Below are 42,761 nucleotides of genomic sequence, written 5' to 3' on the forward strand. Positions count from 1 at the left end.
GCCCAGATTTGAAGGAGAGGTGCCCTGAGTAATACCAGGCATCGACTCTAACAAGCGTTTCAGCTTATATCAATGTCCTAACTTTAATGGGTAGTGCTATATCATATCCCTTATTGGGTAATGGGTAATTGGTAGTTAACGATTACCCATTACCCATTACCCATTACCTTTTGTATTTGCCAGACAGAAAAGCACCCCCGAGGGGGTGCCTCATCAGTTACCATCAACAGCAGCCAACTGCTGATGGAGGGATTTCAGTCTCAACTATAAACCGTTGTATCTAAGCTGATGCTTCGGTTTCAACCGGGTAAACGCTGACTTTTTTTTGGCTTTTACCCCTTCTTTCAAAAGTCACTATGCCATCAGCCTTGGCAAATAGAGTGTCATCACCGCCACGACCAACATTGGTACCAGGATGAAACTTAGTACCTCGCTGACGTACCAAGATGTTGCCAGCCTTGACAAACTGACCACCGTAGCGCTTGACCCCTAGGCGTTTGGAATTAGAGTCACGACCGTTACGAGTACTTCCTGTTCCTTTCTTATGAGCCATAATGTTCCTTTATATTTCAGTGTTTTTACGGGAATTTTGAGGGAATTTTGCCCTATCCACAGGTCTGAGGGATGAACTATTCCGGAGCAGTTTCAGCCGTTTCCTGAGTTGCTGGTGCTTCAGTGGCTGGTGCTTCAGGGGCAGTTTCTGCTGAGACTGGTGCTTCCTCTGCTTTGGAAACCGAGGCGAGCACAGAACCATTCATACTAATAGCATCAATCATCAGACGGGTTTTTTCCTGTCTGTGTCCCCGCTTCTTGCGGGTTTTCTTCTTGGGCTGCATTTTGTAGACGATGATTTTGCGATCGCGAAAGTGTCGCATCACCGTTCCTTGTACGGTTGCTCCTTCAACTAAGGGCTGACCGATGCTGATTTCACCATCATGATTAACGAACAGGACTTTGTCGATGGTGACATTTTGCTCTGGTTCAACGTGGAGTAATTCGATGTCGTAAAAGCGACCAGGTTCTACTCGCAGTTGCTTGCCACCAGTTTCGATAATTGCGTAGGTCATGGATTTGTTTTTCTAGAGTTGCCGTACAGGTAGCTGGTTAGTGTTTGTTCCGATGGATAGGATTTCGTGCTTGTGCCAGCTTTTGGTATGCCTTCACCTGATCCGAGCAGGAATCGACACGTAATCTACTATTATGTTTTATTTGTTAGTCTTTGTCAACACCATACCCCTGAATCATGACAGCAAATCTACCATTAGGGTGACCCTACTAGTAGATTTGCTGCCCAGTTTTTGGTCAGTCCTGGTAAATTTGTAAAGAAGTATTGCTAAAAGACGTTGACACTAGATCATATTTTTTTCAATTTACCCACTTTAGCTGTAGCAGCAAACAACTCGGTTCTAACTAACCTCACCGGTATTGTTAACCAAATCTTGACTGGCATATCCAATGTACTCTTCTTCAGCATCGGTGGTATGCCACTGATTGTCTTGTGGCTAGTCTGTGGTAGCCTATTCTTCACCTTCCGGATGAACTTCATCAACATCTGGGGATTTCGACACGCCATTGACATAGCCTTAGGCAAATACGAGCAACCCAACCAAAACGGTGAAATCTCTTCCTTTCAAGCTCTATCAACTGCGCTATCCGCTGGTGTTGGACTCGGTAGCATTGGCGGTGTTGCCTTTGCCATCAGTATCGGAGGACCAGGAGCTGCGTTCTGGATGACCCTTGCGGGGTTATTGGCCATGAGCAGTAAATTTGTAGAATGTACCCTGGCTCAAAAATATCGAGTGGTCAGACCAGACGGAACTATAGCTGGTGGTCCAATGTATTACCTCTCGGCTGGTTTAGCCGAAATGGGATATCAAAAACTCGGCAAAATTGTCAGCCTCCTATTTTGCATCTTTGCCATTGCTGGGTCATTTGGTGGTTCGAGCATGTTTCAAGCTAACCAATCCTTTGAAGTAATGGCCAGCGTAGTCCCCTGGCTGATGAATCGAGGCTGGCTTTATGGCTTAATCATGGTTGGCCTAGTGACATTGGTGATTATTGGTGGCATTCAACGTATTGGCTTAGTGGCTGGTACCATCGTACCCGTCATGTGTGGGATCTACATTTTGACATCCCTCTGGATTCTGATTGTCAATTTTTCCAGCATCCCATCTGCAATCGAAACTATTGTGACAGAAGCCTTCTCTCCCCAAGCCGTTGAGGGAGGTTTGATTGGGGTGTTAGTACAGGGATTAAGGCGTTCAACCTTTACTAATGAGGCAGGTATTGGTACATCTGCCATTGCTCACGCTGCTGCCAGGACTGAGGAACCAGTGCGGGAAGGCATTATAGCCCTACTCGAACCCTTTATTGTTACTGTGGTCATCTGCAATATGACTTCTTTAGTAATAGTCATCACTGGAGTATACAAAAATTCTGAGTTTGCTGAGTTCGGTGGTGCCGAAATGACCGCTGCTGCTTTTGGTACTGTAATTAGTTGGTTTCCCATCCTCCTTGCCATATCTGTGTTCTTTTTTGCTTTCTCTACCATGATTTCATGGAGTTACTACGGTGAAATCTGTTGGGATTATTTGTTTGGTTCGAGAACGTTGATTGTCTACAAAATATTATTTTTGATCACCATCTTTATTGGAGCTGTGGCTAACCCAGAAGCAGTCATTAATTTCAGTGATAGTATGCTTTTTTCTATGGGTTTACCTAATCTTTTCGGTGCCTACTTACTCTGTAGCAAAGTAGCCACTGAACTTAAAGACTATATGGACCGCTTGAATGCTGGAAAAATAGTTCCCGTAACTCAATCTTCCTAGAAGATTAGTATTTATAATATTTTTAAACAAGCCATAGGAGTCAATAATCTATGAGCTTATTTGCAACTGACCGTGTACTTGTACCCATTGATTTTTCTGAAACCTCTTTTGAGGCTTTAGAAAAAACTATAGACTTTGTCAAGGATGCATCTCATATATACGTTATCCATGTCTTACCCCCTCTCAACCCTAGTGAACCGGGAGTGATGTGGCGTACAGTAGATAGCCATACCCGTAAATCCCATGTGGAAAAGGTACTTTCTGACAGATTCAAGGAACCTCAATACGAAGGAATCCATGTCCACATCACCATCGGAAATCCTGCCTCAAACATCATCGACTACGCCAGGGAACAAGCCATTGATCTGATTGTGATCCCATCTCATGGCTACACCGGTCTGAAACGATTTGTCTTGGGGTCAGTAGCTGAGCGAGTCGTTCGATTTGCCCATTGTCCAGTGCTTGTCTTGGGACGGTAAGTCTGACAGTGATTAAATTTTTTGAATTTGGTTTGGGGCATTCTGGGGAAAATATAGAAAATAGATTTAATATCTGTCTATATTGAGAACTCTACCGTTGAATCATAATGAAGTGCTATCTTGCAGCTGCCATTCAAATGACTAGCTCCCCTGACCTAGAACAAAACCTAGTTCAGGCAGAAGAACTGATCGACCTAGCCGTGCGTCGTGGTGCTGAGTTGATTAGCTTACCAGAAAACTTTTCTTTTCTTGGTACAGAGGAAGACAAAATTACCCACGCTGATGCGATCGCAGAGCGAAGTGAACAATTCCTCCAAACTATGGCGCAACGGTTTCAGGTCACCATCCTTGGTGGTGGCTTTCCGGTACCAGTGGGTAGTAGTAAAGTCTACAATACTGCCCTACTCATCGGTTCGAGTGGCAATGAACTAGCTCGCTACCATAAAGCTCATCTATTTGATGTTAACCTCCCTGATGGGAATACCTATCGAGAATCAGAGACAGTTAAGGCTGGAACTGAACTACCCAAGGTCTACCCGTCCCCAGAATTCGGCAATTTGGGACTCTCTGTGTGTTATGATGTGCGATTTTCGGAACTCTACCGACACTTATCCCAGAATGGAGCGGATGTATTGTTTGTGCCTGCTGCCTTCACCGCCTACACTGGCAAAGACCATTGGCAAGTTCTGCTCCAAGCTAGAGCCATAGAAAACACCTGCTATGTGATTGCCCCAGCCCAAACTGGGCGTCACTATGCCATGCGCTACACCCATGGTCATGCGATGATAGTGGACCCTTGGGGGGTAATCTTGGCAGATGCTGGAGACACACCAGGAGTTGCGATCGCAGAAATTGACCCAAACCGCCTCCAACAAGTCCGCCAACAGATGCCTTGTCTAGAACACAGAGTCTTTGTTTGATTAGTTCTTAGTTTTTAGTCTTAATTAACCTGAGTTCTGGATTAAGTTGGTTATGTCGAACTCAGGTCATAGTTAAAAACTAACTACTAATGAGTAGCAAGAGCCACAGCAGATTGAGGCCAACGCCCTACGGCTTCACCAATGACCGCCATTTCTTTCACCAACTCGTCAAACCCCTCCGGTGTCAAAGATTGTGGTCCATCAGACAGGGCTTTAGCGGGGTTGGGGTGAACTTCGATCATCAACGAGTCAGTTCCAGCTGCGATCGCAGCTTTTGCCATAGCTGGAACATAATCAGACTTCCCTGTGCCGTGACTGGGGTCAATCATAATCGGCAAGTGAGTTAGGAGTCGTAATACTGGCAGTACTGAAAGATCTAGGGTATTCCGGCTGTATTTACGGTCAAAAGTCCGAATGCCCCGTTCACAAAGAATCACATTAGAATTGCCCGCTGCTAGGATATATTCAGCAGCCATCAACCACTCATCAATAGTTGCTGACATGCCCCGCTTCAGGAGTACTGGCTTATCTTGAGCCCCCACTTTTTTCAGTAGGGCGAAATTCTGCATATTACGGGCACCAACTTGCAGAACATCTGCTACCGTACCAATTTTATCCACATCAGCCGTGTCCATCACTTCGGTAATGATGCCCAAGCCAGTTGCTTCCCGTGCTTTGGCTAGCAAATCCAACGCACTTTCCCCATGACCCTGGAAGGAATAGGGGGATGTCCGGGGTTTGTAGGCACCTCCCCGCAAGAACTTAGCTCCTGATGCCTTAACCCTGCGTGCTGTTTCCACGATCATCTCCTCGTTTTCCACGGAGCACGGACCAGCAACAATCACCAAGGGATGGTGTTCACCGAAGACCACTGGCCCATTCGGCGTTGGCACTAGTACCTCACTGGCTTCCCCGTGACGATACTCACGGCTAGCCCGTTTAAACGGTTGCTCTACCCGCAGTACCTGTTCTATCCACGGACTAATTTCCTGAATTTGCAGGGGGTCTAAAGAAGCGGTGTCACCGACGAGACCCAACACCACTTTATGCTTACCAACAATTTTTTCTGGAGTCAGCCCCCATTGACTAAGTTCCTGGCTAAGGCGAGTAACCTCGACTTCTGGAGAGCCTACCTTCATGACTACTATCATAAAAAAAATCCTCGTGAGTTTATAAACCCCGCTTCTAATGACCGGGGATGAAAAACGAGCCGACTAAGAGCCGATTAATTGGTTGTACATGTAAACAAAGATAATTCTAAGGCTGAAACTCAAGATTTCCCTTAGAGTGTGTAATACAACTAGATTCTTAACAGCTTAGGGATTTTAGCCCCAGTCTGGGAATGTGGGTCGGAGATGGTCGATTTCCTACCCTTTGCTGTTAACATAGTGCTTTATTATTCTATAGAACAATTTCTGGCTCTATATATGCCTTTTTGGCTTATATTAATGTTTAACTAGTCGCGATATCTGTTTTAAGCAAAATTTTGAGGGAATTCCCTGTCTAAAATCTTTGATTTAGGCGGAAGAACCCAAAACTATGACAATTAATCTATTAATTAGTTTATTTCCATAACAAATCACTTACCCAGGTTACTTAGGAAGCCCAAAAGTGCTTCCTACCTGGTAACCTTATACCCAAACTGAGACCATAGGATCCCTAAAGGGTTAACTTTTTGTCTTAGCAGCACGCCATGCTGATGTCAATCTGCCTAGGTTAGTGGTGAACTCTTGCCAACCAAAAAAGGTTCCTGGTATATCTTCCTCCCACGAAGCAGAAAGAACACCATAGCTCAACCCCAACACACCTAGACCAAAGCATCCCATACTCACCAGAATCACTGCCACATGGGGTAACTCTACCCCAACCTGTGTGATCAATAAATAGCTAACCACAAATGTAGCTATCCCTAAGAAACTGGGAATACCACACATTAGAGCCATCCGACGCACCATCCGTTTACTGACCACATCGGGGATTGCCATTGATTCGTTTGACGCAGCCCTTGGCTTATCTTGCTTCTTCTGTTGCTTCTTCTCTTGCTTGAGAGTAGTTTGACTAGGTTTTTCCTTAGGAGTAGTTTGGGGATTTGTTGATGAATTTTGGGCTTTAGGGTTCTTTTTGCGCTTTTGACGTGGTTCAAAAGGCAATCGCTCCCGTGATGGTTCAGTAGACATAAACTTTTTTCCACTAGGGTCTGTTAAACTAGGGTCTAACCCCGAATACCTAAGCGCTCAATCAAGTTTTTATACCGTTGTTGATCGTCTTGACGAATATAGCTAAGTAAGCGCTTGCGGCGACCGATCATCTTTAACAATCCCCGTCTAGAGGAGTAATCTTTTTTGTGGCTTTGTAGATGGAGACTCAATGTATTGATACGCTCAGTCAGGATAGCCACTTGCACCTCTGCCGAACCAGTGTCAGTTTCATGGACCTGGTAGCCATTAATAATTTCAGTTTTACGTTCTTGAGTTAGACTCATCGATAAAGTTTAATTAGTATAAGTCAACAGTTTTCTATTCTATCACCATCAAGAAGGGATTCAATTCCCCGAGGCTGGGGGATTCTGATGGTTAGCTGAGCGCCGCCTATCTAACCACTGTTGTAGGATAATAGCAGCAGCGTGACGGTCAATCAGTCCTTTATTTTGGGTAAGCGATCGCTTACTCGCCTTAAGTCGCGATTCAGCCTCCCAAGAGGTAAGCCGTTCATCGATATACTCTAGGGGCAGCTGGAGTGCTGCTGCTAATCGCCTCGCCAATTTTTGCACCTTTCGTGCCTGGAAACCCAGAGTCCCATTCATCGAATAAGGCAAACCTACCACTAGTACCTGCACTTCTCTGGTTTCAACTAACTCTCGCAGTTGGTCAACATCCTGTTGAAAGGAGGTACGCTCAATGGTAGTTAAACCAGTAGCAATCAAACCCGTCCCATCACAACCGGCCACACCAATACGTTTGCTTCCCAAATCCAATCCCAGTGCTGAAATTCTTTCCATAACTTAAGCTCCTATCTTATAAATTTACAGTCACAGAGCTAATTTTGGAAATGGCACATTAGGTATGAAGCTTTCTTACATTAGCTATAACCCAACTTGGAATCTCTAACTACTTCTGTGGTGAAGATTTAACCGACACCTTCTCCTCTTGAGAGACTACACTCTTAGACTGGGAAACCCCAATAGAGACCTTTTTCCCCTTAGCACGGTGTTTCTTCGATGGGGATTGTGACCAGGATATGCGGCTGGGGATTGGGGTTCGGGCTGGCTGTAGCCCCTGAAGCACATCCGATAACTCAAAAGTAACAGACTTGGTTTCCCGCAACTTATGCCAGACAGAACGGGACATCAGCAGAGTATGCTCAATCCGTTCTGCTCCCAGCTGAGCTAGATACTCTTCATGCTCAGCTTGATAGTCAGCCGTTGCCAGATGTAGGGATTGGGAAGGCAGTTTTTTGGCAATTCGTGCTATTTGACACAGTAACTCTGGATATAGGTAATTGTAGGCTGGATGAACTGTTAACTCAGCTGAGTTGGTACGGTTACCATCATGGCACAGTCGCAGCCGAAAATAGCCAACGGCGACTTTACGCTGTGGTTCAAATACATAGGCACTGATCACTTCAGTATGATTTAGCCACTGGCACAGTGAATCAATGATTTTCCGTGACATACTGGTTTGAAAATCCTGGATATGGCGGTCAAAAACCTTACGCACTATTGGTGGCATTGATGCCGTATCCAGCTGATAGAGCAACTGAGCATCTGCGTTACTGACAGGCAACAGGTTCGGCAAATCTGGTTCACGAACCGCCAATTTTTCCAGCAGTGTTGGCTCAATCACCCAGTAGGTCATCTGAGCTAGGGGTTGGAATCCATTTTGCCGATACAGAGCCAGTGAACTTTTATGATTGATATTGACTTCCAATAACCAAGTTCGCGCTTGCCAAATTTTTTCAAAACAATGGCGCAACAGAGCCGAGCCAATGTCTCTATTTGCCAGGGTGTTACTAACTATAGGAGTGTTGGCATCAACTAACACCTGCTCCACCCGCCAAGTACTACGGGTGTGATTAAATGGGGAAATTTTGATCAGTCCGCGCAGCTTTTGGAGTTGCTCAGCCACATAGATACAAAAGCTGTACTGATAGGGGTTGGGAAACCAACTCAAAAACTTCAGCAACCAATACCAGCCTCTAACGTGTTTAAGTGGCTGTGGGTCAACAGATGGGCAGATCCTACTCTTCCCATCTGTTGTCTGTTGCACTAGCTTCTCTATTGCTGCCAAATCATGGTATTGAAATGGGCGGATCAAGTTCTTCGGGTTTTCCGAGACAGGTGAAGTCATTTTGGGTACGGATGCCATGAAGCTGCTCGCTCTGTTTGACCCATGTTCTTGCGCTGTAACCTACATTTGCAAGACTAGGGTTACTGCCAATATATTAGCTATTTTCCTATCATCCCAGTTGTGATAAGACATAGACATATAAGTAATATTAGGTGCGCTCTGACCATTAAGAATTAAATTCGCTCTTTGTGCGACCCAACGCCGGGTTCGGCCTTGGGTCGCACCTATCGGCTTTCGCCGCCGACGCGGGGTGCTTTCGGGCCGCACCTCAAGTTGTGTTAATAGAGTTAACTCCACCAGTGGTACGGTTGAGTGTTGAGTGTTAATCGTTAAGGGTCGGGTCTTGGGTCAACAATCAACATATGTAAGCATTCAGCGTGTCCCGTATCAGCTATCAGGCAAGAGCCTTTTGCCAACCTACTTGAGGTGCGAACAGCTTTTGAATCAAATAACTTGACCGCTGACCGCTGACTGCTTACCAACATAGTCTCAACGTAGTATAGGCACGCCCTTATCTAGCGCTTAGTCTTTTAAGGTTTAGTCTTCATCCATTATATTCCCTTTGTCTACCCGTTCTAACTGCCACAGAATTTGATTACCTTCACGCCTGACCCTGGACACAACCCAGTTGCGCCAAGACCAGTGGTTACCACGACTAGTGACAGCGCTGGCGTTGACATCCATTAAATCCGCCAGTTCAGAACTACTAATCAGGTAGCCTTGGCTGGCAATTTCATCCGCGATGTGTAGAGTTTCTACCAGATTACGCAGTTGAGCAACTCTCACCTCGCGGGGTAATTCGTCAGTTGTACTAACAGAAGAAGAAATAGCTGATTCCATAATTAAAACAGAAGATATATATCGATGAGGTAGAAATGCTCGATTATATAGTTTAGGTAAAGTAACCCATCAGTAGTATAGGAGTCTGATATCCCTGTTACTATCTTTGGTGAAAGATTACCACCGAATATAAAGGTTGAACAAACCCCTGTCTCCAGCAATCCCTAACAAGACCCCCATCTGTCTTGCCTAAAATTAAAACACTATTAGTCAAAGACTACTAGAGCAATCTGGTAAGCCCCCCACAGCATAAAGTCGTGAGCTACGAACCCCTACATCACAAATATCGTCCCCAGAGATTTGCGGATTTAGTGGGGCAAGATGCGATCGCAAAAACCCTAACCAATGCCATTGAGAGTGAGCGCATTGCCCCTGCCTATTTGTTTACCGGCCCTAGAGGTACCGGCAAAACCTCTTCGGCACGGATTTTAGCTAAATCTCTCAACTGTCTCAAGAGTCATTTGCCAACTCCATTTCCTTGTGGGGAATGTCACGTCTGCCGTGAGATCGCTGGTGGTTTATCTTTGGATGTGACTGAGATGGATGCAGCTAGTCATACCGGTGTAGATAATATCAGAGAAATCATTGAACGGGCACAATTTGCCCCAGTTCAGTGCCGCTACAAAGTGTATGTGATCGATGAATGCCATATGCTTAGTACCGCAGCCTTCAACTCCCTTCTCAAAACCCTGGAAGAACCGCCGGAGCGGGTAGTCTTTATCTTGGCTACCACAGACCCTCAACGGGTATTACCCACCATTATTTCCCGCTGCCAACGCTTTGATTTTCGCCGCATTCCCCTAGAAGCAATGGTGTCTCATCTGAAGGCTATTGCAGTTAAGGAAAATATAACTATTACACCAGATGCCTTAACCTTAGTGGCACAAGTGGCTCAAGGGGGGCTCCGGGATGCAGAAAGTTTGCTAGATCAACTGAGTTTGTTAGATGAACAGGTCACAGTAGAGCGGGTTTGGGATTTAGTAGGGGCAGTACCTGAACAAGACTTGCTGGCATTGCTAAACGCGATCGCATCTTCTGAACCGGTAGCAGTACTAGAACAGTGTGGCTATCTGATCGATAGAGGTCGAGAACCCCTAGTTATCCTACAAAATCTCACTAGTTTCTACCGAGATTTGTTGATTGCTAAAACTGCTCGGGATCGTCATAATTTATCAACCATCACCCTGCCCACCTGGCAGAAGCTGTGTGAGTTAGCTAAACAGCTGGATGTGGAGAGTATTTTACGTAGTCAGCAGAAACTAAAAGACAGTGAAATTCAGATCAAAAATACTACTCAGCCCCGTCTGTGGTTAGAAGTCACCCTAATGGGGTTATTGCCAGGGGCTCTTGCCTCTCAATCCCTAGAAACCTCACAGTTATTCCCTAAAAATCCATCAGTCAAACCCTCAGCAGCTTCAGTTAAACCTAGGCAGCAGCCTAACCTAGCACCAGTTACGAGACATCAGCCCAGAAAAGAGTCATACAATCAACCAACCTCTGCCCCAGATCAGACTACACATACACCAAAGCATCCAAAAAATCAACCAGCTCACAAGCCCAATACTCAGCAGCAAACTGACCAGCCTAAGCCTTCAGAAAGCTTAGGGTCTCAACCACAGCCGGACACCTCTAGCAATGGCATACCCAAAAGCCCTGATCTAGTTACAACCTCAACACCGAATCAGGAAATTAACAATAGCGCTAGGGTTAAACGAGATAGCGAGGTTAACAACCAGCCCTACGAAATCGAGCAGGTTTGGCAACAGGTCATTCATAATATTGAACTGGATGGCTCTAGAGAAATACTGCGTAGCAACGGCTGTTTATTAGCGTTCAATGGCCGAGAGGCATCTATTGGCATCAAAAAGAAGGGTGTACAAAAGCTCATACAAGGAATGTTGCCCCAAATTCAAAAAGCATTTGCCAAAGTCCATCCAGGTCATGTGAAAGTTAATTTTCAACTAGTAGGAGCACTCCCCACCCAGACCGCTCCTCAATCAAGAGTGACCCTATCAGCAGTACCAACTCAGAAATTACCTGCACCAATCACTACCCCAGAAGCACCACAGGAATCTTCAAACAGCAAGAGGGATTCAAAAGGAGATTCAACCGAGGCCAAACTAGTTGTGCCACCTAGCACCAGTGACTCTTCAAAGCCAGCGGTAAACCCATCCCCCCAACCATCCCAGCCAGAAAACCTTGCCCCTCCTAGCAATTCTGAAACATCTGAAGCAGCGGAGACTGTATTATCCAGCCCAGCATTATCCAGCCCAGCATTATCCAGCCCAGCATTATCCAGCCCAGCCGATGATTTCTCTGACTTAGACTTGAATGCTGATCAAATAGAGCAAGCTTTAGGTAAAATTAAAGATTGTTTTGGCGGAGAAATTATTGATTTAAATGATGAGCTGAGTAATAATGAAGTCATGCCCAAAGAGCCATTAGTAGAGTCGTTTGTCAAGGATACTCAGGCTACCTTTCACCAAGAGCAACCCGAATCATCAGTAGCCGAAAATCAATCTGATCCAAAACCCTTTTCTAGAAAGATTCAGAACAAGCCCCAACAGTTAAAATATGATGAAGATGGTGAACTATCTTTTTAGAAGAAGAAATTTTTGAGATGTAAACCTGTATGGTCTTTTTTTATTGGACAATAAAACTGAGGAGATCTTTCCCCTATTGCTAGCATGCCTATTGCTAGCATGCCTATTGCCTATTGCCCCAATTCCTGTGTTTACAACCCAGAGAAAAATCCTATAGGCGAGGCAAAATTTCTGGTAATAGCTGACCTGGAACTTTAGAAAGGGCAAAGCTTTGTCCCGCAGGACCATTTTCCTGAGAGAATGCCCGAATGGTGTGGATCAGGTAGTTCAGAGAAATTTGGTAGGTTTCGGGTTGATCAACTGTACCCATACAAGCTTGCACATGTTGGTGTAGGGCAGCTTCTAAATGAGTTAACTTAGACCCTTTGGTTAACGAAAATTGTGCCTGTGTGGCTAGCTGGAAATTCACTAGCCCCAAGTTGTTGTAGGTAGCTATAATATCAAAGTTAACTGGTACAGGTGATCTGTTCTGGTTAGAAACTTGGTCAGAGGGGTGTGGTTGATGTCCTGCGATCGCAAGAGCATTTTCATAAGCTCTCATACACTTCTTAAGGTATTCTGCTCTTGCCCCATATTCCTCCTTTAACTGGTCGCCTAAGTGCCAGTAGGCGGTACCTAGGTTATTCTGGGTCGCAGCACAGCCAGCTGGGTCAACCTCCGGTTTCCGGTATTTGAGAGCATCTTGATAGGCAAATATGGCTAGCTTCAAGCAGACTGTTGGTTGTTCGTGCTGGGCAAGACTCCAGTAAGTCGTACCCAAGTTATTTTGAATCATTGCCCAATTCTGAGGATTGGCTGTGGTGTCATGATGAGAGATTGCTTCTTGGTAGGCTGCGATCGCTTTCTTTAAATTAGGCACTGGTGATTGATATTGCGCTAGATTCCAGTAAGCCGTTCCTAAATTATTCTGGGTTGAAGCATATTTAACCAAGTCATGGTCAGCACCGCCATAGCGCAAAGCGTCTTCATAGGCGCGAATAGAATTTTCCAGGTTTTTAGCTAAATCTTGGTACTGGGCTAACTCTCCATAAGCTGTTCCCAAATTATTCTGTATCATGCTAAAAATTTCCGGAGATTGTTCCGCTAAAAAGTCACTTAGTGCTACTTGATAGCATTTAATGGCTTGCTCCAAATAAGAGACCATCAGGTTGTCATTGTTCGGACAACGAGATAGCATCCAGTAGAAATTTCCCACATCATTGAGGATAGCGGATTCTTCGATGGGTGTGAATTTTGACCATTGCAGCGCCTGCTCATAAGCCTGGATTGCGATCACTAAGTTTTCCTCAGAGGCATCTCCTTGTTCAATCAGGTAGCGATAATGATTGCCCAATTCAAGATAGGTTTGGCCTGTAGATGGTTTTTGAGTTCCAGGTGGCAGGTTGTTTGGTTCCCAGTTATCTTGTGGTGTTTCAGTTTCAGTTGCCGGTGGCAGGTTGTTTAGTTGTAAGTTATCTTCTGGTGTTTCACTGTGATTTTCAAGTCGCACATTCTTTGATTGAAAATTATCGTTTGAAGCTTCAACATTAAAACTTTCAACTGTCAACACATCGTCTTGTCCTGGTAATTTATCCACATCTTCCTGACCAGGATCGATTACTGTTGTTGAAGGGGGTAATTTGTAAGAAGCCTGTGCTGTATCAGTCACCCGTTGGGATAGGGGTGTTGGTTCTCCTTCAAACTCAAAGAAACCAGTGTGCTGTTGCCAAAATTCTGGTACGGACTGCTGAATGGAATAAAACCAAGGTCGTGGCAACCAGAGCAAGAAAGTCAGTTCCCAGTAGCTGAGATTATTCCCAATCGACTGTAAATGCCTGAGAAACAATCGTTGCAGTGCTGCGGGTTGCCGTGTTAAGTTTTCTATACCCAGAATTTGAAATCCCGGTATACTTTCAGAAGTGTAAGATTCCTCATGGTCAGTTAACCATTGACTAATCTGAGCTAAGGGATTGGGTTCGCTCAGATTTAAATTCAGGCTGATCAACTTTGGGTAACCTTGGTGGTTCATTGACCCGTTTGCTGCACATAAGCCTAACTCCCGGTATAGTTGATCTGCTAGCTGGTTGCGCAGATTCAGGTCATCACACACTGCCAAAAAAAGCTGGCGGCGCAGACCAATGCTCAAAGCGAGTTTCAAACGTTGATAGGTTTGCCGATTCCAACTGGAAATTTCTTGATTTGAGGCAATGTCCGTTACTATCATGCTGGCATAGGTGTCAGAGCAAAGGGATTCCATATCAACCTTTTCCTGGTTTTGTTGCCTAAGTCAGGATTGAACTTGAATATTCTGTGATCGTGGCTTAATTTATCAGTACTTAGCACTCAGGACGATTTTAAGGTAAGTATTCTTTAAGTATCATTACAAAATAAATTACTTATTCCTATTTTTGGTAATGCTTAGAAAATCAGGTGTTTTATTTTGTCAAATCCGTAATTGTTTTTGTGTGATTACTTACAAATAAATTAGGATTGCTATATCCGTATTTATAACGATTGTTGAAAAATAATACTCTATAAAAATCAGTAATTTTAACCATAGCTATTACCATAATTTTAGTCAACAATAGATTAAAGTATATCGCTGGTTACTAAATTATCGTAAGCATATGCGCTACAGATGGTGCTACTTGACGTGCCGTTGGCCGTAGGCCACGCTACGTGAACAGCTGTCAGACGTTGGCCTTTGGCACTTCAATTATCGTGGCACAGCCTTCGGCCTTTGGCCACGCTGTGCGAACGACCCTGGGACGTACCGCATAAGCTAAACGCTTACTTTTATATTAATTAGATACACATATTTTACCTATTTCCCGATTCCCAATTCCCGATTCCCGATTCCCGATTCCCAATTCTAAATTCTAAATTCTAAATTCTAAATTCCCGATTCCCGATTCCCTGTTCCCTTGAAATGATTAAACTCAATCAACATTTAATATCCTATTTAGGTAGTTGCGCCTTATCTGCACTGGTGCTATTTCCAGGATTAGCTAAAGCTCAGGTTCAAGTTTCTCCTTTAGTTATTGAAGAAGAAGCAGAACGAGGTCAAGCCAAAGGTATCATCAACGTCACCAATCGCAGTAATAAGGCATTTCGAGCCCGTGTCTATGCGACACCTTTTACCTACGATGAAAATGGGTTTGAAGCATTGGAATCTAGCTCTAATGATTTAACCCCTTATCTACAATTCTCCCCTCGTGAGTTGGTAGTAGAACCAGGAGTCACTCGCCGCATCCGAATGATTTCCCGCTTTCCTCCTAGTATGGAGAAAGGGGAATATCGGGCAGTGATTTTCACAGAAAATCTGGCACATTCCCAGAATAACCGTGGTGCTGTAAGTATGGGCATAGTACCTCGCGTTGGTGTCACTGTTTATGTACGTCATGGAGATATTTCTCCCAAGTTGACCGTAGAGGAAGCGAGGTTTGATCACAAGAGTAAGCAGATTCTCTTACAGGTTAGCAACAGTGGCAATGCCTCTGCACGTCCCAAGGTGGAGTGGACTCTGAAACAGGGAAACACTACGGTCACCACTGGCAAACAAAACGAATGGACAGTTATTGCTGGGGGGGAACGGAAGATTTCTATCGGATATCCTAGTGATGCCAAGCAATTGACAGCTGGACAATACCAATTGACTGGAACCTTGCTTTGGGAGGAAGAAGAGAATTCACAAACCCTGCCTTTTAGTATTAATCTGACTGTTCCCAGCAGCACCACTGCTCAGAGTAGGTAAACTCAGAGTAGGCCAATCAGCAGACCTCTTGGAAAAGTTCAAAACTAGTGTCTCAAATCCTGCCGCAATCCAAAGTTCCCTACTTCTGCAATAAAAAAAGGTAGTATTAACACAGATATTATCTTTTTGTTAATTGATCATTATCCTGTTATCTGCTCCGAATTTATCTGATTACTGTTTCTTTTAAAAACTAATTAGGAGAAACAGTAATATTAAACTTATAGAGATATTCACCAGCCACCAGTGGTCTCAAAGATTCAATGGACAAAGAAGCCACAAGATCGTAGTTAACAGACTCATTAGTTTCTACTGTGGATTGGTTTCGATTATCAACTACTTGACCATTTTTTGATAGTATCTCAATAATTTCAGCATCTGGACTGCCACCCACAGGACGACCTAAGATGCCATACTCTACCTGAATTGCTTGGTCTAAAAGTTTCCGAGACCGCTCATTCAAGGGAATCAATTCCCCAATACTGACGGTGACGTTAGAATTAAATATTAGGTTACTTCTAGCTGGTTGCTCAACCTTAGAGGTCAATCGATTCTCAGAAATTTCTAGACTTCCGATTTCTACGTTAACAAATGAACCGACTCCTTCCACGGTTCCAAAAAACATAAACTCCTGGTCAGATGTCGCTAACTGGGCACCAGCACCTATAGCACTAGCGGCTATGCCCAAGGCAGTTATCGTAGTAATGACTAAGGATTTAATCAGTTTTTTTGACATGGTAATTTCCTGGGATAACGTTACGGTTTTATATCCGTATTATTCCCCTATTGCCATTCGGATTATTCCCAAAGATATACGAAATTTAGATAATTATTACTTTTTATTACTTACTAGTTATTAGTGGCTGATGGATCACATATAGCTGAATTATTATATAGTGAACCTTTGGCTTAGATTAACAGATTGTAAACTTCCTATAGCAATCCTAAATAATTTGTAAAATAAGCAAAATATCAAATTTTTGTTGGGCAAGGGTTATAGCGATAGCTTCGGCCACTCTATTTCAAGGATCAGATCGCATTCCTATGTATACTTAATGGCAGTTGAGCACAGGAGAAAAATAATAATGTATGAAGTGTATGGACCGGCACCGTGGATCAAGACCGAACGTTACGGGATCACAAAGACGCTCCCTCCTGAAACGTCTGTAATTTGGTACAAGGCGCTTCTGCTGTGTGCCAACGGGGATGGAGAACTCACACAAGCAGAACGGGATTGGGTAATTGGCCACGCCACAACTTATCATCCTGAGATGAGTGAAAGTCAAATTGATGAACTGAAGAATTATAACGGAACCGGCTCTACTGATGACATAGAAAAACTTGTGTTCAGTGATCCACTCGCCAAACAAGGACGTTATGTCCTTGTTTACGAAGCAATTCAGGCTTCCGCTGCTGATGGTGAATACAGCGATGGAGAAAAAGCCACCATTCGTACGATGGCTGGTAAGTTGGGAATCTCTGAAGACAAGGTGATAGAACTGGAAAACCTTTATCAAGAAGAAAAAGCATTTCGGGAGAAGCGTATCAAAATCTGGCACCCTGAGGGGATACCAGGTGAGGATGCTTAGAACAGTTTCACACTAGCACTCTATCTACGAACGGCAACTACTGCATCAATTGATCGCAGCCGCTGGGTTTCAAGTAGTTCAAAGTCGGCTTTATTGAGGAGGGATGTAAACTCGGCTTGAGTACGCTCTCCCGGCCCCCCGCTCTCCCCTGGAGCGCCATGCACCAGCAACATCTGTAAGTTCTTGATGCCGATATAAGGATTATTTGTGACCTCCGAGTCAATCAACTCAAAAATATAGAGCTTGTTTCCGGAGTGCATGGCGCTGCCAACATTGTTGAGAATATTGCTGGCACCCTCGTCCGAATAGGAATGCAAAATGCGTTTCATCATGGCATCACCCGGAATCTTGGGCAGCGACCCATGCATGTCTAGACCCACAGTCTTTAGGCGTGGAATCGGTTCAATTCGATTGACAACATCTGGAAAATCGAAAAGCTGCCCTTTGATCTGTTGATACTGGCGCAGCACTCCGGCAATGAGCGACCCGTTTCCACCTGCAATTTCGGTAAGATGTTCTGATCCGGAAAAGTCGAAGCGCTGCAAAATATCCCAAACTTCGACCCGTGACATTGATTCCATGGCTTTGTCAAAAGCCGCTGCCAGATCTTGGTGTTCTCTTAAATAATCATAAAACAAGCGATCGCGTCCGAGCTGGTAAATACTTTTGCCAGTGCGCAGCAATTGCTCCCACAGAGAGCGCCTTTTCTGGTGTTTTCCGGACTGAGCCAATTGACAGAATTCGTGCCAGGGCCTGAGAGAAAATTCGGATTCCAGGATCAAGTGTCGTGAGACATCCGTAAGTGAAACGGTGGACTCTGCTGCGATCGCAAACAAGTCAAAATGAGCAAGTCCACGCACGCAGCGGTGGAGCGCCCGCTGGTGCGTCCCAGTCAGCTCGGCTAACTCCGACACAGGTAAGGGGCGTGCAGCAAGATGATCAAACACCCCAAGCCCAATACAAGTTTCCGTGAAATAGGAGACTATCCGATAGTCCAAGATGCAAAACATCTGTTGATAGGGAATCATTATGATTTTTGTCCTGGAGATCAGTAACCGTTTATTGCGGTAATTTACCAAAAATTTTGGGTAATCGGGCCCGGTCCTTGTAGGACTACTTTTTCATGTGCTATTATAAAAATATAAGTAATAAACTTTTATTTAGATAGGTATTATCTAATCATAAGTAGACAACGTAAAAAATATGTATTAGATACGTATTGCGTAATTTGGTCTAACGACTTTAAAGTCTATGAAAAAATTAGATAAGAAAAACCATCGGTCTATCCATATAAAAAAGGTACGGTGGGGCACACCGAAACCTAGGTCAATGATCTAAACGCTCGGGGAGATTTGCCCTCTACTCTTTCTGACTCCGGTTTGATTGAGCAAGACGAGTCGTAGATCCAAGAATCCCCGCTCCTTCAGGACGGGGAGTGTCAACTAAACATAGGTTTTGTACTGCTAAGAAATGCCCGATGGCATCTTCATAGGATGTTGCGAAAGACTCATTGAGCAACCTGCGCGTGTTTTGCAACACTTTAGGATGGATCGGCATCAGTGCCTCCTGAGATTCCTGAATCGCCTTTTCAAAGGTCGTTGCTTCGCATTGTCGATCGACAATCCCGAATCCAGCAGCTTCGGCAGCGGACCACTGGGCACCGGTGAAAAGCAAGCGACGGGCATGGCCAATTCCGGTATATTTGGCCAGTCGGAATACACTCATTCCAGGCAGGTAACCTTCTTTGACTTCCGGCGCTTGGAACACTGAGCGGGTTGTTGCCACACGATAATCGCAGGCAAGGGCCAATTGAAAATGAAAACGAGTGCAAAATCCATCAATACAAGCGATCGAAGCCCCCGCCAAACGTTCCAGACGCACTAAGAATTTTTCCCACTTGCTGCAATGGTCAATATCGGGAGGAGTTGGATTAAGGGATTGTTGCTGGGTACTCAGCCCCTGAAATACGATCAGCGTACAGGCGCTTTCATCTTCCAGGTAATCCATCAACTCAATTAAATCGGACAATAAGGCCAGATTCAATCTACTCGAATCTGGCCATAGTAAATTCACATTAGCGATCGCATCCTGTTCGGTCAATTTGATAGTTGTGTATTGCTTCATTTCAGAATTCTCCTAAACAGCATTCAATGGTCGAGCCTGGTCCCATAGTGATCATGACCACCGAATCTCCCGTCTGGGCTACATCTTCCTCCAATAATTTTTCATGGGAAAATAGAAAGGAAGCAGAGGATAAGTTACCATAATTTTGTAATATACTCGTGGTATATCGCACATCGTGCTCGGTGATATTTAACGAATATTTGAGCGAATCGATCACTTTACGTCCGCCGGAATGAATAATCCAGTGCTTAATATCCCGGCGTTTGCGGTTAAAGCGCCATAACAGATTATCCACAGGTGTGTTGACATTCAGTCCCAGCAGGTAGGGAATTTGTTTATCCAGGTACAACGAATATTTGGTTTCCTCAAAGTCTAGCCGGATCGCGTCAATGGCCTCCGGGATGATATGGGAAGTGAAGCCAAGAATTTTAGGACCGGTGGGTACCAAAGGGAAGGGTTTTGCAGAAATCACCGCTGCCGCTGCACCATCTCCGAACAGGGAATTCACCACCGCAGTGGTTATGGTCTCATCAATAACATACATTGCAGAGCATACTTCCACACAAAGTAATAGACCGATTGCCTCTGGGTGGACTGCACAAAAATTGACGACAGGTTGCATGCCGTTTAATCCGCCATTACAACCCATTCCCACAATATCAATGCGCTGAATATCCGGACGCATTCCCAATGCTTTTATATAGTGCGCCGTTAGGCTCGGACACAGTAGGCCGGTGGTCGATACCACTGCCATGTAATCAATATCCTGAGGAGTAAGCCCAGCTTTTTTTAGGGCTTTTTTGATTGCGGACTGTCCAATATCCAAAGCCACGCGCTGGTGTTTGTCCAGTAACTCCCCAGGGCTTTCGTCGGGTATGCTGCCATCGGGATTAGGCTTTGGCAGGCAGAGATGCCGGGATTTAATATGGGAATTACTAAAGATTTTGTTGATTCTCTTATCCGTTATCCCAAAAAGCTCCAGCACTTGGGATTGGGTACATTTTTGTGGCGGTGTTTCCGTGCCAATCGCAATTAGCCTTGGGCAAACTGAAGAAGTTTGCATTTTCTGCTCCATTTATTCTACTTGGGTTTTGCGATTATAGAGCAGGGCTTGGGCAACTGCTTCTACGCTTGCATCTCCCAAACTTGTATTAACCGATTGCAAAGCCATTTTAGCCAGGCGGGTAGCCAGAGGATCCCGTCGTGCGGCAGCTTCCGCAAGGTGAATCCCATCTTCTAGGACGCGATCGCTGATTTGAGAAACCAGCCCCCATTCCAAAGCAGTTGCACTATCCACTTTCTGTCCGAACAGAATCATCGCCTTTGCTCTAGCTTCGTTTACGAGTTTGGTCAGGCGACGAATCCCTCCAGCAGCCGGGATCAACCCCAAATCGATTTCAGGCAGTGAAAACCAACTGGAGGGACTACAGATGCGCAAATCAGAAGCAAGAGCAAGTTCCAGACCCCCTGCAATGGCAGGTCCGTTAATCGCTGCTACTGTTGGCCACGGTGCATTAGCCCAGTTATCAAAAAGCTGTCGGCTCAGTAAATTTAACCCATCCTGATAAGACCTGTTGGCAAAGCTGGATATATCGGCACCGGCACAAAATACCCTATCCCCTGCACCGGTGACCACCCCTGCGCGAATGGAAGGATTGGCAACCGCCGCCGCTAGCTGTTCTGCGAACTGGCAGATCATAGCATTATGGTATGCGTTGGCTTTATCGGGACGATCGAGGATGAAAAGTGCAATATTGTCCGATTCCCCAACGTATTTCATGTGCACAGTACCCGAAACTGTTGCCATTGTCTTGAATACCTTTTCTTTCCTTGTCTAATCCCAACCCACAATCTTGTCCACAACCTTTACACTGATTGCGACAACAGTTGGGCAACCGCTGCTTCCATATCTCCCATTGATACTTCCAGATCGGTAGGATAAGCGGCACGGGACCACTGCACCAGATATTTAGGACCGATATTGTCATCCACCGAGCTGCCGCCAAAAAAGCCAGTGCCGATCACTGGACCCCTCGTCAGATTGGTGGAAAAACCACTGGAGCCTTCTACACCCTTGGTATTCACCGCAATTCGGCAGACCGGCAGAGCTGCGGTATAACGCGCTACAACTGCAGGGTCATTAGTGTGAAGCACTGCCGAGTGACCTTTGCCCATTGTATCCAGCATCCCTAAAGCAGTGTCAATGGCAGCTTCTATCCCGTCAACTGCAATATATCCCATAACCGGGAACAGTTTCTCTTGGCTGATCGGTTCATCTGCACCCACTGTGTCAATTTCAACGATCAGGCTTTTCGTGCCCTCTGGTACAGAAAAACCTGCCTGCTGGGCAATCCAGGCCGCACTTTTCCCCAGGGCTAGGGGATTGACTCCACGGTCGGGGAAAAGATAGGCGCGCAGTTTTTGCTCTGCTTCATCGCTCACAAAATACCCGCCCGATCCCCCCATAGCTGCTTTGAGCTGCGGATCAATGGCGCGATCCGCGATTACCACGGATTCACAGACACAAGGTAGAGCATGATCGAAACTGTTACTAGCAATGATTTGTTCAGCCGCAACAGGGATGTTGGCTGACTGATGCACAAAACAGGCTACATTACCTGGCCCCATACCGATTGCCGGATTGCCGGAACGGTAGGCCCCATGCACCCTGTTGGGACCACCAGTGGCCAGAATCAGACCAACACGGGGCGATTCCATCAAACAGTTGAGGGAGAGGATGCCAGGGCTACGTATGGTTTGAATTGCCCCTTCCGGGGCACCTGCTTTCTCAGCGGCTTGAGCCATCAAATCAACCACGTGTATCGAGCATTCTTTCGCGGCAGGGTGAGGAGAAAAAATAACCGTATTCCGGGTCATCATGCTAACCATTGCCTTGTAATACACGGTCATCACCGGATTGGTACTCGGTATCAGGGCAACGATAATGCCTGCGGGTTTAGGAAAACTGATGATTTTCTTTTCATAATCCACAACAGGCTCGATAAAATCAGCAGTCTGGTATCTTTCCAGCAACCCCAGGGAACAGTCCAGGTTTTTTTTCACATTATCATTCACATTACCGTAGCCCGTCTCACGTACCGACCATTCAGCGTAGAATTCGGCCTTTTCCTTTCCCGCCTGGGCCATCCCTTCAATAATTTTCTGCACCTGTGCTGTGGTATAAGTGCTAAAAATACCTGCAGCTGTTTCAGCCCTATCCAGTAAGCGATCGACTTCCGGTTGAATTTGATCGCATTCTGTCTGATCACTGATATTGCTCACTACTTTGTCTTCCAACTGATGAAATGGCGCGATTTTTGTCGAAGCAACATCTGATTTCTTGGGTTCTTCAAAGAACAAGTATCATGTTTATGATACCAAGGGCAGAAGTGTTAAATCTAAAGACTTAATAAAGATTTGACATATTTTTGGTGGATGATTGCGGGATGATTTAACCAGCCATCCGAATCACTAACTGGTTAAAAGCCTATTTTCTATGTCAAGTACAATTTATACAAAATAGCTGGAATTTCCCTAAGCGGGATATGTGGCTCGCTTCCAGCCAATAGTTGAGTTTAGTTAGCTGTAGCTGTCACCTTAAACTTAAAGGTGTAATCACCGCCTTTTGTGAATCAAATTACGGTAAATATGGTAAGAACTTTTCTAGGATTATTGTAGATTTAATTTCCATATTAAATAATACAAATACTAATTGTTTTACCTTAAATTTGTCGGTATGGGAATGCTATTATAGATATTCATAGAATATTAGCTAATATTTAGATTAATATAAATCCGTCGTTTGTTGGTAAAATCTCCGTAGGATAAATCGGGTCAAGCCGATTCCCACGGAGACAACAAAAAATTAGAGGTTAATTGCATTTACATCAATTTTCCAGCGGGATACGTCGCTGGCTTCCAGCCAAGAGTTGACTTTAGTTAGCTGTAGCTGTTACCGTAAACTTAAAGGCATAATCACCACCTTCAAGGGGTAAAAGTCCCTCGATAATCATGTCAGCTTCAACCTCGAATTCGCTAGGAGGTAAATTTAGTGGTATTGCTGCAGGTTCTCCCATAGTACGTTCGATTTCATCATTTGTTGGACCATCAATCTCAGTAAAAGAAACGCCATAGGTGTAGGTTTCTGCGGTGTCTAAAAGTCTTTGAGATACCTCATTCGTCGCCATCAAGTCTCCAAGAGATATAGTTGCTGGACTATTACAAAGCATCAAACCTGTAGCATAATCACCTGGGTTAATAACAGCTAATACTTCGGGATTAGGGTTTGTTAAAGCACCAGGTTGAACATCTACAAAAGAACAGGTTCCCTCTACTGTGCCCTCAAATTCAAAATCCTGCTCTATAGGAGCAGGAGGTACCTGAGCAAAGGCACTGGTAGCACCAGCAGCAACACCTAAAGCAGTCAAGGCGGAAATAACTAAGGATTTACCGAATTGGTTTCTCATGTCCTTTATCTGGGGGAAATAAACTGTTCGTTTGTATTTCTATTGTTTCCTAATTTCCTAATTGGATACATCCGGAAAGATACCGAAGTTTAAAATTCAGTGAACTTGATTACGGTGGATGAAATTACCGGTGATGGGGTGATAACGTGATGGGGTGATGGGGTGATGGGGTGATGGCGTGATCGTTTTTCTAGTAGTAAAGTGCCAAAAGAAACCAATCGACAGGTAGAGTTACTACGTAAGTACTGCTAGTGCAACAACCCTGAAGTATCAAACCCCTTAGTTACTGTTACTTGAGCTGACCAAGTTGGGAAGTCTGTATGTAGTTTCCCTTAAAAAATTTAGTCAGAATTTAGTCAGCTCATAGGTGTTGGATGAAACTTATTTCACTAGCTTATCTAGCTGTAACAACTCTCTTGTGTTCTTTGATTACCATAACTTCCGTTGTTGCCCAAACCCTAGCACCTGAGGTATCAAAACCGGAAGTCGCCGCCACTACCTCTAGCCCAAGGCGAAAGGATAGTGATCAATTGATTATTCTTCCTGTAGGGGTCAATCTGGGAAAACAGAATGTGATTCCTAGTACCTTAGTGCGGGGATTTGAAGATGGTTCCCAGGCAATTAATTTTGAAACGTGGCTGATTCCCTTAGATGATGTGATTAAGGGCTTGAAATTAGATGTCAAACCCTTAGACGATGGTCAATTAGAAGTGCGATCGCCTGGTTTAGTCACCCGCATCAATCCAGAAGAATTACCAACTGACCCAGAATTAGGAGTAGTCATTCCTGTCAAAACCATCCAAACTCTTCTAGGAGTGCCGACGGAGTTTGACATGATTGAATACGCCATTACGTTTAATCCCCCCTGGTTGAATGTGCGGCGCAAAGGTCGGCGAACTCCAGAAATCCCAGTCGTACTGGAAGGATTATCTGAGATTGATGCCCCTGCCTTTAGCATATCCGCGATCAGACAACGGGTAAATATTAGTGGCAGAGGGGGTGGTAGCAGTTCCTTTTCTAATTCCACAAACTATAGTGGAGAATTTACCACCGTCGGCACCTTATTAGGAGGTAGCTGGTTTCTGAGGACTCGCCAACCGGATTTAACCGATACCGGGACGTTTCGGTTACAGGAAGCTCAGTATTTTCGCCAAACCGATGCAGCGGATTTTGTCCTAGGTTCCCAGCCTACCTTTTGGCGAAATCAAGGAACAGGTCAATATTGGGGTGCGACCACTATCCAGCGGTGGGGATTTACCCCACCCTTATCAAGGGGTGGATTTAGTCCTACCCAACGGTTACAAGCCAATGAAATTGGACGTAGCATTACTGGGGAAGCTGAACCGGGTACCTTAGTCCAGCTGACCCAAGGTTTTAATGATGTGGTGGTGGATGAAATCCTAGTGGACTCCTCTGGGGTTTACCGCTTTGAAAATGTCATAACTGGACGAGGCGGTAGCAATACTTATCGCGTTTTTCTATACCCCGATGGACAGCTTACTGCGGACCCGGAAATTCGAGAGGCCAATTTCTCCACTCTACCTGGTCAATTAACCAAGGGAGCCTCTGCTTTAGTGGTTTCCACGGGCTTGAGTCGAGAATCGAGCCAGAATGGGAATTTCTTTGGTGAGTTTACAGACGTGCGGGGTGGAATTGCCTATCGCTTAGGAGTCACAGAAGACCTGACTTTAGGGATGGGGGTGGTTTACGACCAGTCAGTGTTGGGGTTAGGGGAACTATTCTATCAACCTGCTGGCTTTCCGTTAAAGGTAAAAGTGTCTGCTCTTTTGGGTACAGAGGATGAGGGGATAGACTATGATGCCAGTATTACCTTCCAACCCTCCCCTAAGCTAAGCTTTAACTTCAACAGTGATAGTCTAGCCCAGCGGTTTCGGGTCAACTGGCAAGCCTTTCGTGGTTTAACCTTAAGAGCCAGTGGAAACACTCGGGAGGAAGCCTTAGCTGCTGGTATAAGCATTTCCCACACTAGCCAAAATTTCTCACTCTTTGCCAGTGCTGACATGGACACCAATAATAACTTGCGCTGGAGTTTGAGGTCTAACCTAGGAAGTCTGAGACTCTCCCATCGAGGCAATGAAATCACTACCAATTCCGAACTAATCTATTATTTGTCCAATAGCAGTGGCTCAAGAGGACATTCCCTGCGACTGGGTTACGAAACCCGGGATTCCAATAACCGTGATGATCACCTGGCTCGCTTAGCTTGGCGCTATCGTTCTCCACAACAGTCTAGTGATGGTCGATATCTCTGGGACTTGGATTTCGGCTATGGCTTCGGTTCTCGGGGTAATGGATTGATTGCCTCAGCGTCCAGTGCCGTGATTCCCGGATTAGTATTGCGGTTACGTTACCAAGAAATATCTACTACCTCTGATGGCAGCACCTTCAGGATTGAGCTCTCTCCCAATATCAATGTCCAATCAGGGTTTAGCGGTGCCGACACCCGCTTTGACCGCTTACGCAGCCGAGGAGGATTGTTAATTCAGCCATTCTTTGACAACAATGGCAATGGTAAGCGAGATAAAGGGGAACAGATTTACGTCGAAGAGCCGGATTTACTGTTACTGGTGAATAATAAATCGATAACCTCGTTGCGACCAGACATTCGCAACAATGGGATTTTTGTCAAACTCGACCCTGACACCTATCGCCTCGACCTTGACCCCGCCGGATATCCCATCGACTGGAAACCCGAGGAATCAGCCTATGCGGTGGAGGTGGTGCCTGGTAGCTATACTCCAGTTACTGTGCCAATGGTACTATCCTACACCTTTGCAGGTGTAGTCACTGATGCTGCGGGAGAAGCGGTGCAGGGGGCGAAGGTAGAAGCAGTACCAGTTGATTCAGGAAAATCGATTTTTTCGATTACCAACGGTGCTGGGGTCTTTTATTTAGAAGGGTTGCAGCAGGGTAAATATAATTTACTGATAAATGGTGAATCCGCTCAACCGAATCAAATTGAGATTAAGCCAGATTCCGAACCTTTCCAAGAACTGAACTTATCGATACTCCTTCGTCCTTAGTCTTTATTCGTTAGTGTTTTTTATCCATAAAAGAGTTTATAGGTAATAGGTAATCCTCAACTACCCATTACCCATTACCTATTACCTGTTACCCATTACCGATTACCTATTACCTATTACTCCCTGGAATACGAAGAGTTCACGCATGAAGCTTCCACCACCTGAACGAGGTGGTGGTGTCCTATGCTAATCTAGAGCTAGCCGTAGCCCAAAGATCACATAGACAAGCCCAGCTTCTAGGCGGTCGTCCAGGACTTTTGCTGGAACGACCCTCGTTGCTATTTCTACGAACGAGTTTAAACACACCTCTAGCACCAATGTTGTAAGCGCCATTAAGGTCGGCATTGAACCGCTTACCTGAAGGGAAGGTTGCTAGGGAATATTTTTTTGAATTGCGCCTAACCGTACCAGAACCATCATAGGCAAGTTTTGAAGTGTAAGCCGCAACAACCTCTACTACTTTCCCACCTAATTCAGCCCATTTCATTTCCGTAAAATCGCGAATCTTGGCTTTGAGCCATCCGTGGAATCTTTGCCTTAGACTAGATCGCTTTCGTCCACCCTTTGGCTTCCATCCTTTAAGGTTCTCAAATACAATCGCTTCAGAATTAAACTTTTCAGCAATCTCAACAATTCGCTTAGAAACAATATGGCCAATCTGGTTATTGATTCTTTGGCATTTTTGGTAGGTATTGGAACAGAAACCTTTATGAAGCTTCCCTCCTTTACCCATCGTCTTTGACGCCTTTGTCGATACGGATTTCAGTCGTTTATCCCTGCGGTCTATGTCTCTTCCGGGATGAATAAAATCGCGATGAATTACAGTGCCGCTATGGGTTACAACTGCTATTGTCGCGGTAGTGTTAATTCCTAAATCTACCGCAGTCAGGTTAGCTTCTGGTTTGCGCTTTTCTGGTTTACAAGCAAATGGAACAGATAGATGACAATACCTATCATTGAATATCAATGAAGGAGACATCATCTTGTTAGTGGCTACCTGATGGCGCTCTCTTAGTCCAGTGATCTGAACTGTAGTCCAAATCCAGTCTAAGCCGTTAAAAACCTTGATTTCGATTTGGTCAAAGCCATGTAGTTTGTAGCATTGACCTTTATACAAAGCTGGATAGCAGCCAGTATCAGCATTTAATCTTGGTGGTTTACTATCTCTTCTTTTTCGACTACCAGACTGCCATTCGCGGTATCGAGTTACATAGCTACTAACCTGTCCAGCTGCGAATGCAATTGCTGCTCGACGGTAGTAACTAGGAAACTTATAAAAAGCTTTATTGAACTGGGGATATTTTAGGTCAGGTCGCTTGGCTGTTTGGTGCATTAGCCGCTCAACAGCAGGAGTTAATTGATCTGCTGTTAAATCACCAAGCTCAGACCAATGAGTGTAAATAATACCAACCAAATACCGACAAGCTTGACGATACACCTTAACCGTCTCCCCAAACAGTATTTTTTGCTCGGGAGTCGGATTAAGTTTCCACTTGTCAGTTCGTATAACTTTGGTCGGCGTTTTCACTGCTCTAACAATATCTCCATAGTTAATATTTTAACCTACAAAAGATTAGACTGCAATGCTCGCCCTGGAGCCGCTACACGAACTAATAATCAGTGTTCCAGGTCTTTAGTAATTAATATCAACGTGGACTAACCCCCACCTGGACGTTCGCGTAGCGTGGCGATAGCCAGGTGGGGGAATGCGTCACACGGTCTGTTCAACTTCTGCTGGTTCTGGTGTAGGGGCTGGGGATGATTCCTCTCTGATGGTGAGGTAGCGAATCACATCTTGACTTAGACGCATTGCTCGCTCAATCTTGGCGACATGGGTACCTGGTGCATTATAGTTCATTTGGATATAAATCCCTTCCCGGTACCTATCTATGGGATAGGCTAAACGACGCTTGCCACGATGCTGAATCTCGATTTGCTCTCCACCGAGTTCCTGCAATAGGTCTCGGTATTTGCCGATAGCTTGATCTACTTGTTCCTCGCCCAAATCAGGACGGAGGATGTACATCATTTCGTAAGTGTTTTGCACTGGTATTAATCTCCTTATGGACAATTTGGCTTCTTTTTATCCGATAGACAGCACTAACAATCAGCACTAACAATCAGCACTAACAATCAGCTTTCCTTGAACCACACCTTAGGTCATAGTCAAGGTTGGGTAATTGACTTGCTTGCTACTGGATAGTTAAAGAAGCAAGGAATTGATCTATCCCTACTTAAGCCGACACTTGCCGGATCGGTAAGTGTTTGCAGTGGTCAGACTCATCTGAATCTTTTTATCTGAATCCTTGATCTGAATCCTTGACAAGGATTACCGATTTAATATTATAACTCCTTGTGCAACCAATTTCAATTAAATTTCAATTAAATTGTGCTCAAAGATAGTACATTCGTCAAAGGGGAATACGACTAGACACAACCAGAGACTACCAGAAGATGCTATGTCTAAATGCAGCTTATTATCTATTCTACTGTTAAGGACAATCTGTTATCGGTACTCAGTACTGAAGTACTACCAACTCAATACTACCTTAGGTAAAGTAGAGAATTTTCGTAATATTATCAAGGAACATCTATTGTTATGACACAGCGTTACGTTCGAGTTAAATCTTCTAAAGGACAGACCTACTACGGTTTGTTACAGGTGACCCGCACTATTCAGGTGCTTGATGCACCACCTTGGTTACAGGGACAACCGATAGATTTAGAGTTAGAACCAGAAAGCTATCAATTGCTGGCTCCGTGTGCACCAACTAAAATCGTGGCTGTAGGCAAAAACTATACTGAACACGCAGCGGAATTGGGAACATCAGTTCCTGAGGAACCTCTACTGTTTCTTAAACCCCCTACCACTATAATTCCTGACTCTCAAGCCATCCAGTATCCGCCTCAGTCTCAGCGAGTGGACTATGAGGGAGAGTTAGCACTGGTAATCGGTGACTATTGCTTAGACTGCACACCAGACGAAGCTCAATCCAAAATTTGGGGTTATACGATCGCTAATGACGTAACGGCTCGGGATTTACAAAAGCGGGATGCCCAGTGGACCAGGGCTAAGGGATTTAATAGCTTTTGTCCCCTCGGACCCTGGATAGTCCGGGAGTTGAGTGCTGGGGCAAAATTGCAGACATTTCTGAATGACAACCCTGAGCCTGTACAATCAGCTTTAATTAGTCAAATGGTATTTCCGCCAGATGTTCTGGTATCTTACATTTCCCAGGTGATGACCCTAGTCCCAGGAGATGTGATCCTTACGGGGACACCCAAAGGAGTAGGACCAATGGAAATTGGCGATCGCGTCCGGGTGGAAATTGAGGGAATTGGTCACTTGGAAAATACGGTGATCTCACGCCCTTCACAGGCCAAGACTAAGCAAGACTAGGGGACTTGGCTGTAAACAGCTTGACTAAGGCTTGGTATTTCTGCGTAACGACCCATCAATGATTGAATCATGGAGTAGCCGCAGGCGGCAAGAATTCCTAAAAACACTATATTATATAAGGTTTCTGTTAGCAAGTTAACCCCTAGTGTTTGGACTAAAATTGGCAACAATAGAAAACCCAAAACTAAAAGAATGTCTAAAAGAATCGCTTGCATGGTGTTAAAGCGAACGAAATGGCTGATTTGTGGGTTTCTGACTACGGCTAAGAATAAAACAAAGAAAATAATTAACCCCGCCAACGGGAAACTTCTGTAAATGGAAATTAACGGTTGTAGTGGCAGGTAAATAATGTCCAGAATGGGGAACTGCGTTAGCATAAATCGACCAAAGGGCCTAACCTCAATTAGAGGGAGTAGATAAGGAAGGGCTGCAAAAATCCGGTCTTTAACATCTGTTGACCCGCGCCAAGTCATGGTGCTTTCTCCTTGAAGATGTTCAGATAAGGGGTACACTAACTACTATTCAGCATAGCGCAGCACAACACTCTACCCCTGAGCTACCTGAAATGCGATTGACCTACATGTCACGCGGGGCGCGTTCCCCTATTAGAAAAGTCAATCCATATTTACCAGACGGAATCCCATTTCACACTCATACTGTTGAGCTTGCTTCTCACTTAGCTTCTTGAGCACATGAGCACAAAGCAATTTGCCTTGATGCCAGCGAGGTTGACCACTTGGGTCAGCTAGTAAACAACATTGACAGACAAGGTCGGGGGAAATTACTTGGTTATCCGTTAAAATGACTAACATAGCACTAATCCCATTACGCTATCAGGGCTGATGCCGAAGCACGATACTCTAAGGTCTTCTCAACAGGCTGGAGGATAGAGAAAAATGTTTATTTGCTCACGACACCTTATGCCCATACTAATCGAGAAACTCTTGACCAATCACCTTAGTGCTTAATTCCTGTTTATAAGTGCTGTTGATTAGAACTGTTACTCAATCCTATTGCTATCTTATTGGATACTCTGGATGATAGGTGTTGTATAATAATATAGCAATTCTCATAGCTATGAGGTACACAATTTCGGGATTTCAAGGAACAGCGGATCTGGGAACAGGAAACAGATAAGAGGGAATAGGGAATAGGGATGCGCTGTATCAAGACAGGGAATCAACCTCAAAGAATACTGTACCTCATAACTGCGATAAACGCTATAATTTTAACATAATACAATCTTTAACTTTTCCTAAAAATTTGCCTAATCTGAGTCGGAATCGTTTCAGAATCAAGCTTTCAGCTCATCCTTACCGATAAATTGTTTGACAGGAGTTATAAAAAACTGGTAAAAAACTGGGCATCCAACGCCCATATGTAGTAGGAATAAGTAGTAGGGATAAGTAGTAGGGATAAGTAAGAGGGTGCGTTATTAACCGACCCTGTAGGTAGAGTTACTGGGTAAGTCCTGTTTAAGGGTCGTTTCCAACTAAACGGGCAAGGGGTCTCCCGTTATAATCGCGTGATTTAACGGGTTAGAAGTTACCGTAAGACAGGCTCGCCTTATTTCATATAACTTAAACTTATGACTCACAGACTGTCGCTTATAAAGGCTAAACTGTCTAAGGTTTCCTCTCCGGGGAATTGCCCGACTGGGTATATTGGTTCTTGAGATATTGTTTGAGTTGTTTAACTAAGGGCTGATGATACTGACCTACTGCTACAGAATTAAGCCGAACACCGAACAAGTAGCCATCATGGAAAGATGGCTAGAACTGTTGCGCCGTCACTGGAACTATGCTCTAGGGCAAAGACTTGATTGGCTCAATAGGAGTCGTTGCTCTATTGATAGATGTAGTATCGTTAGTGAAGCAATTGGTGAAATACCAGAACCACTCAATTATTACACTCAGCAATCAGCCCTCAAGGAAACCAAACGGTTGTTCCCTGAGTACAAAAAAATTTACGCAGAAACTCAACAAGTTAATCTACAACGACTTAATAAAGCGTGGGAAAGATGGAGGAAACCTGTCAAAGGTGGCAAGCGGGGTGGAAGACCTCGTTTCAAGAAGCCTGGAGAACTTAGATCTTTTGTCTTTCCTAGGGTGAATAGTTCTAAAGCGGGGGCGCACTTAATTGATGGAGTTTTAAAACTAAGCAAGATCGGTTCTATTCCTGTGGTAATGCATCGACCATTGCCTGATGGATTCACTCTCAAGCAGTGTACTATTGTCAAAAAAGCTGATGGTTGGTATTGCTGCATTTCAATGAAGGATGATACCGTCCCTGAAATATTACCTATAGATTCAGTTAAGTCTGCTGTCGGAATTGATGTTGGCTTAGAAAAGTTTTTAACTACATCTGACGGTGAAGCAGTACCGATCCCACAGTTCTACAGGAAGGCTCAAGACAGACTGGCATTAGCTCAAAAAGCGATGTCCCGTCGTGTCAAGGGTTCTAACAACTGGAAAAAAGCTAAAAAGCAAGTTAGCTTGTTGCATCTTCACTTAGCTCGTTGCAGAAAAGAGTTTCATTATCAGGTTGCTCATTGGTTGTGTAATAAATATGACTTAATTGCTCACGAAAATTTAAATATCACAGGACTTGCTCGAACTAAGTTAGCAAAATCAATACATGATGCTGCGTGGGGGTCATTTCTAGAAATCTTACAAGCAGTGGCGGTCAAACGCGGTTTGTTAGTCCAGGAAGTTAATCCACGGGGTACAAGTATTGAGTGTTTCAATTGTGGAGTCAGAGTTGAGAAAAATCTCGCTGACAGAGTCCATCATTGTCCTGATTGTGGAGTAAAAATTGACCGCGATTGGAATAGTGGCATCAACATTTTGAATCGTGCATTAATGGCGGTTGGACTGCCGCTCAATGGCTGTGGTAAATCGATACAGGATATCGAGGAGCAGCAAGTCTCATTTGCGAATTTGAGAAGCCCACATCATAATCTCTGATTTGATGTGGGAGTGGTCACAAAATCTTCAGGGCGACTAAAGCTGCTATTTCGCTACTGGTAGTCGCTGATGGGATCAACCCCTGCATGAAAGCGATACCTCAGTTTTTGATCCCCGCTCTTGCCTAGACGGGGCTTGATTGCCTCAGAGGATTTTTTGTAAGCACATACACCTTTAAGGTTGTTGTGTCAATGACCAAACGTGATCGATCCTAGAAGTAAAGAAAGTGACTCAAACTAACTTAGATTTTCTCGCCGAAACCGATACCACGATAGCCACCTATCTGGGAGAAGAACTCCAACGTCAACGGGAGCATCTGGAACTTATTGCTAGTGAGAACTTCACCTCCCCAGCGGTGATGGCAGCACAAGGCTCAGTGCTAACTAACAAATATGCTGAGGGATTGCCCGGAAAGCGCTACTATGGCGGCTGTGAGTTCATTGACAAAGTCGAACAAGTAGCGATTGACCGTGCTAAAGAACTTTTTGGTGCTGATCATGCCAATGTCCAGCCCCATTCTGGCGCTCAAGCGAACTTTGCGGTATTTCTAGCCTTACTAAAACCTGGTGACAAGATTATGGGGATGGATTTGTCCCATGGCGGACACCTCACCCATGGCTCACCAGTGAATGTTTCCGGTAAATGGTTTGAGGTGTGTCACTACGGTGTCAGCCAAGAGACTGAGCAATTGGACTATGGTCAGATTCGGGAACTTGCTCTGAAAGAGCGTCCCAAACTGATTATTTGTGGCTATTCCGCCTATCCCCGAATCATTGACTTTGAAAAATTCCGGGCCATTGCTGATGAAGTGGGTGCCTACCTGATGGCGGATATGGCTCACATTGCTGGTTTAGTTGCCACTGGTCATCACCCTAACCCCCTTCCTCACTGCCATGTGGTCACTACTACCACTCACAAGACCCTGCGTGGTCCACGGGGTGGCTTGATTCTGACTAATCAATCGGATTTGGGTAAAAAGTTCGATAAGGCAGTGTTTCCGGGAACTCAGGGAGGTCCGTTGGAACATGTGATTGCTGGTAAAGCTGTTGCGTTTGGGGAAGCCTTGACCCCAGCATTCAAAACCTATTCTGCCCACGTGATTGAAAATGCTAAGGCTTTGGCAAGGGCACTGCAAAACCGGGAGTTAAAGATTGTTTCTGGTGGTACAGATAACCATGTATTACTGGTAGATTTGCGCTCTATTGGTATGACAGGTAAGCGAGCTGACCAACTGGTGAGCGGTGTCAAGATTACAGCTAACAAAAATACTGTTCCCTTTGACCCAGAGTCGCCCTTTGTCACCAGTGGCTTGCGCCTAGGTTCCCCAGCCATGACTACCCGGGGCATGGGAGTCGCAGAATTTACTGAGATTGGTAATATTATTGCCGATCGCTTACTGAATCCAGAGGATGAGCAAGTGGCAACTGAATGTCGCCAGCGTGTGGGACAGTTATGCGATCGCTTTCCTCTGTATCCCCATCTGACCAGTCTTGTACCAAGTTTGGTCTAAAGGTTGAGGGTTGACAGTTAAGTTTCAGCATGACACCTACAGTAGGGTGGGCGAATAACCCACCCTACTGGCGTGTCAAGGCTTAAATGTTGCTTTAAGAAAATGGTACGATGCAGATTTTTTAAGGCTTTTACTGAAAAATGTCATGCATCAAATAAAGCTTTACACGCCACTACTGTAGACTTAATGGGTAAGTTCAGCAACCCAGTAACCCGATGTCTTAAGGTAATTACAGCGATTTCAGCTTTTGACTGATAACCATAAACAGGGTAAGGGTCTTGGTTCGTAAGTCCTGATGGCAAGAATCTGCAAAAAATAACTTTGAATACCATTAACATCCTTGTTCAAGCTATGATGTTTCGGATAACGTTTCACCCCCTAATTGCTTTTGATGGGGAACTTCAGGGTGTGATTCTGTTAATGGAAGAGCTTCATTGATTAATTGGTTTTGAGGAGGAAATTCAGGTTGTGATTCTCTTAATGGAAGAGCTTCATTGATGAACACCGAATCAATGCAGGAAAAAATTCGGAAGATCCAAATCGGCTTAGAGCTGGTGTTGAAGAATTCTAATGACATACTTTTGCAACCTGAGCTGATTTCAGTGTTTCTAGAGGAAATTTGTATCACCCTAGAAGAGTTGGAGGTACAGCAGGAGGAATTAATTGCCACTCATTGCCAAGTGGAATTGGAGCGCCAACGTTACCAGACTTTGTTCAACTCAGCGCCGGATGCCTACCTAGTGACTAATACCCTAGGTGTGATCCAAAAGGCTAACCTAGCGGCAGCAAACCTGTTTAACGTGAACCGCACCTTTCTGGTCGGCAAACCCATAATCGTGTTTGTGGCTCAAGAAGACCGGAAAATGGTTACCACTCAACTCAAGCAATTCACACTATTTCCTGTAAGGGATTGGGAGGTGCGTCTGCAACCACAGCAGTCTGAGCCGTTGACTGGGTCAATCGCTATCTGTACTATACTTGATGCCGAAGGCAAAGGAGTAGAGGTATTCTGGACAATCAGGGACATTAGCGGACGTAAACAAGCTGAAGCTGCCCTGGAAGCTCAGTTAAATCTGGATGGGCTAACCCAAGTGTCTAACCGCCGTCACTTCGATCAGGTATTCGAGAAAGAATGGCAACGCTCAAGGCGAGACCAGTTGCCTTTGGCTGTAATTTTAATTGATGTGGATCGCTTCAAACGCTACAACGATTCCTATGGTCACAAAAACGGTGATCAATGTCTTCAACGAATTGCCAAAGCTATCGGTGATGTGGTCAAACGTCCAGCTGACTTAGTCGCCCGCTACGGTGGTGATGAATTTGCAGTACTTTTGCCCAATACCGATGCCTCTGGGGCTACAAAGGTTGCCAACTTGATTCAAAAGGCAGTTCAAGGTCTCAACATCATTAATACGGTGCAACATTTCAACATCGTTTACAATTATGATTATCATAATTGTAAACCCAATTACTGTTCCCCGATCAGCGAGCAGCTCACCGTGAGCTTAGGAATCGCCAGCGAGATTCCTACACTGGATCAAAAACCAGGAATCTTAATCGCTACGGCTGACAGTGCACTGTATCAAGTCAAAGCCACAGGTGGCGATGGATACGCAGTATGTAACAACCAATGCCAGGGCTATAGGTTGGGTTTGGGCAAATTAGAGGAAGAATTAGAGGAGGAATTGTATCGGGCAGTAGGCCAGGATGAGTTTATACTACACTATCAGCCAATTATTTCCCTAGAGACTAGGCAAATCCTGGGGTTTGAGGTGTTGTTGCGTTGGCGGCACCCCAAGCAGGGACTGATCAGACCATCGGAGTTTCTATCGATTGCTGAGCAAACCGGACTGATTCTTCCCCTGGGCGAGTGGGTTTTAAGTACTGCTTGTTGGCAGTTACATCAATGGCAGCATCTGCGGAATACTATACCATTGTTCATCAGTGTGAACATTTCTGCACAACAACTGTGCCATCCCAGTTTCCTGCCTCAGCTTCAACAAATTTTGCAGGATACTGGTATATCTGGAAGTAATTTAGTATTAGAAATTACCGAAAATTCACTAATAACTGCAAAAGCTGACGGAGGTATAGAGTTAAACCAACTCCAATCCTTAGGTATTCAATTAGCTCTAGATGATTTTGGCAGTAGCTACTCTTGCCTGGCTCATTTAACAAATCTACCCATAAATATCTTTAAAGTTGACCCTTTTTTTCTCGAAAGTATGGAGTCTGATTCCCAAAAATCAGCTATTGTTAAAAGTATCATATTTCTAGCTCACCAGCTCGGGATAACAGTAACAGCGAAAGCCATCGAAACTCCTCAACAAATGGCAAGCTTGCAAGAGTTAAATTGTGATTATGGGCAAGGTTTTTTTTTATCGGAACCAATGGATGCTCAAGGGGCTTCGACTCTAATCGAAGCAGGGAATTGAGAATTGAAAATTGAGAATTGAGAATTGAGAATCGGGAAAAAATCCCGTGTACCTGATAACTATCAGAAACCCTATAAATCGATATTAAATATATAATTGTAGCTCTACCGAACTTGCTATGTATAGGACTACGCATTCAGATGTTTAACATTCCTAAACTCTGAAACTTAGTCATAGTTTACTTCTGACTTCTGACTTCTATCAATCCTATGGGACAATAAGATAAGAGCCGAAAAAAATCAATGTTATCTTGCCCCTGAGGCATAATCGATGAGTGCAGAAATTATTTGTGTAGGTACTGAACTGCTGCTGGGGGATATTCTCAACAGCAATTCTCAGTTTTTAGCCCAGGAGCTAGCAGCATTGGGGATTCCTCACTACTATCAGACAGTGGTGGGGGATAATATCGGGCGTTTACAGCAAGTATTGACAATTGCTAGTGAGCGCTCCACTATCCTACTATTTACTGGTGGTCTTGGTCCGACCCCGGATGATTTGACCACGGAAGCGATCGCTAAATTTTTTGGTGCTCCTCTGATTGAAGAACCGGATGTTATAGAGGACATCACTCAGAAGTTTGCCCGGCGGGGACGTCAATTAACTACCAATAACCGCAAGCAAGCCCTAATTCCAGAAGGGGCACAAGTATTACCCAACCTGAACGGAACAGCTCCTGGTATCATCTGGAAACCCCGTGCTGATTTAACCATTCTCACGTTTCCTGGTGTTCCTAGGGAAATGAATCAGATGTGGCGAGACACGGCTGTTCCCTATCTTAAAAGCCAAGGCTGGGGTAAAGAAATCGTTTATAGCCGGATGTTGCGGTTTTGGGGGATTGGAGAATCGGCTTTGGCTGAGAAAGTTGCTCCCTTTTTTGACCTTACCAACCCCACGGTTGCTCCCTATGCTAGTAAGGGACAAGTAAGGTTAAGAGTTTCGGCCCGTGCGGCTTCAGAAAGTGAAGCACAACAGTTCATTGAACCAGTAGCCCAAAAATTACAGGAGATTGGGGGAATTAACTATTTCGGTACTGACACCGATACCCTAGCCTCTGTAGTGGGTCAGCTATTAACGGCTGCCTCAGAAACGTTGAGCGTAGCGGAATCCTGTACTGGCGGCGGTATTGGCAGTATGATAACCAGTGTGCCGGGCAGTTCTAATTATTTTCTGGGGGGTATCATTGCTTATGATAACGCTGTGAAAACTGGTGTACTGGGAGTAAATTCCTCAGATTTGAAGGCGATGGGGGCGGTAAGTAAAGTTGTAGCAGAGCAAATGGCAACGGGAGTGCGATCGCTTCTTTCTTCAAGCTGGTCACTGAGTATTACAGGCATAGCCGGACCTGGAGGCAATACCGATACCAAGCCTGTGGGTCTAGTTTACATTGGTCTAGCCGGACCAGATGGCATTTTAGAATGCTACAAGTACACCTTGGGTCACCATCGGAGTCGGTCTGACCTACGTCACATCAGCGCCTGCTATGCCCTCGATCGGCTACGGTGCAAATTGCTGAGTCGTTGAACTTGTCACTTAGGGTTAGGGTAGGGTTAGTTAGCAGGCAGTAGTGCACCCCATAACCCTTCTCAATCTAAATTCCTGCACCTGGGGGCCAGGTGGTGAAAATAAACACCACCACAGTAGCGATCGCAAGCATTCCCTGAATCAAATTTCCTACCAATGAACCGACCACAATCCCCAAGCCAGCTTTAAACGATTGCTTAATTCTAGGCTGTAACTTTAACTTCCGTTGATAGAGAAACTCACCCAAAAACGCTCCTAACAACGGTCCCAGCAAAATCCCTAGTAACGGTCCTCCGAAGGGCAAGGCGGGTAAAAGACCAAACACCCCCAAGAACAAGCCGATTATGGAACCAATTTGTCCCCAATTACTAGCACCAGCTTTTTTGGCTCCCCAGTAAGCGGCTAAAAAATCAACCCCCATACCGAGTAGCAACACAAAGATTGCTACGCCCAATGCCCAGGTGACGCTACTAAAGCCCTCAGCAATACCCCAAATTATGGTGGCAGCTAAAATCAACATGGCACCGGGAATGCCAGGAACAACTGAACCAATAATGCCTACTAGCATCACCAGAATCAGCAACCAGTACAAAATGATTAACCACATTATTATTTAAATTTGAAGCGGTACCCACATCTTATAAATGACCAGAGAGAGTATTGGCGAGTTTATCAGCAATCCCCTCAATCCACTTTTCATCTTGTTTAGTGTAACTTCGGGGAGCATTGGCTGCCAAAATTAGCGCTCCTTGGTTGCCAATTGGTTGACATATTACACCTTGTGTGTTATTAGGCAAGTAGTCAAATTCAAGTCGCCCTGGATAGAGCTTTAGGTTAACCAGATAGACGGCTTTTTGAGTTTCCAGAACCCGCTTGAGAATGGCTCCAGGCTCGACTTGGGGATTTTTGCCCAAGATCCCCCGCCGCAGCAGGACTTTGTCTTGGTATACCACTACAAGCGATCGCGTTACTGTATTAGTCAGTAATAGATGGGATGCCCAGGCTAATTCAGTTTTTACCTGATCTGGGAGCTCGGTCGCGAGGTCGAAACCCTCTTCGCCAATCAGTTTAACGGCATCAGGAGGTTTGGGCTGTACCTGCTGCCACAGTAAACCTGTCAAAATCAATACAGCACAAACAATTACCCCTACAGCATCAGAACGAGCTTGAGAATTGCTTAGCTGGGAGGTTAATAAACGGTTGATCAGCAACAGACCCCCTGCCAATCCTCCAACCGCAAATGGCAGCAGCCGCAGTACATCATTTTGGTCGGGTTTAGCCATCACTCATCTGTTGGTTGTTAGTTCAGTACTTACGCAGCTGAAAAGAAACATCAAGGTGTTACTATTTTTCATCCCCCGGTTCAATGATTCGTTGGAACAAATAACCTGTACCTCGTGCGGTCAGAATTAGCTCAGGATTACTCGGGTCATCCTCTAACTTGGCTCGTAGCCGGGAGATGTGGACATCTACTACACGGGTATCCACATGGCGTTCGGGAGTATAGCCCCACACTTCCTGCAAAATTTCAGAACGGGAGAATGGTTCTCCGGAACGTCTAACTAATAATTCCAAAAGACTAAACTCCATTCCAGTCAGCCGAATGCGCTCATCCCCTTTGTAGACCTGCCGCTTGTTGGTGTCAATTTTGATACTCCCCACATGAATCACACCAGAACTAGGAATACCGGCAGCTCCGACTTTATCAAACCTGCGCAGTACGGAACGAATACGGGCTTCCAATTCTTTTGGAGAAAAGGGCTTGACCACATAGTCATCTGCTCCTAACTCTAGACCGGTAATCCGGTCAGCGACATCCCCTAAAGCAGTTAGCATAATAATGGGAATATCTGATTCCTTGCGTAATTCTTGACAAACACCATAACCATCTAGCTTTGGCATCATCACATCTAACACCACTAGGTCAGGCTCTTGATTACGAAATGTGTCTAGGGCTTCTTCTCCATCGGCGGCTGTGACTACCTCGTAGCCAATCATGGACAACCGAGTTTCTAATATGCGACGGATACTGGCTTCGTCATCGACAACAAGAATTTTTTCTTTATGAGTTTCCAATTGACGTTATACTCCTGAAATGGTGAAGTAAAATTAATGATTTATTAATTTATTAGTAGTTTATCTCTTTAATCTAACGCTTTACAAAGTTGATTTTATCGTTGAAAATTATATTTTCCTTGCTGGTGAAGTCTTTCTTGACTTTCATTAATGTTAATTTAATTATTGAGTTTTTTTAAGAGTTTTTAAGACTTTTAAAGTAGGATGCCGAAGCCTAAAACGCTCTATGTGTGTAATGCCTGTGGTGCTGAGTCCTCCCAATGGTTCGGCAAATGTCCTGCCTGTGGTACTTACAATTCCTTGGATGAGGTAGCTGCCCCATCCCCGATCAAAATCAGTCGCGGGGGTTGGCAATCCAATACTTATTCCGATAACCACGAGCCTAACACTGGACCGGCTCAACCGAGGTCATCCCTTACCTTCTCAGAAATTGTTGATACTGTCCAGATCCGCTTCCCCTCAGGCTATGGAGAACTCGACCGAGTCCTCGGAGGTGGTGTTGTGCCTGGGTCTTTAGTCTTAATTGGTGGCGATCCAGGAATTGGCAAATCAACCTTAATGCTCCAAGTTGCCAATCAACTTGCCAAGTTGCATCGCATTCTATACGTTTGTGCAGAAGAATCAGGACAGCAGGTAAAACTGCGAGCATCTCGCCTGGGTGTGGTATCAACAGAAACCTCTGATCCTGACTCTAATAATGGTAGGTTGAAAAAGGAGGCTGAGTCTTCTAAGTCTAAGTCTTCTAAGTCTAAGTCTTCTAAGTCTAAGTCTTCTAAGTCTAAATCATCCAAAGCACCCATAGCCGCTAAAGACTCTGACTCTCAAGACTCTGAGTCTAAAGACGCTGATCTTTATGTCCTACCAGAAACCGATTTAGAGGAAATTCTGCGAGAGTTGGAGTCCCTCAAACCTCAGGTAGCAGTGATTGACAGTATTCAGACCCTTTATTTTCCAGCCTTGACCTCTGCTCCTGGTTCTGTTGCTCAAGTGCGGGAATGTACCTCTGCCCTGATGCAGGTAGCAAAGCGGTCAAACATTACCCTGTTAATTGTGGGTCATGTGACCAAAGAAGGCGCGATCGCAGGACCAAGGGTACTGGAACACTTAGTCGATACTGTATTGTACTTTGAAGGCGATCGCTTTGCTTCCCACCGGCTACTGCGTTCTGTGAAAAACCGCTTTGGGGCTACTCATGAAATCGGTATTTTTGAAATGGTCAGCAACGGTTTGCAGGAAGTCTTGAACCCTTCTGATCTGTTTTTGGGTAACCGAGATGAAATGAGTCCTGGTACTGCTACTGTAGTGGCTTGTGAAGGTACTCGTCCGATTCTGGTAGAATTGCAAGCCTTGGTAAGTCCTGCTAGTTATGGGGCACCCCGCCGCTCAACCACTGGAGTTGATTACAACCGCTTACAACAAATTCTGGCAGTGTTGGAAAAGCGAGTCGGGATTCCTCTATCCAAATTAGATGCTTATGTAGCAACAGCAGGAGGGCTAGGAGTAGAAGAACCAGCAGCTGATTTAGGAATGGCTATTGCGGTAGTAGCCAGTTTTCGCGATCGCGTTGTCGATCCTCGCACCGTTATGATTGGTGAAATCAGCTTAGGGGGGCAAGTCCGACTAGTCTCTCAGATGGAACTCCGACTCAAAGAAGCTGCCAAGTTAGGGTTCAAGCGAGCGATCATACCCAAAGGTCAAACCTTATCTGATCTTGGTATTGAAATTATTCAAGTATCTAGAGTACTAGATGCGATTATCGCTGCCTTGCCTGGGGGATTACGTCAGGATTTCCCTGAAGATATCGACGATCAAATCTAAGATCAAGTCCAATTCCCGATTCCCGATTCCCGTTCCCCTCCTGGGAGGGGTTAGGGGTGGGTTCCG

The 42,761-nt window shown here is 44.9% G+C and carries 36 protein-coding genes; 13 read left to right on the plus strand and 23 right to left on the minus strand.

The features are described 5' to 3' along the window. Positions 1 to 280: 280 nt before the first annotated feature. Together rpmA and rplU are read right to left on the minus strand one after the other, a co-directional pair. Positions 281 to 553 (minus strand): 50S ribosomal protein L27, encoded by a 273-nt coding sequence (rpmA, locus tag AC4II3_RS09450; RefSeq protein WP_488008301.1) that lies wholly within the window; start codon positions 551 to 553, stop codon positions 281 to 283. Positions 554 to 629: 76 nt separating this feature from the next. Further along, positions 630 to 1,067 (minus strand): 50S ribosomal protein L21, encoded by a 438-nt coding sequence (gene rplU / locus AC4II3_RS09455; protein WP_008188488.1) that lies wholly within the window; start codon positions 1,065 to 1,067, stop codon positions 630 to 632. Positions 1,068 to 1,481: 414 nt separating this feature from the next. Between rplU and AC4II3_RS09460 the strand changes: the two genes are divergently transcribed. The 3 genes from AC4II3_RS09460 to AC4II3_RS09470 all read left to right on the plus strand — a co-directional run bounded on the left by AC4II3_RS09460 (position 1,482) and on the right by AC4II3_RS09470 (position 4,227). Next, a complete protein-coding gene (locus AC4II3_RS09460; RefSeq protein ID WP_488008305.1) occupies positions 1,482 to 2,828 on the plus strand; it encodes an alanine/glycine:cation symporter family protein in 1,347 nt (448 codons plus the stop codon). 50 nt (positions 2,829 to 2,878) lie between these two features. Continuing rightward, the gene (locus tag AC4II3_RS09465; RefSeq protein WP_488008299.1) at positions 2,879 to 3,307 is read left to right on the plus strand and encodes a universal stress protein; all 429 of its coding nucleotides are present in this window, start codon (positions 2,879 to 2,881) and stop codon (positions 3,305 to 3,307) included. A 107-nt stretch (positions 3,308 to 3,414) separates the two neighbouring features. Further along, positions 3,415 to 4,227, plus strand: coding sequence for a carbon-nitrogen hydrolase family protein (locus AC4II3_RS09470; protein ID WP_488008297.1), 813 nt, complete (start codon positions 3,415 to 3,417; stop codon positions 4,225 to 4,227). Positions 4,228 to 4,313: 86 nt separating this feature from the next. Here the strand turns inward: AC4II3_RS09470 and aroF are convergent, their stop codons facing one another. The 6 genes from aroF to AC4II3_RS09500 form a co-directional block, all read right to left on the minus strand. Then, on the minus strand, positions 4,314 to 5,378 hold the full coding sequence (aroF, locus tag AC4II3_RS09475) for a 3-deoxy-7-phosphoheptulonate synthase (RefSeq protein WP_488008295.1): 1,065 nt from the start codon (positions 5,376 to 5,378) through the stop codon (positions 4,314 to 4,316). Between the two features lie 516 nt (positions 5,379 to 5,894). Beyond that, positions 5,895 to 6,404, minus strand: coding sequence for a photosystem II biosynthesis protein (locus AC4II3_RS09480; RefSeq protein ID WP_488008293.1), 510 nt, complete (start codon positions 6,402 to 6,404; stop codon positions 5,895 to 5,897). A gap of 35 nt (positions 6,405 to 6,439) precedes the next feature. Then, the gene (gene rpsO, locus AC4II3_RS09485) at positions 6,440 to 6,709 is read right to left on the minus strand and encodes a 30S ribosomal protein S15 (RefSeq protein WP_070395791.1); all 270 of its coding nucleotides are present in this window, start codon (positions 6,707 to 6,709) and stop codon (positions 6,440 to 6,442) included. A 60-nt stretch (positions 6,710 to 6,769) separates the two neighbouring features. Next, positions 6,770 to 7,225 (minus strand): Holliday junction resolvase RuvX, encoded by a 456-nt coding sequence (gene ruvX, locus AC4II3_RS09490; RefSeq protein WP_488008290.1) that lies wholly within the window; start codon positions 7,223 to 7,225, stop codon positions 6,770 to 6,772. A gap of 109 nt (positions 7,226 to 7,334) precedes the next feature. Next, a complete protein-coding gene (locus AC4II3_RS09495) occupies positions 7,335 to 8,573 on the minus strand; it encodes an N-acetyltransferase family protein (RefSeq protein ID WP_488008288.1) in 1,239 nt (412 codons plus the stop codon). Between the two features lie 537 nt (positions 8,574 to 9,110). After that, on the minus strand, positions 9,111 to 9,413 hold the full coding sequence (locus AC4II3_RS09500) for a hypothetical protein (protein ID WP_008188499.1): 303 nt from the start codon (positions 9,411 to 9,413) through the stop codon (positions 9,111 to 9,113). A gap of 257 nt (positions 9,414 to 9,670) precedes the next feature. Between AC4II3_RS09500 and AC4II3_RS09505 the strand changes: the two genes are divergently transcribed. Then, positions 9,671 to 12,016, plus strand: coding sequence for a DNA polymerase III subunit gamma/tau (locus AC4II3_RS09505; RefSeq protein WP_488008285.1), 2,346 nt, complete (start codon positions 9,671 to 9,673; stop codon positions 12,014 to 12,016). A 151-nt stretch (positions 12,017 to 12,167) separates the two neighbouring features. On the opposite strand, the gene AC4II3_RS09510 is transcribed toward AC4II3_RS09505, so the two are convergent. Next, on the minus strand, positions 12,168 to 14,252 hold the full coding sequence (locus AC4II3_RS09510; RefSeq protein WP_488008283.1) for a tetratricopeptide repeat protein: 2,085 nt from the start codon (positions 14,250 to 14,252) through the stop codon (positions 12,168 to 12,170). 672 nt (positions 14,253 to 14,924) lie between these two features. Here AC4II3_RS09510 and AC4II3_RS09515 point away from each other — a divergent pair. Then, the gene (locus tag AC4II3_RS09515) at positions 14,925 to 15,749 is read left to right on the plus strand and encodes a fimbrial biogenesis chaperone (RefSeq protein WP_488008281.1); all 825 of its coding nucleotides are present in this window, start codon (positions 14,925 to 14,927) and stop codon (positions 15,747 to 15,749) included. Positions 15,750 to 15,939: 190 nt separating this feature from the next. On the opposite strand, the gene AC4II3_RS09520 is transcribed toward AC4II3_RS09515, so the two are convergent. Next, complete coding sequence (locus AC4II3_RS09520; protein WP_488008279.1) at positions 15,940 to 16,482, minus strand: hypothetical protein; 543 nt, start codon at positions 16,480 to 16,482, stop codon at positions 15,940 to 15,942. Positions 16,483 to 16,831: 349 nt separating this feature from the next. Here AC4II3_RS09520 and AC4II3_RS09525 point away from each other — a divergent pair, with 349 nt between their 5' ends. Continuing rightward, positions 16,832 to 17,335 (plus strand): TerB family tellurite resistance protein, encoded by a 504-nt coding sequence (locus tag AC4II3_RS09525; protein ID WP_488008277.1) that lies wholly within the window; start codon positions 16,832 to 16,834, stop codon positions 17,333 to 17,335. 20 nt (positions 17,336 to 17,355) lie between these two features. On the opposite strand, the gene AC4II3_RS09530 is transcribed toward AC4II3_RS09525, so the two are convergent. The 6 genes from AC4II3_RS09530 to AC4II3_RS09555 all read right to left on the minus strand — a co-directional run bounded on the left by AC4II3_RS09530 (position 17,356) and on the right by AC4II3_RS09555 (position 23,925). Continuing rightward, positions 17,356 to 18,363 (minus strand): methyltransferase, encoded by a 1,008-nt coding sequence (locus tag AC4II3_RS09530; protein WP_488008275.1) that lies wholly within the window; start codon positions 18,361 to 18,363, stop codon positions 17,356 to 17,358. 331 nt (positions 18,364 to 18,694) lie between these two features. Next, positions 18,695 to 19,459, minus strand: coding sequence for an enoyl-CoA hydratase/isomerase family protein (locus tag AC4II3_RS09535; protein WP_488008273.1), 765 nt, complete (start codon positions 19,457 to 19,459; stop codon positions 18,695 to 18,697). Position 19,460: 1 nt separating this feature from the next. Further along, positions 19,461 to 20,534 carry a 3,5-dihydroxyphenylacetyl-CoA synthase DpgA gene (gene dpgA / locus AC4II3_RS09540; RefSeq protein WP_488008271.1) on the minus strand — a complete coding sequence of 358 codons (1,074 nt, stop codon included), beginning with the start codon at positions 20,532 to 20,534 and terminating at the stop codon, positions 19,461 to 19,463. Then, a complete protein-coding gene (locus AC4II3_RS09545) occupies positions 20,535 to 21,266 on the minus strand; it encodes an enoyl-CoA hydratase/isomerase family protein (protein ID WP_488008269.1) in 732 nt (243 codons plus the stop codon). 59 nt (positions 21,267 to 21,325) lie between these two features. Next, complete coding sequence (locus tag AC4II3_RS09550) at positions 21,326 to 22,819, minus strand: aldehyde dehydrogenase family protein (RefSeq protein WP_488008267.1); 1,494 nt, start codon at positions 22,817 to 22,819, stop codon at positions 21,326 to 21,328. Between the two features lie 575 nt (positions 22,820 to 23,394). Continuing rightward, complete coding sequence (locus AC4II3_RS09555; RefSeq protein WP_488008265.1) at positions 23,395 to 23,925, minus strand: hypothetical protein; 531 nt, start codon at positions 23,923 to 23,925, stop codon at positions 23,395 to 23,397. Between the two features lie 374 nt (positions 23,926 to 24,299). On the opposite strand from AC4II3_RS09555, the gene AC4II3_RS09560 reads away from it, so the two are divergent. Continuing rightward, the gene (locus tag AC4II3_RS09560) at positions 24,300 to 26,969 is read left to right on the plus strand and encodes a carboxypeptidase-like regulatory domain-containing protein (protein WP_488008263.1); all 2,670 of its coding nucleotides are present in this window, start codon (positions 24,300 to 24,302) and stop codon (positions 26,967 to 26,969) included. Positions 26,970 to 27,150: 181 nt separating this feature from the next. Here AC4II3_RS09560 and AC4II3_RS09565 read toward each other — a convergent pair whose 3' ends face one another. Together AC4II3_RS09565 and rpsF are read right to left on the minus strand one after the other, a co-directional pair. Further along, positions 27,151 to 28,497 carry an IS200/IS605 family accessory protein TnpB-related protein gene (locus tag AC4II3_RS09565; RefSeq protein ID WP_488008261.1) on the minus strand — a complete coding sequence of 449 codons (1,347 nt, stop codon included), beginning with the start codon at positions 28,495 to 28,497 and terminating at the stop codon, positions 27,151 to 27,153. A gap of 183 nt (positions 28,498 to 28,680) precedes the next feature. Further along, on the minus strand, positions 28,681 to 28,995 hold the full coding sequence (gene rpsF / locus AC4II3_RS09570) for a 30S ribosomal protein S6 (protein WP_488008303.1): 315 nt from the start codon (positions 28,993 to 28,995) through the stop codon (positions 28,681 to 28,683). Positions 28,996 to 29,568: 573 nt separating this feature from the next. On the opposite strand from rpsF, the gene AC4II3_RS09575 reads away from it, so the two are divergent. Next, positions 29,569 to 30,369, plus strand: coding sequence for a fumarylacetoacetate hydrolase family protein (locus AC4II3_RS09575; protein WP_488008259.1), 801 nt, complete (start codon positions 29,569 to 29,571; stop codon positions 30,367 to 30,369). On the opposite strand, the gene AC4II3_RS09580 is transcribed toward AC4II3_RS09575, so the two are convergent. Together AC4II3_RS09580 and AC4II3_RS09585 are read right to left on the minus strand one after the other, a co-directional pair. Further along, positions 30,366 to 30,842 carry a Tic20 family protein gene (locus tag AC4II3_RS09580; protein ID WP_488008257.1) on the minus strand — a complete coding sequence of 159 codons (477 nt, stop codon included), beginning with the start codon at positions 30,840 to 30,842 and terminating at the stop codon, positions 30,366 to 30,368. The two genes, AC4II3_RS09575 and AC4II3_RS09580, sit on opposite strands and share 4 nt — an antisense overlap. 141 nt (positions 30,843 to 30,983) lie before the next feature. Continuing rightward, positions 30,984 to 31,181 carry a hypothetical protein gene (locus AC4II3_RS09585; protein ID WP_075904588.1) on the minus strand — a complete coding sequence of 66 codons (198 nt, stop codon included), beginning with the start codon at positions 31,179 to 31,181 and terminating at the stop codon, positions 30,984 to 30,986. Positions 31,182 to 32,075: 894 nt separating this feature from the next. On the opposite strand from AC4II3_RS09585, the gene AC4II3_RS09590 reads away from it, so the two are divergent. From AC4II3_RS09590 to AC4II3_RS09605, 4 genes are all read left to right on the plus strand, one after another. Then, positions 32,076 to 33,335 carry an RNA-guided endonuclease InsQ/TnpB family protein gene (locus tag AC4II3_RS09590; RefSeq protein ID WP_488029243.1) on the plus strand — a complete coding sequence of 420 codons (1,260 nt, stop codon included), beginning with the start codon at positions 32,076 to 32,078 and terminating at the stop codon, positions 33,333 to 33,335. Positions 33,336 to 33,561: 226 nt separating this feature from the next. Continuing rightward, positions 33,562 to 34,845, plus strand: coding sequence for a serine hydroxymethyltransferase (gene glyA / locus AC4II3_RS09595; protein WP_488014619.1), 1,284 nt, complete (start codon positions 33,562 to 33,564; stop codon positions 34,843 to 34,845). Positions 34,846 to 35,342: 497 nt separating this feature from the next. Continuing rightward, positions 35,343 to 37,280 carry a sensor domain-containing protein gene (locus AC4II3_RS09600; protein ID WP_488014621.1) on the plus strand — a complete coding sequence of 646 codons (1,938 nt, stop codon included), beginning with the start codon at positions 35,343 to 35,345 and terminating at the stop codon, positions 37,278 to 37,280. A gap of 270 nt (positions 37,281 to 37,550) precedes the next feature. Further along, positions 37,551 to 38,801, plus strand: a complete 1,251-nt coding sequence (locus tag AC4II3_RS09605) for a competence/damage-inducible protein A (RefSeq protein ID WP_488014623.1) — start codon at positions 37,551 to 37,553, stop codon at positions 38,799 to 38,801. Positions 38,802 to 38,868: 67 nt separating this feature from the next. Here AC4II3_RS09605 and AC4II3_RS09610 read toward each other — a convergent pair whose 3' ends face one another. From AC4II3_RS09610 to rpaB, 3 genes are all read right to left on the minus strand, one after another. Next, positions 38,869 to 39,408, minus strand: a complete 540-nt coding sequence (locus tag AC4II3_RS09610; protein WP_488014625.1) for a DUF456 domain-containing protein — start codon at positions 39,406 to 39,408, stop codon at positions 38,869 to 38,871. Between the two features lie 31 nt (positions 39,409 to 39,439). After that, positions 39,440 to 40,084, minus strand: coding sequence for a cofactor assembly of complex C subunit B (locus AC4II3_RS09615; RefSeq protein WP_488014627.1), 645 nt, complete (start codon positions 40,082 to 40,084; stop codon positions 39,440 to 39,442). A gap of 61 nt (positions 40,085 to 40,145) precedes the next feature. Beyond that, on the minus strand, positions 40,146 to 40,877 hold the full coding sequence (gene rpaB, locus AC4II3_RS09620; RefSeq protein ID WP_488014629.1) for a response regulator transcription factor RpaB: 732 nt from the start codon (positions 40,875 to 40,877) through the stop codon (positions 40,146 to 40,148). A 204-nt stretch (positions 40,878 to 41,081) separates the two neighbouring features. Here rpaB and radA point away from each other — a divergent pair, with 204 nt between their 5' ends. After that, the gene (gene radA / locus AC4II3_RS09625; protein ID WP_488014631.1) at positions 41,082 to 42,695 is read left to right on the plus strand and encodes a DNA repair protein RadA; all 1,614 of its coding nucleotides are present in this window, start codon (positions 41,082 to 41,084) and stop codon (positions 42,693 to 42,695) included. Positions 42,696 to 42,761 lie beyond the last annotated feature (66 nt).

Source organism: Moorena sp., from assembly GCF_982860115.1.

What these genes read in the sequence shown, in the direction of transcription:
- rpmA (WP_488008301.1), bottom strand. Translation starts at nt 553, where the DNA reads ATGGCTCATAAGAAAGGAACAGGAAGTACTCGTAACGGTCGTGACTCT.
- rplU (WP_008188488.1), bottom strand. Translation starts at nt 1,067, where the DNA reads ATGACCTACGCAATTATCGAAACTGGTGGCAAGCAACTGCGAGTAGAA.
- AC4II3_RS09460 (WP_488008305.1), top strand. Translation starts at nt 1,482, where the DNA reads ATGCCACTGATTGTCTTGTGGCTAGTCTGTGGTAGCCTATTCTTCACC.
- AC4II3_RS09465 (WP_488008299.1), top strand. Translation starts at nt 2,879, where the DNA reads ATGAGCTTATTTGCAACTGACCGTGTACTTGTACCCATTGATTTTTCT.
- AC4II3_RS09470 (WP_488008297.1), top strand. Translation starts at nt 3,415, where the DNA reads ATGAAGTGCTATCTTGCAGCTGCCATTCAAATGACTAGCTCCCCTGAC.
- aroF (WP_488008295.1), bottom strand. Translation starts at nt 5,378, where the DNA reads ATGATAGTAGTCATGAAGGTAGGCTCTCCAGAAGTCGAGGTTACTCGC.
- AC4II3_RS09480 (WP_488008293.1), bottom strand. Translation starts at nt 6,404, where the DNA reads ATGTCTACTGAACCATCACGGGAGCGATTGCCTTTTGAACCACGTCAA.
- rpsO (WP_070395791.1), bottom strand. Translation starts at nt 6,709, where the DNA reads ATGAGTCTAACTCAAGAACGTAAAACTGAAATTATTAATGGCTACCAG.
- ruvX (WP_488008290.1), bottom strand. Translation starts at nt 7,225, where the DNA reads ATGGAAAGAATTTCAGCACTGGGATTGGATTTGGGAAGCAAACGTATT.
- AC4II3_RS09495 (WP_488008288.1), bottom strand. Translation starts at nt 8,573, where the DNA reads ATGACTTCACCTGTCTCGGAAAACCCGAAGAACTTGATCCGCCCATTT.
- AC4II3_RS09500 (WP_008188499.1), bottom strand. Translation starts at nt 9,413, where the DNA reads ATGGAATCAGCTATTTCTTCTTCTGTTAGTACAACTGACGAATTACCC.
- AC4II3_RS09510 (WP_488008283.1), bottom strand. Translation starts at nt 14,252, where the DNA reads ATGGAATCCCTTTGCTCTGACACCTATGCCAGCATGATAGTAACGGAC.
- AC4II3_RS09515 (WP_488008281.1), top strand. Translation starts at nt 14,925, where the DNA reads ATGATTAAACTCAATCAACATTTAATATCCTATTTAGGTAGTTGCGCC.
- AC4II3_RS09520 (WP_488008279.1), bottom strand. Translation starts at nt 16,482, where the DNA reads ATGTCAAAAAAACTGATTAAATCCTTAGTCATTACTACGATAACTGCC.
- AC4II3_RS09525 (WP_488008277.1), top strand. Translation starts at nt 16,832, where the DNA reads ATGTATGAAGTGTATGGACCGGCACCGTGGATCAAGACCGAACGTTAC.
- AC4II3_RS09530 (WP_488008275.1), bottom strand. Translation starts at nt 18,363, where the DNA reads ATGATTCCCTATCAACAGATGTTTTGCATCTTGGACTATCGGATAGTC.
- AC4II3_RS09535 (WP_488008273.1), bottom strand. Translation starts at nt 19,459, where the DNA reads ATGAAGCAATACACAACTATCAAATTGACCGAACAGGATGCGATCGCT.
- dpgA (WP_488008271.1), bottom strand. Translation starts at nt 20,534, where the DNA reads ATGGAGCAGAAAATGCAAACTTCTTCAGTTTGCCCAAGGCTAATTGCG.
- AC4II3_RS09545 (WP_488008269.1), bottom strand. Translation starts at nt 21,266, where the DNA reads ATGGCAACAGTTTCGGGTACTGTGCACATGAAATACGTTGGGGAATCG.
- AC4II3_RS09555 (WP_488008265.1), bottom strand. Translation starts at nt 23,925, where the DNA reads ATGAGAAACCAATTCGGTAAATCCTTAGTTATTTCCGCCTTGACTGCT.
- AC4II3_RS09560 (WP_488008263.1), top strand. Translation starts at nt 24,300, where the DNA reads ATGAAACTTATTTCACTAGCTTATCTAGCTGTAACAACTCTCTTGTGT.
- rpsF (WP_488008303.1), bottom strand. Translation starts at nt 28,995, where the DNA reads ATGTACATCCTCCGTCCTGATTTGGGCGAGGAACAAGTAGATCAAGCT.
- AC4II3_RS09575 (WP_488008259.1), top strand. Translation starts at nt 29,569, where the DNA reads ATGACACAGCGTTACGTTCGAGTTAAATCTTCTAAAGGACAGACCTAC.
- AC4II3_RS09580 (WP_488008257.1), bottom strand. Translation starts at nt 30,842, where the DNA reads ATGACTTGGCGCGGGTCAACAGATGTTAAAGACCGGATTTTTGCAGCC.
- AC4II3_RS09585 (WP_075904588.1), bottom strand. Translation starts at nt 31,181, where the DNA reads ATGTTAGTCATTTTAACGGATAACCAAGTAATTTCCCCCGACCTTGTC.
- AC4II3_RS09590 (WP_488029243.1), top strand. Translation starts at nt 32,076, where the DNA reads ATGATACTGACCTACTGCTACAGAATTAAGCCGAACACCGAACAAGTA.
- AC4II3_RS09600 (WP_488014621.1), top strand. Translation starts at nt 35,343, where the DNA reads ATGAACACCGAATCAATGCAGGAAAAAATTCGGAAGATCCAAATCGGC.
- AC4II3_RS09605 (WP_488014623.1), top strand. Translation starts at nt 37,551, where the DNA reads ATGAGTGCAGAAATTATTTGTGTAGGTACTGAACTGCTGCTGGGGGAT.
- AC4II3_RS09610 (WP_488014625.1), bottom strand. Translation starts at nt 39,408, where the DNA reads ATGTGGTTAATCATTTTGTACTGGTTGCTGATTCTGGTGATGCTAGTA.
- AC4II3_RS09615 (WP_488014627.1), bottom strand. Translation starts at nt 40,084, where the DNA reads ATGGCTAAACCCGACCAAAATGATGTACTGCGGCTGCTGCCATTTGCG.
- radA (WP_488014631.1), top strand. Translation starts at nt 41,082, where the DNA reads ATGCCGAAGCCTAAAACGCTCTATGTGTGTAATGCCTGTGGTGCTGAG.